Here is a 55928-nt window from a genome sequence, read left to right on the forward strand (position 1 = left end):
CGCAGGTTCTCCCGGGAGGCCGGACGCGCGAACACATCGTCCACCGAGGCGCACAACGCCTCCAACCTCCCCTCAAGCTCCCGCACTTGGCCTTCGGTCAGCTCGTCCGTCCGCACCACGCCCAGCGGCAGTTTCAACCCCACGAACGGAGCAACGAGCCAACCACCGTCACGTCACGTGAACCACCGGCTGTAGTACTAGTAGTGCGGCCGATTGCAGAGGAAGCAGCCGTCCCAGAGCGGGAGCGCGCTGAGGACGCGGTGGCGCACGCACGAGGCCATCGCGGCCTCGTCCGGGCCGGGGCAGCCGCGTGCGGCGCTGCGGTAGGCGGGCGGGGCGCAGGACTCCACCATGGTCGTGAAGCGGTGCAGGTAGTCATGCACGCGGGGCGGGTGGTAGCCCAGCTCGCTCCAGCGATGTCCGCTTGCCGCGAGTGCTGTGGCACGCAGCACGAAGTCCTTCGCGCGGGCGCGTTCCCGCTCCGTCGCACCCCAGTCGAACTCCGCCAGGTCGAACCCGACGGCACCGCGCCCCATGACGTTCTGGTCCTGCAGGGTCAGCAGCGCCGCGAAGCGGAAGTCCCGGTCCTCGGAGGCGAGATCGGACACGGCCAGCATCAGCACGTCGATGAACACCGCGGTGGCGCCATTGGACAGGTCCAGGTCGTGGCTACCGCCGGAGAAGATGTTGCTCACCGACCTATGATGCGATCCTGGCCCTCCACCTGCTTGGAGAAGACGCATGACGGATGCGAGCACCGGCAAAGTGGTCGTGAACAGGGTGATGTCCCTCGATGGGTTCATCGCCGGTCCCGGCCACACGATGGACTGGATCTTCGAGCACATGACGTCGGCGACGTTCCCGGAGGTCATGGCGGCCACGGGCGCCATGCTCATCGGCCGGGGCACGTACGAGGTCGGCAAGCGCATGTCCGACGAGAACACCGACTACGACGGCGGGGCGCAGTTCGTCCTCACCCACCGCCCGCCCGACGAGCCGGACCCCAACGTCACCTTCCTCACCTGCGACATCGAGGAAGCCGTGGCCACGGCACGCCGCGCCGCCGGCGACAAGAACCTGGAGATCCTCGGCGCCGACGTGGCCGCCCAGTGCCTGCAGCGCGGCCTCGTCGACGAGATCCTGGTGTACGTGCTGCCGGTGCTGCTCGGCGACGGCGTCCGCTTCGCGCCGCCGGGCCTCGACCGGATCGACCTGGAACCGTTCAGCAACGTCCAGTCGGGCGGGGTCACCATGCTGCGCTTCCACGTGCGCAAGTAGGCACGGTCGCAACTACTAGCCTGCTGTCATGGCCCCCATCCCGTGGGGCAATTTCCCCACTCTCGCTGAACGTCAACTGGCCCGACGGTGGCTGCAGTTCATGGCGAACATCGGTCGGGCTTCCAACACTATCGACGCGTACGGGCGGGCGGTCGAGGACCACCTGCGGTTCTGTGCAGTTGAAGGCACAGATCCCGTACTGGCCGGTGCGGACACGGTTGCCGCCTGGATCGGGGACATGCTCGACCGTCCCCGCCAGCGATCAGCGAAGGCGCCGCTGCATCCGGAGACGGGACTGGCGAACGCGACCGTCCAGCAACGTGTGGTGGCCGTGCGGTCCTTCTACGAGTACCTGGTGGAAGACGGGCTGCGCGAACGGAATCCCGTACGTCGAGGGCAGTCGAGCCGCCGTGGCCGTCCCCCTCGGCAGGGGCTCGTGCGGCGCCTCGAGCAGGCACCGTGAACCGGCCCGGCTGCCCCTCGGCCAGCCAGCCCCGCGCGACCAGGCGTTTCGCCTTCGACCGCAATGCCTCCACCCGTGCCGGCACCACGTCCAGACCGAACAACACGGCCAACTCCTGGCAGGTCAACGGCCCCTGATGGAGCCGGTCCCGGTCCGCGAGCGCCCTAAGGATGCGCTGGTAGTCCCACCGACAGTACCGACCAGGCCAGTCCCTCCCGCCACATCGGAACCTGCGACTTCCTCTTCGCTGCCTCCGGCACCTGCGGCGTCTTTCCGGTCTGCTCCCCGGCGGCCGGCGCGGTCCCCTCGGCCCGGGCGGGGTCCTGCCCGCTCTCGTCCACGGGGGCCAGCACCTCGCCGACCCGCGAGCAGGCGATGGCCCACTCCCTCCATTCCCGCTCGGCCACGGCCAACTCGGCCTGGACACGGTCGGCTTCCTCCCGCAGCTCGTCAACACGACGGCGAGCACCCAGCTCACGCTGTTCCAACAGACCAACCACCGACGGCGTCCACGACCTCCCGGGCAGCGACAGCACGACAGGCCACAACTCCCACGGGATCGCCGACCCTACGCCTGACCAGCGGAAACGCAGTCCTCAAGTCCGGAAAGACAACAGCTTCTGAGGTGATCGTGCAGGTGACGCCGTAATCGCACAGGCTGAGCATGATGCTGGTGTCGTCCAGGAAGCCCTGGCCGGCGAGGAGGAAGGTGAACGCGCCGACGCTGGCCACGACCGCAGCGACCGCTCCGAAGCCGGCGGCGGCGGACCCACAGGACGGGCAAGCGGGTGGGCACCGCACATTTCGGGTGCAGCACCGAGATACCGGTGATCGTGGGCACTGCAGCGGTGGATGTCCGTGCCGCAATGCGGCTGAACGGTCGCAGTCACTGCCGATGCCTCTCGGTGTTATGACATACCGCCGAAATAACGATCTGGGAGTCTGGCCGGAACAAGCGAGCTGTGTTCCGCATTCCAGGACGATGTCTTGCATTGACGCGAGGACTCTGGGCCCGTCATAGTGCTGCGAACACTCCTCGGGATCTGGTTCGGCTCCTGCCCGGTCCGGAAGGACCCCGAAGCTGAAGCCGGAGTGCCGTAATGGGGAGAACAGGATGAAGACCGATGCCACCTCCGGCCTTTGCGGAGACTTCATGCTGGCTGTGTACCTGGACGAGCAAGGTCGTGTTCCCGGCTATCGCACCGGCCTCGGCTTCGGCCTGAGCGGCGCGATGCTGATGGAACTCGCTCTGGGTGGCTTCATCGACGTCCTGGACGGACGCATTGTCGCCGTCCACGGTGCGCAGCCGCGTGACCGGGCGCTCGGCGAGGTGCTCGTGCGGATCCGGTCGTCTCGCAAACTGCGTACGGCGTCGGAGTGGGTCAGGGTTTTGAGCATCGGGGCGCACAAGCGGCTGGCGGTTGGCTTGATCGCTGAGCGTGTCCTCGTTCGCACGCGGGGACGGTTGCCGTTGGCGGCCTGGTGGGCTCGTCGCTACGACGTCCTGGTTGGAGGGATGCGGGATGCCGTGGTCCGGTCCCTTGGTGATACGGCTGATTCCTCTGATCGCTTGATCGCGCTGGCCGCACTGGCGAGTGCGTGTGGGGCCGCGTCGGGCGGCCGGGACTGGAGCGAGTACGAGACGATGCTGCGGTCGGCGAACCCGGTTTGTGCCCAGATTCTGACCGCGGTCGCCGACTCTGTGTGGCTCGGAACGCTCTCTTCCTGGACCTGAACCCGCCGCCTGGTCCGCATCGCGTTTCCGCGGCGGGAATCGGTTCCGCCGGTCAGTGCGGTCGGCGGACCTCGCGGAAGTCGGACTTGCGGATCCTTGCGTGGACGCCCTTCACGTCGTCGACGACCTGGGAGACCGCGAAGTCGCCTGCCGCGCTGAGGTACGCCATCGCCAGATGGCGTTCGATGCCGTAGTCGGTCACGAGCAGGTCGAGCGCGCAGCGCACGCAGTCGCGCATCGCCTCGTTCAGATCCCTGTCCAGGCCGATGGGCACCAGATAGTCGTCCGTCTCGGCGAACGGTGCGACGCGCCCGTGGCCGGGCCGCAGGGCGGCACCGCCCGGCACCACATCGAGCTTCACGGTGGCGCGCAACGATGCCTCGAATGCGGTCAGGGCGACCTCGCCGTCGCCCTGAGCGAAGTGAGGGTCCCCGAAGTAGACCAGCGCGTCGTCGACCTGCACCGGGAGGAAAAGCGTGGAGCCCTCGCCGAGCAGGGAGATGTCGATGTTGCCCCCGTGGCGCCCCGGCGGCACCGAGTGCGGTCGCTCGTCCCCGGGCACCGCCACGCCCATCACGCCGAGGAAAGGCCGCAGCGGGAAGCGCAACGAGCCGCGCGAGGGGTCGGTCGGATCCACCGCCATCCGGCCCCATGCGCCGTGGTGATCCGCGTGTGCCGTGGCGAAGGTGAAGACGGGACCGGGCGTCGACGGCAGCTCGCCGGGGAGTGCGCCGAAGCCGTGGCGGGCGGAGACCATGCCGTACGGAACCCGTGGGGTGAGGTTGAGGACGGTCACCGCGAGCAGATCGCCGGGCCGGGCGCCGGCCACGGCGATCGGTCCGGTGACGAGGTGCGGTCCGTCATCGTCGAAGTCGTGCGGCATTCCGGAGTCCGCCACCTGCTGGGCGTCATCGAGCACCTGGCTGCCGCCGACGCCGTAACGGCCGAAGAACTCGACGGGGTTGCGGCCCTGGTCCTCAAGCACTCCCTCGTGGCTGATCGTGTCGACCGTGACTACGGAGCCCGGTTGAACGACGGCGCACGGTGGGTCCGCCTCGCACGGAAGGCGGCCCCACAGGGTGTTCCCCGGCGTGGCCGGGACGTAGGTCGTCGACGCGATCGCTCCGTGGCCGGGCTGGAGGATCGGGAAGCCGGTGGTGGCGACGTCGAGGAGGGGCGAGTCGATCGCGGTCATGGCCCACCTTTCAGGGAGTGGAAGGGCTGGCCCGACGCTATGAACGTCCCGTTGCACCGGTGTTTCCGGTGGGGGTCCGTGCCGTAAAGCTGTCTCGTATGGCAACATGGCATCTCGCATATGTGCTGCAGAGGAGACCTGGATGGATGTCGGCGACGTTGTTCTCATCGGCGGAGCCGGCCTTGTCGGTGGATTCGTCAACTCCATAGCCGGCGGCGGGTCACTGCTCCTCTTCCCCGCGCTGGTCGCCGGCGGGCTGGGTACGGTGGCCGCCAACGTCACCAACTCCGTGGCGCTCTGGCCGGGCTACCTGGGCAATGTCGCGGCACTGAAGGGGTCTTCCCGCCCGTCTTCCGTGACGTCACTGGCGGTCGTGTCGGCAGTGGGTGCCGCCGCCGGATGCGCGCTGCTGCTGCTCACTCCGTCGCGGATCTTCTCGGTCGCGGTGCCGTTCCTCGTCCTCGGCGCCAGTGCCCTCCTCGCCTTCCAGCCCCGGTTGCGGGCACTGCTCGGCGCCGACGAAGGTGACCATCGCGTCAAGCTCTACGCCGGCACGCTCGCCGGCGCGGTCTACGGCGGTTACTTCGGAGGTGGGCTGGGAGTCATCCTGATGGCTCTGCTCGGCCTGACGCTGTCCGCTCCGCTGGCCGAAGTGAGCGTACTCAAGGGGACGTTGCAGCTGGTCGTGGCCACCGTGTCGCTCGTCGTCTTCGCGTTGTTCGGCCCCGTGCACTGGATGATCGCGCTCGTGGTCGCGCCGGCGTCCCTTGTCGGCGGAGTGCTCGGCGGCCGGCTGGCGACGAGGCTGAGCGAGCCGGTGCTGCGTGGCGCCGTGGTCGGCTTCGGCGTACTGGCCGGCGTCTGGCTGAGCATCCGCGCCTTCGGCTGACCGTTTCCGGAGACGGAAGGCCGGGCCGCGCCGGCCCGGCCACGGGCGCGGGTCCGACGGCGAACGTCGTGTCCGCTGTCGGCCCCGTGCGGCAGCCCGCTGGTGCCGGGCCGTCGGTCCCCGAACGCCGTCCGTCGGCGAGGACGGCTCAGATGTCCAGGACCAGTCGGTCGCCCTGACACCGGCCGACACAGATCATCATCGTGCGCCCGGCAAGACGTTCCTCGTCGCTGAGTACGGAGTCCCGGTGCTCCGGCGTCCCGGCGAGCACACGGGTCTCGCAGGCGCCGCAGTACCCCTTCTCACAGTCGTAGGACAGGCCGCTCACGGCGTCGCGCAGGACCTCGATGAGGCGGCGGTCGGCAGGCACGGTGAGCGTGACTCCCGTACGCGCGAGCTGGACCGCGAAGGTCCGGTTCTCCGCGGCGTCGAACGCCGTCTCAAGGCCGTCGTCGGCCGTGAAGCGCTCCTGATGCAGCCGGTCGGTGAGACCCAGGCTGGCGCACTCACGCTCGACGGCCGCCAGCATCGGCGCCGGCCCGCACGCGTAGACGGCGGTGTCCGCGTCCAGGTCGCCCAGCAGCCGGGGAAGGTCGGGCAGCCCGGCCTCGTCCTGCGGGAGGAGGGTGAGCGCGTCGCCGGCGACGGCGGAGAGCTCGTCGGCGAACGCCATCGTCGAGCGGGTGCGGCCTCCGTACACGACGGCGAAGGGCGTGCCGCGCCCAGCGGCCGCACGGACCATGGCGAGGACGGGTGTGACGCCGATGCCGCCGGCGACGAACAGGTAGGAAGCCGCCGGCACGAGCGGGAAGTGGTTGCGCGGCCCGCGTACCGCGAAGGTGGCTCCCGGGCGGGCCAGCTCGTGCAGTTCGGCCGACCCGCCCCGCCCCAGGTGCTCGCGCAGGACGCCGATGCGCCACGTCGTGGCGTCGGCGGGGTCACCGCACAGCGAGTACTGACGCAGCCTGCCCGAGGGCAGCCTCACCTCGACGTGCGCACCGGGCTGCCACGGGGGGAGTTCGGCTCCGTCCGGCAGGCCGAGGTCGACGGCGACGACACCCTCGGCTACGGCGCGTACCGCGGTCACCCGCAGCGGGGTGGGCGTGCGCAGCGCGCGGGCCGTTCCCGCCGCCGCGGTCGCCCGGGGACCGGGTGTGAAGACCGCCGGGACCGCGTCCCAGCCGGACTGGTTGCCGCGCGTCGGGTAGGCGACGAGCCCCTCCTCGATCACCAGGTAGTCGGGCAACCGGGTCAGCACCTGCGTCATCATCGCGCGGAACATGGCTCGGGCGAGGTGCGCGCCGGCGCACCGGTGCGACCCGATCCCGAAGCTGAGATGCCGGCTGGCGTCGCGGTCCAGCCGCACCTGTTCGGGGTCGGGGAACACGGCGGGGTCGTGGTTCGCGGCGACCCACGGGATCAGCACCCGGTCGCCCGCGTGCATCGGGCAGCCGCCGACCTCGACGTCCTGGGTGACCGTGCGGGCCATCGACTGTGAGGGGGCGAACGCGCGGAGGAACTCCTCGGTCGCGGTGTCCAGCAGATCCAGGGAGTCGATCAGCCTCTGCCGCTGTTCCGGGTGGCGGGCGAGGTGGACGAGCGTGGATCCGGTCAGGGAGGTGGTGGTGTCGACGCCTCCGGCGATGAGCAGGCCGATCACCGACACCAGCTCGTCCTCGCTGAACTTGCTGCCGTCGGCACGCCGGCCGGCCACCAGTGTGCTGACCGCGTCGGTCCGCGGTGTCGAGCGGCGCTCGGCGATCAGCTCGCGGATGCGCTGGTCCATGTACGCCAGCCCGGCGGCCCCGCGCACCGCTCGCTCGCTGCCGGCCGGGGCGGCGAAGATGTCGTGGATCGGCCCGGCCAGCTTCGCCCAGTCCTCCTCGGGGAAACCGAGCCAGTCCAAGGTCACCGCGGCCGGCAGCGGGTTGGTGAGGTCGCGCACGAAGTCGCAGGAGCCGAGCTCGATGAAGTCGTCCACGACGCGGGCGGCATGGCGCTCGATCATGGGTACCAGGTGCTCGACCGCCTCCGGGGTCAGCAGCGGGTTGATCAGTTGCCGGTACTCGGTCGAACGCGGCGGGTCGAGCTCGATCGGATACTGATCGAGCCCCGGTCCCTTGGGGATGACGATGCCGACCCCCTGGCCGCCGTGGCCGCTGCGGGCCGAGGAGAACGTCTCGTCGTCGCGGGCGATGCGGGCCACGTCGGCATACCGCGTCGTGTAGGTGAAGCCGCCGTAGGCGGCGGACCGGCCTACCGGGCAGGACTCGCGAAAGCGCGCGTAGTAGGCGACCGGATCGGCGTTGGCCTCATCGGAGTGGTGATCGAAGTCGATGTCGGCGGACATGGTGGGCACGCTCCACGTGCTCGGCCTTCTGCGCGGTGTTGTCCGGCCGCGCCACCGGATGTCTGGTGCCTCATCGGCGTCGCCACCCTAAGGTGCTGCCGCGGTGTGCGACAACGAAGGGTGGGCGACGTCTCAGAAGGTCAGCACAGCTTTACCGACCGAGCCGGACCGGACCGCCGCGACGGCCTCGTTGATCTGCTCGAACGGGAAGTAGGTGATCATCTTCTCGACCGGGAACCGGCCCTTGGTGTTCAGGTCGAGCAGCTGGGGCAGGAACACCTGCGGCAGGCTGGACCCGGCGATGATGCCGGTGACGCTGCGCCCGTTGAGGACGCTGCGCCACTCGAAACTCATCGACTCGCTCGGCCCGATGCCGATGACCCCGGCGCGGCCGAGCGGCCCGAGCGACTCCACCGCGACGCGCAGGACGTCCTCGCGCCCGGTGGTGTCGATGACGAAGTCGAATCCCTCGGGGACGAGGGCGGCCAGCTGCTCGGCGGCCGGTCCGGCCGTGGAGTCGACAGTGTGCGTGGCGCCGAAGCCGCGGGCCGCCTCCAGCTTGGCCGGGTTCACGTCGACGGCGGCGACGATCGCGCAGCCGCTCAGTGCGGCCGCGATGATGGCGGCCACGCCGACAGCCCCCGCCCCGAAGACGGCGATCGACGAGCCGGGGCGCGGCTGCAGCACGTTGAGCACGCCGCCGGCGCCGGTCTGGAATCCGCAGCCGAAGGGTCCGGCCCGCCGCAGGTCCAGTGAGGGGTCGATCTTTACGACCGCCCGCTCCGGTGCGACGACGTGGCTGGCGAACGACGACTGGCCCAGGAAGTGGGCGTTGACCTCGCGCCCTTCATGGGTCACCGCCGTGGAGCCGTCCGGGCGGCGGCCGGAGAAGTTCACGGCGTCGAAGCCGCGGCAGTAGGCGGGCGAGCCGGTGCGGCACAGCGTGCACGAGCCGCACGACGCGAAGGACATGGTGACGCTGTCGCCCGGGCGTACGGAGGTGACGTGCGCGCCGACCTTCTCGACGATGCCCGACCCCTCGTGCCCGAGCAGCGCCGGCGTGGGGAAGAAGGTCGCGAACTCGAGGTCGGTGCCGCAGATGCCGACGCCGGCGACGCGGACGAGCACCTCGTCGGGACGGGGCTCCTCCAGGTCCACCTCGGTCAGGACGAATGGCTGTCCGGCTTGCTCCAGCAGAGCGGCGGTGGCGCGCACCAGGCCTCCTCAGTGACTCACATAGCGAGATCGCATATTGACATGCGTGACAAGGTCGGTCAAGGTTCACGTATGGCTGCTGTTGACTTCCCTTCTTCCCAGCACTTCATCGACGGCGAGTGGGTCGCGGCCCGTGACGGCGGCACCCTGGACATCGTCGATCCGGCCACCCAGAAGGTGATCACCAAGGTGGCACTGTCGGGCGGAGCCGATGTCGACGACGCGGTCGCCGCGGCGCGCCGCGCCTCCCCTGGCTGGGCGGCGACCAACCCCAGCGAGCGCGGGGCGCTGATCCGGCGCTGGGCCGACCTGATCCTCGCCGACGTCGAGGCGCTGGCCGCCGTAGAGGCGAGGGACGTGGGCAAGCCGCTGTCCGGGGGCCGGACGAACATCTACATCGCCCACGACATCGTCAACTACTTCGCGGGCGCGGCCGACAAGCTCACCGGGGTCACGCTGCCGACCCGCAGTCCCGACTACCTGGGCTACACGGTGCCCGAGCCGTACGGCGTGTGCGCCGTCGTCATCCCGTGGAACGTGCCGGCCGTGCTCATGGCCGCGAACGTCGCGCCGGCGCTCGCCGCGGGCAACACGGTCGTCCTCAAGCCGTCCGAGATCGCACCGCTGACCCCGTTCGCACTCGTCGAACTCGCCCGCCGCGCCGGCTTCCCGCCCGGGGTGCTCAACGTCGTCGCGGGCGGCCCCGAGGCGGGCGCCGCACTGACCTCGCACCCGGGCGTCGACCACATCAGCTTCGTCGGCTCCACCGCCACCGGGCGGGCGATCATGACGGCCGCCGCGCAGAACCTCGTCCCGGTGAAGCTCGAACTCGGCGGCAAGTCGCCGAACGTGCTGTTCGCCGATGCCGACCTCGACACGGCGATCGAAGCGGTCGTCGCCTCGATCACCGAGAACGCGGGGCAGAACTGCTACGCCGGTTCCCGGCTGCTCGTCGAGGCCTCGGTGCACGACGAGGTCGTGGAGAGGGTCGCCGCCGCCATGGCCGCGATCAGGACGGGGCCCTGGGACGCCGACCTGGACATGGGGCCGCTGGTCAGCGCCGCGCAGTTCGCCCGCGTCAGCGGCTTCCTTCAGGACGCGCCTCGCGAGGGCGCGCGACTGGTCACCGGTGGCGCGCCCACCGGCGACGGATGGTTCGTCCAGCCGACCGTGTACGACCGCGTGGACGCGGGCATGCGCGTCGCCCGCGAGGAGGTCTTCGGCCCGGTCCTCGCCGTACAGTCCTTCCGCGACACGGCCGAGGCGACCGAACTGATGAACGCCACGGACTTCGGCCTGCTGGCCTGCATCTGGACCAACGACGTCTCCCGGGCCCTGCGGCTGGCGAAGGACGTCCGCTCCGGGCAGGTGGCGGTCAACCAGTTCCACGACGCCGGAGTGATCGGCTTCCCGTTCAACATGCAGAAGGACAGCGGCTTCAGCCGGGGTGGCGGGTACGGAGCGCTGCGCGAGTACACCCAGGAGAAGGGCGTGGCCATCCGGTTGTTGGTCCGCTGAGAGTCGACATCATGGGAACCGTCGCAGAAGCGCGGTCCGGACCGGCCCGGGAGAGGGCGGGGCCGGACGCCGAACCCGCCGGGCTGGAGCGGGAACTGACCGACGCCGTGCTCGCCGGAGCCGCGCGCTCGGACGTGCTCCGCGCGCTTCTGCGGGCGACCGGCCGGCAGGTGCGGCTGCTGTCCGCCGAGGGCGTGCCGCTGGCGACCACCGACGGCGGATCCGGAGTTGCGGCCACGGTCGCGGACGGCGTGCTCTCCGGCGTGGACGAACCGCTGGTCGACACGCTCGACGGGCTGTGCGCCACGGCGCTGCCCGTGCGAGCGGGGACGACGGTGGGCGGCGTGCTGCTGACCGTCGGTCCCGCCGATCCGCGGGTGCAGGCGCTGGCCGGTGCCGCCGTCACCGCGCTCCTCATCGACGCCGTGCGCGCGGGGGACGCCTCGGCCGAGGTCTCGCCGCGGCACACACCGGCCGACGTCGTCGCCGCGCTGCGGTCCGGGACGGTGAGCCCCTCGGTGTGCGCGGCGGCCGCGGGACTGGGGATCGATCTGCGGCGACCGCCGGCCGGTGCCGTACTGCACTACAGCGGCTCCCGCCTGCGTGCCTGGTCCACCGCCCTCGCCTGGCTGGAGCACCCTGTGCAGCAGGAAGGGCGCACGGCGTGGACGGTGGCGTCGGGCGAGGTCGGGCTCGCACGTCTGCAGAGCAGGCTGCGCCTCATGACCGGCGACGAGTCCGCCGGTGACCACGTCGTCGCGGCGAGCGGTTTCCACCCCGACTCGACCATCGGTCTGGCCCGGTCCTTCACCGAGGCCGAACGGCTGCTCGGGCTGGCCAGGAGCCGGCGCGTCCCGCTGCTCACCTTCGCCGGCTGCGGGGTGGTCCAGCTGCTGTTGCCCCTCCCGCGCGCGGAGCTGGAGGCGTACGCCGAGGCGCACCTCGGGCCGATCCGGCAGCGTCCGGAGCTGATGGCGACCCTCCGTGCCTGGCTGGCCGAGCGGGGCAGCCGGCAGAGCGTCTCCGAACAGCTCCATCTCCACCGCAACTCGGTGGGCTACCGGGTCCGCCAGATCAAGAACCTCCTCGGCACGGACCCCCTGCTTCCCGCCGCCTCGGCGCAGTTGCACCTGGCGCTCGCGGCGCTCGACCTGCTCGCCGCCGACGATCAGCGGCTGCGCGGCGACGACGAAGAACCGGTCTCCGCCGGACGCTGAACCGTCCTTGGACTGTGCCGCCAGGGGGTGCGTCGCAATGCGTCCGCACCCGCTCACGCGCCGCCGCGGCCTGCGTTGTGAGCCTTAACAGCAAGCGAAATGCCGACAACAGTCGGTGAAACGCCGACGAAACCCAGTTTTTCCATACAAGCGTTGACAGCACTGGTCGGCATGGGCAGAGTGGCCCCACAATACGTTCCACCGCCTCGCAATGCGAGACGGCAGAGGTGAGGAGGGCCGCGGTGCGAGCGATGGTGCAGACCGATTTCGGGGGAACCGAAGTCGTGTCTCCGCAGGACATCCCGGAGCCGGTGTGCGGTGCGCGCGATGTCGTCGTCGAGGTCGCGTACTGCGGGCTGAACCGCCTGGACCTGCTGCAGCGCAAGGGGCCCGGTCTGATCCCCGGCTTCCGTCTTCCCCACGTACCGGGCATGGACTTCGCCGGAACGGTGGTGGCGACCGGATCGGCGGTCAGCTCCATAGTCCCCGGCGACCGGGTCGTCGCCGACCCCACCCAGGGCTGCGGGAGCTGTCCACGTTGCTCGGTGGGCGATCGCGCGTACTGCGTCAGTCCGCGCATCCTCGGCGGCAACATCCCGGGCGCGCTGGCCGAATACGTCCTGGCGTCCGCCGAATCGATCGTACGGGTCCCCAAGTCGGTGTCGCTCGACGAGGCCGTCACCCTGCCCACCGCCTTCGCGACGGCGTGGCACGCGGTACACACCGTCGGAGCACTGGACGCCGGTGAGACCTTCGTGGTGCACGCGGCCGCGAGTCCTGTCAGCCTGGCGGCCATCGCGCTGGCCAAGCAGGCCGGTGCCTCGGTCGTCGCGTTCGCGGGCAGCGACGCGAAGCTGGCCGCGGCCCGCGCGGTCGGCGCGGACCTGGCCCTGCGCAACGACGAACCGGATCCGGCGAAAGCGGTGACCGCCTTCACCGACGGTGCCGGCGCGCACCTGGTCCTGGACCACGTCGGCTCCGGCACCTGGCGCACCTCACTGGACTGCCTCGGCATCCGCGGGCGACTGGTGCTGCTGGGCAACACCAGCGGCGACCAGGTGTCCTTCTCACTGAGAGAGGTCTTCCACCGCGGCCTGAAACTGCTGGGCGCCGGGGGCTACACCTCGGCCGACTTCGTCGCCGCCACCTCGGCCTGTTTCGCCGACGGCCTGCACCTGCCCACCGCCGCCCGCTTCCCGTTCGATGATCTCGCCGACGCCTGGGACGTGCTCGGCGCCCGCGACACCATAGGAAAGGTCGTGATCACGCCATGAACGACCTGCTCATCGTGGGGGGCGACATCGTCACCATGGACTCCGCACGGCGGGTCCTCACCGGCGCGACGATCGCCGTGTCCGGGGACAGCATCGCCGCACTCGGCACCACCGAGGACCTGCGCGCCCGTTTCCCGGACGCGAGAGAGATCGACGCGTCGGGCTGTGTCGTCATCCCGGGCCTCGTCGACGCCCACCAGCACACGACCGTCGACCCCCTCGTACGCAGCACGATCCCGGACCACATCAGCTCGCAGGAGTCGATCTTCGACTGGATCGTCCCGCTGCACGCCCACGCCGACGGTGACGACGACGAACTCGCGGCGACAATCACCGCCGTCGAGTGCCTGTCCCGGGGCATCACCACCGTGCTGGAACCGGGCACGGTGGCCTACCCGGAACGGGTCGCCGCCGGGCTGGCCGCCGCGGGGATCCGCGCTCGGGTCGGCGGCTGGGGCTGGGACGCCGAGGGCGTGCCGTTCGGCGCGCCCGCCGACGAGGTGCTCGCCCGGCAGGAGGACATCGTCAAGTCCCTGCCGGCCACCGGGCCGGTCACCGGATGGGTGACACTCGTCGGCCACGACCTCGCCAGCGACGAACTCTTCACCGGAGCGGCGAACCTGGCCGAGCGGCTCGACACCGGACTGACCTGGCACGTCTCGCCCGGGCCCGCCGACATCGAGGCCTACGCCCAGCGCTGCGGGCGCCGGCCGGTGGTCCACTTCGGAGAACTGGGCGTACTCGGCCCGCGCCTGCTGCTGGGGCACGCCGTGTGGCTCGACGACGCCGAGGTCGACGCGATCCTTGACACCCGTACCGCCGTCGCCGCCTGCCCGGGGGCCTACCTGCGCCTCGCCCAGGGCTACACCCGGGCCTCGCGCCACGCCGAGCTGGTGCGCCGGGGCGGCCGGGTGGCCCTGGGCTGCGACGCCCACAACGCCGGCGACGCCCCGGACGTCCTCCTGGCCGCCTATCTGTTCGCCGGCCTCGAACGCGACCGTGACCTGCCCGACCCCATCCGCGCCGAGCAGGCGTTCGCGCTCGCGACGGTCGACGGCGCCGAGGCGGTCGGTCTGGGCGGGCGGACCGGCTCCCTGGAGGTCGGCAAGGCCGCCGACCTCGTCGTACTCGACACCAGTGACCCCGCCTGGATGCCCCGCGGCGACCTGGCCCGCCAGCTCGTATGGGGTCACGTGTCGCGCACTGTCCGTGACGTGCTGGTCGACGGCCGCGTGGTCGTCCGCGACCGGCAGCCGACCGGCATCGACCTCGCCGCCGTAGCCGAGGCCGCCGCCGAGCGGTCCGCCGACCTCCTGCGGCGCGCCGGCATCACGCCCCGCCCGACCTGGCCGGCAAAGCCGGCGGGCACCCCGTAAAGGAGACCACCCGTTGAACGTCATCGACATGTCCGGACGCTCCCCGGCCCAGAAGCAGGGCCTGCTCTCGCAACTGGTGGTACCGCGGCCGATCGCGATGATCACCACGCTCGACCCGGACGGAGGGGTCAACGTCGCGCCGTACAGCTACTACATGCCGGTCAGCGGCGAACCGCCGCTGATCGCGGTCACCATCGGCGCCCAGCGGGAGGCGACCCAGGAGCCGAAGGACACGTGGCTCAACATCGAGCGCACGGGCGAGTTCGTCGTCAACGTCACCACCGCCGAGATCGCCGAGCACATCGAGGCGGTGGCCCGCGAATACCCTCGCGGCGTCAGCGAGATGGACGTCGCCGACTGGCGATCGGTGCCCTCACAGGTCGTCGACACGCCGTCGCTGGCCGACAGCCCCGCGCACCTGGAGTGCCGGGTGCACGAGGTGATCGACCGCGGCGACCACACCTCCTGCTTCTCGGGCGTGCACATCGTCCTCGCCGAGGTCGTCTGCATCACCACCGACGACTCGCTCATGTCCGCCCCGGGCCGCGTCGATCCCACCCGGGTCCGAGCGGTCGGGCGGATGGGCTTCCCGTGGTTCGTCGCCGCGGGGGAGGAGTCCATCTTCCACCAGGAGCGTGTCTCCTACGCCGAGCTCGACCGGGCCGACCGGTCCGCCAACTGACCCCCCCCGCGAAGTCCCCCCCCCCGCGAAGTCATCCCCCGAAGTCACCACCGCCTCGACAGGGCGGTGCCACCGAGCGAACGGAACCGCAGACATGACTGCAGGCAGATCTCTCTGGCGTAGTAGGGCGGCGCTCGGCCTCGCCCTCACAGGAGCCCTCGCGCTCTCCGGCTGCGCCGGCAACGACGCGACGGCACCCAAGGCGACCGCCGCCGCGGCGAGCGGCGGCAGCGGCGGATCGGGCCTCAACGAGCCCGACGTCAACGGCGACGGCAAGGTCGTCATAGGTGTCCTCAGCCCCGGCGACATCAACGACCGCGGCTACTACGAGAGTTTCGTCGACTCGGCGGACGCCTACGCCAAGGAAAAGGGCTGGACGGTCATCAAGCGCGGCAGCGTGCCCGCGAGCGACGCGCTCAGCGCCGCACGCGCGCTGTGCCAGCAGCACGTCGACATGGTCGCGCTCGCCGCGAGTGAGCTCAAGGCCGCCATCCCTGCCTCCGAGGAGCCGGTCTGCGCCAAGACCGCCTGGTACGTGCCGTCGTCGGCGAACATCGACCAGACCCCGCGGATCATGCTGTCCTCCGACAACCCCAACCAGTCGATGCTCGCCGCCGGCTACGCCGCGGGCCTGAAGATGAAGGCGGGCGGCTACACCAAGGCCGGCTTCGTCACCGGCATCAAGGCCGACTTCAGTGTCCTGGGAGCGAAGGCCTTCCTCGCCGGGATCCGGGAGGTCGTCCCCAAGGCCACCCTGGTGAGCACCTACACCGGTGACTTCAACGACTCGGCGAAGGCCAAGGAAGCCATCCAGGCCCAGATCAGCCAGGGTGCCAAGGTCATCTACCCCTACCTCGGGGGCGCGACCGACGCCGCGGCGCAGGTGGCGAACGCCAGCGGCGTGCTGACCCTCACCCCGGGCACCGACCGGTGTGCCTCGACCAGCCCGAAGTTCGACATCTCGGTGATCTTCAGCCCGGGTGACTACTTCCGCGCCGCGCTGGAGGACTTCGCCAAGGACGACCTGAAGATGGGCACGCCGCGCGTGTGGCAGCTGGGCGTCGACCCCTACCCGACCATCAAGATCTGCAAGGGCCAGGGCGACGAGGACCAGCAGCTGGCCGAGTTCATGAAGAAGATCGGCAACAAGGAGATCGACCCGGAGGCCGAGGTCAATCGCCTCGGCTGACCGACCGTGCCGACACCGACCCAGGAGATTCACACGCGATGACACCGACGACCTCAGCGGCCCGGATCCTCGAGCTGCGTGGCATCACCAAGTCCTACGGGTCCGTCACGGCCTGCGACGCCGTGGACCTCACCGTCGACGCCGGCGAGATCCACGGTCTCCTGGGCGAGAACGGGGCGGGCAAGTCCAGTCTCATGAAGGTTCTGCTCGGACTGATCCGGCGCGACGCCGGCACCGTGCTGGTGCGCGGTGAACAGGTCGCGCTGGACAGCCCGCAGGAGGCGGCCGAGCTGGGCATCGGCATGGTGCACCAGCACTTCAGCCTCATCAACGGGCTCACCGTGTGGGAGAACGTCGCACTCGGCGACACCGGCGCGGTGAACAAGCAGGCCATCTGCGCCGACATCGCCGAGGTCGCCGCACGGTACGGGCTGCCGGTCGACCCCGAGGCGCGCGTCGACGCGCTCTCGGCGGGCGAGCGGCAGCGCGTCGAGGTGGTCAAGTGTCTGCGGCGCAACCCTCAGATCCTGATCCTCGACGAGCCCACCTCGGTGCTGACCCAGGCCGAGTCGCAGGAGCTGTTCGCCGTGCTCGGCCGGGTGGTGCAGGAGGAGGGGCGCGCGGTCATCCTCATCAGCCACAAGCTCGCCGAGATCGTGCAGGCCACGGACCGGGTGACGGTCCTGCGCAAGGGCGGTGTCGCCTTCCGGGCGGTCACCGCCGAGACCACCGCGCCGGAACTGGCCCGCCAGATGGTGGGCCGCGACGTGTCGCTGCGCGAGGAGGGAGCCGCCCTCGGCCTGCTGCCGGTCAACACGCCCCGCACGGCCCGGGGCGGGGCCCACGACCGGCCCACGCCCGTCCTGAGCCTGGCCGGGCTCACCGTCGAAAAAGGCGGGGTGACGGTTCTTCAAGGAGTCGACCTGACCGTGGGCGAGGGCGAGATCTGCGCCCTCTACGGCGTCGAGGGCAGCGGCCAGGCGATGCTCGGCGAAGTCCTCGCCGGGCTGGTCCTGCCGACCGCCGCCACCATCGAGGTCGCCGGCCGCAGGGTCGACGTGACCCGGCCCGGCGCGCTCGGAAAGGCCGGTCTCGGCATCGTGCCGGAGGACCGGCATCAAAGCGGCGTCGTCCTCGACATGAGTGTCACCGAAAACCTGACGATGAAGTCGCTCGACAAGCTCAGCGGACGGTTCCTGCTGCGCCGGAGCGCGATGCACGCCGAGGCCCGTCGCCTCGCGGACGAGTTCAACATCATCGCGCCCTCGCTCGACGCGCCGCTGCGCAGCCTCTCCGGAGGCAACCAGCAGCGCGTCGTACTCGCCCGGGAGCTGTCCGGTCACCCCAGCGTCCTGGTGGCCGCGCAGCCCACCCACGGGCTGGACGTCGGCGCCATCGAGGACATGTACGCCCGGCTGCGCGGGGCGGCCGCGGACGGCGTCGGAGTGCTGCTCATCTCCACCGAACTCGAGGAAGTCATGGCCCTTGCAACCTGGATCGCGGTGATCTCGTCCGGGCGGATCACCGGAGCACTCCCCGTCTCGGAGGCGACTCCCGAGCGACTGGGCATGCTGGTCGGCGGTGAGGCCGCATGAGTGCCGCCTCGCTGACGGACGGGGACGACCTCGCCCGGCGCTTCCTCGCCCGGCTTCGGCCCGGGCGCGACGGCTGGATGACGGCGGGCCTGACCGCCGTACTGGTCGCCGTCGCCGCGGGCGCCTCCGCGCTGCTGCTCGTACTGACCGGTGGCTCGCCGAGTGCTTCGGCGGACGCGATATGGACCGGGAGCCTGGCCGACGCGACGGGATGGACGACGACGCTCCTCAACACGGCGCCGTTGCTGCTGGTCGCGGTCGGTACGTGCGTCTGCGCGTCGGCAGGCATGTTCAACATCGGCCAGGAGGGACAGGTCCTCATCGGCGGCCTGGTCGGAGCGTGGGTCGGGCTGCGGCTGGCCGTGCCCGGCCCGATGCTGGTGGTCGTGGTGCTGGTCGCCGCGGCCGTCGGCGGCGGAGCCTGGGCCGCGCTCAGCGCGGTGATGCTCCGCCTGCGCGGCGTCAACGTCCCGGTGAGCACCCTGCTGATGACGTTCCTCGCCATCCAGCTCGTCACGTTCGCGGTCAGCACGCCGTGGCTGCAGGAGAGCGCGCAGGGCTCCTCGGGCATCGCCGACGCGGCGTCCAACCCCCTGCCGGCAGGCGCCCAGCTCGGCGGCTTCGGGCAGTACCCGTCGGTGCAGTGGAACATCGGCCTGTTCATCGCCCTCGTCGCCGCTGTCGGTGTCGCCGTGGTCCTCACTCGCAGCCGGTGGGGCTTCAGGGTGCGAATGCTCGGGCTGAATCCGCTGACCGCCAAGCACACCGGAGTGAGGGTGGCCGCGCTCGGCGGCTTCGCCCTGGCACTGTCCGGCGCCTTCGCGGGGCTGGCGGGCGGGCTGCTGCTGGTCAGCCCGGTCGGCACCAACCGCCTGCAGGCCGGGCTCTCGGACAACTTCGGCTGGGACGGTCTACTCGTCGCGCTCGTCGCACGCAACCGGCCCCTGGTCGCGATCCCGGTGTCGCTGGTGTTCGCCGTACTGCGCGCGGGCGGCGATTTCCTCTCGGCCACGGGCGTGCCGTACTACCTCGTCGATGTCGTCAAAGCACTGCTGGTCCTCGCGTTCGTCGCGCCTCCCGTGCTCCTCGATCTCTTCCGCCGGCGTCGCGGTGGCACCCCGCGGCCGACGCCCGGCCTGTCCGTAGTCCCGACCAAGGTGAAGGCAGCCGCGTGAGCGTTCTGGACAGCACCACCACCATTCTCGCCAGCGGTGTCCGGCTGACCGTGCCCCTGGCGTTCGCCGCCTGCGGTGAGTACGTGGCCGAGCGCGCCGGCACGATGAACATCTCCGTCGAGGCGATGATGCTCGGCGCCGCGTTCACCTCGATCGCCACCGCGAGCGCGACCGGCAGCGCCACGGCCGGCCTCGTGGCGGGCGTCGTGACGGGCCTCGTTCTCGGCTTCACGCACGGCAACCTCTCCCACCGGGCACAGATCAACACCTTCGTCGTCGGCCTGGTGCTGAACGCGCTGGTGCTCGGGCTGACGAGCTACCTGATCACGACGAACGAGTTCGTCTCGCACCAGGTCGAGGTGTTGTCGATCCCGCTGCTGCAGGACATCCCCCTCCTCGGCAAGCCGCTGTTCTCCGAACGCTGGCCGGCCTTCCTGCTGTTCGCGCTGGTGCCGCTCACCTGGTGGCTGGTGGAGCGCAGCCGCTGGGGCCTGGAACTGCGGGCGGTGGGGGAGAACCCCCAGGCCGCCGACGTCACGGGCATCAAGGTGAACAAGCGGCGCCGGCAGGCTCTGCTGTGGGCCGGCGCTCTGGCCGGTCTCGGTGGCGCCTACCTCGCGGTCGGCGAGGTCGGATCGTTCAACCAGAACATGACCGCCGGGCGCGGGTACCTCGTCATCGCCGCCGTGATCTTCGGGGCGTGGCGGCTCGGCCGGACCATGCTCGGCTGCCTGGTCTTCGGTCTCTCCGACGCGATGCGCCTGGCGCTCCCGGCGCTCGGCGTCACCCTCAACGCCCAGCTGCTCGTCGCGGCCCCGTATCTCCTGGCGCTCCTGGCCATGCTCCTGTTCACCACGCAGCACCGGGAACCCGGCGCGCTCGGCCGTCCCTTCGAGCGTGGGTCGACGTGACGGGCCAGGTCCGGCGACGGCGGATGCTGGCCCCGCGAAGGCACGGGGCCGGTGTCCGCCGTGGGTGTGCGGCATCGCAGTCAGCGTCGGCGCAGCGCCGCGGTCTCCAGCGCCGGCGGCGTGTGGCCGACGTCCAGTGGGTTGAGGACGCTGCCCGGCGCGACGAGCGCGTCGATCCGGTCCAGTGCCTCGGCCGACAGCGGCCGGTCCACCGCGGTGAGCTGCGACAGGAGCTGGTAGTGGGTGCGCGCGCCCATGACGGCCGTGGTGACGCCGGGATGGGCGAGCACGAAGCGCAGCGCCAGCTCGACGAGCGTGCAGCCCTCCTCGGCGGCCACGCGGACAAGCTCCTCGACGACGGCGAGCTTGCGCGTACGCACCTGCTCGTCGGCGAAGTCGAAGTGCTCGCTGTTGCGCAGCGCGCGCGAGTCGCCCGCCGGTTCGGCGCCGGCCCGGTACTTGCCCGTCAGCCAGCCGCCGTTGAGAGGGCTCCAGACCATGACGCCCATGCGGTGCCGCTGCGCGGTGGGCAGGGCAGCGGCCTCCGCGTGCCGGGCCAGGACCGAGTACGACAGCTGCTCCACGGTGAACCGCTCACGGCCACCGCGCCGCGCCGCCCACTGGGCCTCCACGATGTCCTCGGCCGGGAAGCTCGACGAGCCGATCGCCCGTACCTTGCCCGCCCGCACCAGGTCGCTGAGCGCACCGAGGGTCTCCTCGACGTCGGTGTGGGGATCCGGACGGTGGACGAGGTACACGTCCAGGTGGTCCGTCCCCAGCCGGCGCAGGCTGTCCTCCACGGCACGTGTGATCCACAGCCGGGAGGTGCCGCCCCGGTTGCGGTCGAGCGGGCCCGCGGGCATCCGGCTCGCGACCTTCGACACCAGGACGACGTCGTCGCGCCGTCCCTTCAGCGCCCGGCCGACGATCTCCTCCGACTCTCCGAACGCGTACACGTCGGCGGTGTCGACGACGTTGACCCCGGCGTCCAGCGCCGTCGCCACCATGCGGTGGCATTCCGCCTCGTCGGTGTTGCCCCAGGCGCCGAACATCATCGACCCGAGGCAGAGCTCACTCACCTCGATGCCCGTCCCACCCAGAATCCGGTAGTGCACGCTGCCCTCGTATTCCCAGCCGACGCCCTGTCGCTGTCCTCTCGCAGGCTCGCACAGCGGCAGGCCGCAAACCGATGTCGCGCGGGGCCAGCATCCCTGGCCTGCGTGTTGTGTCTGCAGCACATCGACCCCCGGGCGCGTGCGCGCCTAGTCTCGAAGAAATCCGAACCACTCACGATGGAGGTACCGTGGCCACCGGTCTCACCTCGGCACGCTGGACTCACGTCGCGCTGCCGACCGGCGATCTCGACAAGGCGATCGCGTTCTACACCACCCTGACTCCGCTGGTCGTGGTCGAGCGTTTCAAGGACGCCGACGGCGAGAGCGTCTGGCTCTCCAACGACCAGCAGGCCGAGACGCCGTTCGTGCTCGTCCTGGTGTCGTTCAACAAGGACAAGGGCAACCCGCAGGGGCTGCTGCACCCGTTCGCGCACCTCGGCATCGAGGTGCCGGCGCGCGGGGACGTCGACGCACTCGCGGACCGGGCCCGCGAGCTCGGCTGCCTGCACTGGGAGCCGAGGCAGATGCCCGATCCCATCGGCTACATCTGCGCTCTGAAGGATCCCGACGGCAACGTCGTCGAGATCTCCCACGACCAGCGGGTGTTCGACTCGGTCCGCAAGAAGTGGGGTTCCTCCTGAAAGACACCCGCGCCGCCGTCGAGGCGTACCTCGCGGCGTTGAACGCGCACGACGCCGACGCCGTGGCCGCCTGCGTGGCCGAGGACTTCGTCAACGAGCACACGTCGTCGCTGGGACACAGCCGCAGGGGCCGCGCCGAGTACCGCGCCGCGCTGACCGGGTTCCTCGAGAACTTCGGGGACCTGCACTACGCGCCCGAGGGCGTCCTCGTCGACGGCGAGTCGGCCGCGGTGCCCTACGTCATGACGTTTCTGATGCGGTCGGCGGGCGACCGCCCCGTACTAGTGCGCGGGGTCTTCGTGTTCACTGTCGCCGGCGGCCTCATCACGCGTCGCACGGACTACTGGGACAGCGGTGAGGTGCAGCGGCAGCTCGCCTGACGCCCCTTCCTGCTGTCCGGACCGGCCCCCTGACACCCCGTCCGCCTCTCGTGCGGACGGGGTGTCCGTGCCTTCCCGGACTGGCAATTCTCTGAGCGTGACGCTGTCTCGAATGAGAGACGCTCGCCATGCGAGTAGACCGCTGGAGACACCGCTGGGCACCCCGCCTGCGTCCCCCCGGAAAACGAGAGACCGTACGACGCGGTGCGCGGTTGTGGGTGACCCGGGCTGCGGCGCCTGTGAAGAACGAGGGCGCCCTTGTCAGTCGACGTCTGTGCCCAGCCCTGGCCGACCGTCTCCCTCTCCGGCCGCGCATACGGGGGGCCTCGGGCGTGCCCTCGACCGTAGGCAGCCTTGTCGCGGCAGAGAAGCCGCCGTCAAAGGGACGGTGACCTGCCAGTGGAGCCCGCCATGATCGCGGCGCAGATCCTGGCCTGAGCCGGACGGGCCACGCCCGCCGGACCGGCCGGGCCTGCCCGCGGACGGCGCGGCCTGGTCCGCACTGCCACCGCTTCGCATGCCCCTGGACAGCTCTGCGGGGTACTTGCCGGCATAGTCACTGAGGCCGACCGGCGTCAGCAGCTCGTCCGGATCTCCCGTGGAGAGACTCGGTCCGCGCCGCGCCGACGGCCGCGGGGCCGACCCACCGACTGGTTGATGCCGGCCGGCAGGGCGACGTCCTTTCGTAGCGTCGACCATGGCAGCAGGGCGGGGCCTGGGGGACCGGTCCGATCGCCTTCAGCGCGCAAGCCCTGCGCCGGAGTCGTCCCGAGAGCGTCAGGCTGCCGCTGCTGTACGCGCCGATTCAGACGAATGCCCGCAGCAGGGTGGACTTTCTGCGGCCGCTCGGGCCGATCAGGCCGATGAACGTCCCGCGAGGTCTTCGACGGGGCCGGGGACGGCCGAGGGGAGCGAGGTCGTCCAGGTGATCATGACGGATCCTTTCCGGTCGGCTGCAGCGGGTTCAGAGTGTGAAACCGGCGACCCTGATAGGTGAGCGGCTCCCCTCCGCCGACCACCACACCGGCCACCTCGATCAGGATGATCGTGTGGTCGCCGGCGGTGAGGCGCTGGTGCACGACGCCCTCGAGCGACACGGTGGCGCCGTCGAGCAGGGGTGGACCGAGCTCACCCGGACTGAAGCGCGCCGCAGCGAACCTGTCGACACCGGCCGTCGCGAACGCCTGCGCCACCGGGTGCTGGTCGGCCGCCAGGACGTTGACGGCGACCGACTCGGCCTGGCTGAAGGCCGGGTGGACGTCTGCGGTGTCGGCCAGACAGACCGAAATCAGCGGCGGGTCCATCGACACGCTGGTCACCGAGTTGGCGGTGAAACCGTACCGCTGCCCGTCCACTTCGGTGGTTACTGCACAGACAGACGTGACCATCGAGGACAGTCCGTCGCGGTACGCCTGCGGGTCTTGGCGGATGACCGGCCGGCGCTTGACGGCGTGATCCATGGAGGGGGTGGGCATGTCAGACCACCGCCATCTCGCCGGCGCACTCCGGCGCGCCGCAGGCCGTCGACTCGGTGGCTCGGTGGATGCGGCCGGGTGCTCCGCAGGCATCGCCGCCGCCGGTGATCCGGGACGGTCGTCGTGTCGCGGGATTCGGCAGGGAGGCCGGCAGGGAGGCCGGCGGGGAGAAAGCGGATCTCATCTTGTCTTGCCTTTGCTAGGGATGCCCCGACGCTAAGATGAGGTGTCTCGTATGTCAACATGCCATCTCGCATACGTGCTGTAAGTGAGGCGCGGAGACTCGGCAAGGTTGTTCTCATCGGCGGCGTCGGCCCGCCGGTGGTGCGAACGGGCGGGAAGGTCGCCATGTGGCGGGCTCGCGCCAGAAGATCAACGGCTCCTGCATGCCGGTGTGCTGTGCGGGTGCCGAGGGACGCCGGGCGCTGCCGGTCGTTTCGTCGAGCGCGTAGAAGGCCTCGTCGATCAGTCGCTGGGTCATGCGTGGAACCTTGGGGCTGTCAGTGAGGCGTTTACGGCGTCGGCCTCCGCCCGCCCGGGTGGAGAGTGGCGATCCCCGCACCGCGAGTCTCGACCGCCCGTTACTGCGGCACTCCCTTGGGCGCGTGCGCACCGGGCAGTTCCAGGGCGGCCCGCGGTCCGCCGCGGGAGCGCAGCCACCAGTCGCGCATGCCCCACAGGACAAGCGCGCCGTAGATGACGTAGACGAAGCCGGAGAAGGCGTAGCCGTTGGTGAAGGCCAGCGGGACGCCGACCAGGTCGACCAGTAGCCAGGCGATCCAGAACTCGACCATGCCGCGCGCCTGGGCGTACATCGCGACGACCGTGCCGACGAAGACGTAGGCGTCCGGCCAGGGGTCCCAGGACAGCGTCGGGTAGGCCTTGAACAGCAGGGCCACCGCGACCGTGCAGACGGTGACGGCGCCGGCCATCGCCGCACGCTCGCGCCAGGTGGCGAACCGGGGGGTGATCTGGCCGTTTCCGGACCGTCCCTTGTCGCGGTTCCATCGCCACCAGCCGTACAGGGCCACGGTCATGACGACGGCCTGCTTGCCGGCGCTGCCGGCCAGGTGGCCGAAGAAGGCCCCGAAGAGGATGAGGCCGGACAGGAACTGCACCGGCCAGGTCCACAGGGAGCGGCGCCAGCCGAGGGCGAGGGCGGCCAGGCCGAGGATGTTGCCAGTCATGTCCGACCACAGGATGTGCTGGTCGAACAGGACGAACGCCTCGGAGTTCACCCCGTTCACCGGGCGGACGGGCTGGCTTCAGACGGGTCAAGCGTGAACCTGCCGTCCGGCGGGTCGTCGGATATCGGGCTACGGAAGCGATCCATATGCCAGAGTTTCGGCTGCCGATGCCCGTATTGTCTATATGTAAGCCTTATAAGATCTAAATCGTCGCCCTTGGCTGACAGGCAGGTCGACGATGCTGCGGCCTGACGGCGCCTCCCCCTCGGGCCAGGCTGGGGCGCGGCAGTGTCCGACAGGGCGCCCCGGCGCGTCTGTCTAGGCCACGGTGGGCGAGATGGGCGCGTTCGGCGCGTCGGCAGGTCCGGCGACCCAGTACACCGTCCGGTGCTGCCCGGAGAACGCCCCGAGGACCTCGAGATCGATCGGCTCGGCGGTCTCGGGGGCGCTGCCCCGCAGGCGCAGTGCGCCCTGCTGGGCCGGCAGGAAGTCCGTGTTGATCTCCCGGACCAGGGCCGCTGACATCATGTCCGCACGGACGCAGAACGTGTAGTCCTTGCGGTCCCGGCTGATCCTGATGCCGAAGGTGCGGAGCGGCAACCGGTCGGGGTCGACGCGCTCGTAGTGGACGCGGAACTCCGGCGGGGTGGCCGCCAGCTCGGGTTGCAGCACGTACAGGTTCGAGTGCGCCAGGTGCCGGCAGAACTCGTCCAACTCCCGCAGCAGTGTGGGGTGCACGTGCCTCGCAAGGAAGAGGTGATCGCTGCGGATGCCATTCGGCACGGGAGTCCAGCGGGCTTGCACGAGGCGCGAGTCCGGAAGTGTGTCGGCTATCTGCCAGAAGGTCCTGAAACGTGGCATGTGCTCAAGAGTGCTCCGACTGAAGCAGTGTGTCCAGTGTCGGGCCGTGACCGCAGACGGCTTGCACATGAAATGCCGCCATGGCCTGCCGGGGTCCCTCAGCGTCATGGCCTGGGGTCCTGGTGTGCCTGCTCCTCGAACACTGTCGAAGGCGAGGCCGGTCGGCGGTGCTGGTGGTGTCGTACTGGACGGCGAAGCGGGTGATCATTTCGCGGGGCCGAGCCGTGGCTGCCTTCGATGTTGTTCCCGGGGGCCTACTTCAGGCCTGCCGCCGTGCAGTCGGCCGCGAGTTGGGGCATGCATATGTCGGACGGTGTGTACATGCCGTCCCTGATGACCGTGTCCGTGATGTTGTCCTTCGTCACGGCGACAACGGGCACGAGATGCGCGGGGATGCCCTTGTGAGTGGGGCTGTCGACCTTGTCGCGCGTGAGGGCGTCAAACTGTATGTTTTTGCCCTGGGCCTTGGCCACGGCCATCTCCGCGGCGTGTTCGGCCTCCTGTGGGTACGGTTTGTACGCGCTCATGTACTGCTCGCCGGTGACGATCCGCCGCACCGCCGAGAGCTCGGCGTCCTGTCCGGTGACCGGCGGCAGGTCGGTTACGCCTGCGGCCTTCAGCGCTTCGATGACGCCGCCCGCCAGACCGTCGTTGGCGGCGTAGACGGCCTTGATGTTGTTCCTGCCGATTTCGTTGATCGCCTCGGTCATGTTCTTCTCGGCGGTCTGCGGCTTCCAGTCCACGGTGTCGAACGACTTGGCGATCGTCACCTTGCGGTCGAGCGCGAGGAGCGCGCCCGCCTTGAACTGCTGGGCGTTCGGGTCGGTGGGCGAGCCGTTCATCATGACTATCTTGTCGGAGATGCTGGCGTCCTCACCGAGGGCTTCCAGCAGTGAACGGCCCTGTATCTCGCCGACGAGCTCGTTGTCGAAGGTGATGTACGCGTCGATCGGGCCCTCGGCCAGCCGGTCGTAGGCGATGACCGCGATACCGGCCTTCTTGGCCTTCCTCACCCCGCTGGCGATGGCGTGCGCGTCGACCGGGTCCAGCAGGATCACGTCGACCTGTGCGTTGATCATCTGCTGCAGTTGTCGTGACTGCTCGCCCGCGTCCGCATCGGCGTTGGCGTACTCGACCCGGCCCTGGCCGTGAGTGAGGGACGCGACCTTCGTCTTGATGGCGGGGTAGTGGAACTGCTCGTACTGGGGGTTCGACTTTTCGGGCAGCAGTAGCCCCACGGTGATGTCGTCGCCTTTGGCCGGGCTCGCGTCGCCGCTGCTCCTCACCGCGTTGAGCCCGCCGCAGCCGACGAGCGAGGCAGAGAGCGTTGTGGTGGCTACGGACATGGCGATACGACGCATCGGGAGCTCACTTCAGGCGCGATCCGGACGTGGGTACCTGCATTGCGGCCCACCTGACTGAAAAAGCCGAGACGGAGGCGTCCCTCGGTATCGAGCGGGACTACCATACGATATGAGAGATGGCATCTCGCAATATGTCCACTCCTGGTAGTCGCGCCGCACCATCGGACCGCCCCTGGCGGGTGCCTGCTCCGCGGAGTCGACGGGTGGCCGGCGAAAGGGCGTAACCGGGCCGTCGGCGTGCTCGGCCTGCCATCCCGCGACGTCAGGCATTGCGCTCGGGGCGGCCGTGCCGAGCGCGTCCGTGGGGTCTTCGTGGTTCACCGTCGGCGGCCGTGTCATCACGCGCCGCACGGACCGCTGGGGCGGCGGCAAGGTGAGGTGGCGGCTCGCGTGCCGCCGTGGCCGACATCGTGGAAGTGGCGCTCCGATCTTGCACCCGACTACCCGTCATCTCTTGTCCGGGCGGGATGTCGGCCTGCCTGCATCTCGCATATCCGTATCGCTTGACATGATGCCATCTCGCATTGAAAGATGCCCGCCATGCGAGTAGTGACGACGGACGCCGGCCTGGGCCGGATCGAGGACGGGGCCATCGCCCTGCTGGACACGGCTTTTCCGCACGTCGGCGCGGTCCTCGAACAGCAGGGATCGCTGCGGTGCCTGGAGTCGAGCGCGGTGCGCCGACGGATCCCGCTCGACGAAGCCACGCTCGTGGCGCCGTTGGGTCGCCCCCGGGCGGTGTGGGGCATCGGCCTCAACTACGTGTCGAAGGCGGCCCGAGCCGGCCGGGGGCTGCCCGAGCAGCCGATCCTGTACCTGGCCGCGTCGTCCGGCGTCCTGGCACCGGGCGCACAGGTGGTGATCCCACGGGCCGCGACCGAACCCGACTACGAAGGGGAGATCGCGATCGTCGTCGGGCGCCCGCTGTACCAGGCGTCAGAGTCGCAGATCTGGCCCGCGATCGCCGGCATCACCGCGGCCAACGACATGACGGCGCGCGACGTCATGCGCACCACGGCGGTGCCGGCCCTCGCCAAGAGCTTCCCGGGGTTCACGCCGCTCGGCGCGTCCGTCTGCACCCCCGACGACCTCGCCGACCGCGACGCGATCCGCGTACGGACCCAGGTCAACGGCGAACTCGTGCAGGACGACACGAGCGCCGGGATGATCTTCGCGGTCACCGATCTGCTCAGCCGGCTCTCGTGGTTCACCGCCCTCGAACCCGGCGACGTCGTCCTCACCGGAACCCCGGCCGGCACCGGCCAGGACCGCGGCTGCTTCCTCGCCGACGGCGACGAGATACGGGTCGAGGTGGACGGCGTACTGCCCCTCGTCACCCGCGTCGTGCGTCCCGCAGGCGCCTCACCGCACGACCACCGGCTGACCGAACCGGTCAGCTGACCGCCCCTCACACTGGAGCACACACCGATGCCCATCTCCTCCCCGTCGTCCTACGACCTCGTCTTGGCCGGCGGCACCGTCATCGACCCGGCGTCGAACACCAACGCCCGGCTCGACGTGGCGGTCACAGGTGACCGTATCGCCGCGATCGGGGAAGGGCTGGCGGCGGGCGCGGCCCGCACGATCGACGTCACCGGTTCCACCGTGCTGCCGGGCCTCGTCGAGGGCCACACCCACATCTTCCAGTACGTCTCCGCCGTCGGCGCCCCCGCCGAGGAGGCCCACCTGCGCCGTGGCGTCGTCGCCGCGGCGGACGCCGGAACCGCCGGCGCCTCGACGTTCGCGGCCTTCCGCAAGCTGGTGGTCGAGGCGAACCCGCTGCGCATCGTCAACTTCCTCAACGTCTCGGTGCTCGGCCTGATCGACTTCAGGTTCGGCGAGCTGCTCAACCCCGACACCCTGGTCCCCGAGGACGCGCTCGCGACCGCCGAGGCCCACCCCGATATCGTGCGCGGCTTCAAGATCCGGCTGTCCGAGGACGTCGTCGGCGAGCACTGGGAGTCGCTGCTGAAGAAGTCCGTGGCGCTGGCCGAGCAGGCCCGACTCCCGCTGATGGTGCACATCGGGGAGACCGAGGAGCCGGTGCCCGTCGTCCTGGAATACCTGCGCCCCGGAGACATCGTCGCGCACTGCTACACCGGTAAGCCGAACGGCATCCTCGACGGCGACCAGGTGCACCCCGCGGTCATGGCGGCCCGCGAGCGCGGCGTGCTGTTCGACTCCGCCCACGGCAAGAGCAACCTCAGCTTCGAGGTGGCGCGCCGGGCGATCGCCGACGGATTCCTGCCCGACATCCTCAGCTCCGACACCAGCGCCCGCAACTGGCGCGGCCCGGTGTTCGACCTGCTCACCAGCGTCTCCAAGCTGGTCGCGCTCGGCGCGCCGCTGGAGGAGTGCATACGGCGGGCCACCGTCGCCCCCGCACAGCTGCTCGGCCTCGACACCGAGGGCTACGGGCGCCTGGCGGTCGGCGGGCGGGCCGACGTCACGGTCGTCGACTGGACCGACGAGGTCACCCTGCCCGACGCCGCTGGCAACACCATCCTCGCGCCGCGCCTGGAGCCGACCGTCGTGCTGCACAACGGCGCCGAGGTCGACATCGTGCCGTGGCGCGGTCTGCCGTCGGCATGAGACGCCCGCCCGCCCCGGGGAGGACGCGATGACCGTCGGCGACCTCCACCTGCTGCGGCGCCGGCTGCGCGCGGCCCTGACGGCGGGGCGACCCGCCGTCGGGACGTTCGTCAAACTGGCCTCGCCCGACGTGGTGGAACTGGCCGAGGCGGCCGGGTTCGCGTTCGTGGTCGTCGACCTCGAACACTCCACCCTCACCGAACAGAACGCCGTCGACCTGGTCCGCCACGCCCACGCCTGCGGCCTGCCGGCCCTGGTCCGCGTGCCCGAGGTGGACGCCGCCGCCGTCAACCGGCTGCTGGAGGCCGGGGCGGCGGGGATCCAGCTCTCCATGCTCACCCGCGTCGACCAGGCAGAGGCACTCGTGGCCGCGACGCGGTTCGCGCCCGCCGGCCGCCGCTCGGTCAGCCTGGCCAACAGGGCCGCCCGGTTCGGCGCGCTCCCGCTGGCCGCCTTCCTGGGCGCCGAGCAGGACGACCCGCCGGTGCTGGTCGGCCAGATCGAGACGGCCCGCACCGATCCCCTGCCGGATCTGCTCGTCCCCCTCGACGTGTGCTTCGTCGGCAGCACCGACCTCGCGGTCGACCTGGGCCTGCCGGCCGACCCCGCGGTGCTGCGCGCCGCGGTGGACCGGGTGCGAGTGGCCGCCCGCTCGGCGGCGGTGGCGTTCGGCGGCTGGGCGCCGACCCGGGGCGCGGCGGGACACCTGGGCCTGAGTGACGCCGACTACCTGGTCGTCGGCTCGGACCTGCAAATGCTGGCGGCAGCCCTGCGCGCCGCCGCCGGAGAGGAGAACCAGTGACCACACGCAACGCGGCATTGTTCAGCACCGTCCTGAACTGGGAAGAGCTGCCGGTGACCCAGGTGCGGCCGGGGGTGCGCCGTCGTGTCTACGCGACGGACGAGATGATGATCTGCCACCACGAGCTCGAGGTCGGCATGATGCTCAACCCGCACCGGCACGAGGAGTTCGACCAGCTGGTCCATATCGCCCAGGGGCGAGCGAACTACTACGTGGACGGTGTCGCGCACGACATGCGCGCGGGCTCGTTCCTGCTGGTCCCCCGAGGCAGCGAGCACTATGTGGAGCCGACGGAGGCCCCCTGCGTGAACATCGACTTCTTCGTCCCGCCGCGTGCCGACCTGCTTCCCTGACCGAAGGGCCGGCTCGCCGCGGCACCCGGGGCGTGCGGTAACCGGGGCGCGCGGTAACCGGTGCCGGGACTGACTCGGCCCACCCACACCCGAGTCACCGCCGGGAGGCGTGTCACATGACCCACATCGTCGTGCTCGGAAGCACGAACATGGACCTCGTCGCGTACGTCGCGAAGGCCCCGCAGCGCGGAGAGACCGTCAACGGACGCGAGTTCCGTACGGTCCCCGGCGGCAAGGGCGCCAACCAGGCGGTGGCCGCGGCCCGTGAGCGTCTCGGTCTGACCGGCACCAAGTCGACCGAAGAGGGGTGCCTGCGCATAGGCGCGACCGTGACCAACAGCGACCTCGCCGCGCACCCCGAAGTCCGCCGCCGCTACCCGGCGTTGACGCAGGCGGTACTGGCGGGTGCCTCCGGGCAGTTGCGCAACATGGTCACGGTCGGTGGCAACCTCCTCCAGCGCACCCGCTGCGGCTACTCGGCGACGTGACCGCACCCTGCAACAAGCGCGTCCCCGGCAGCGGTTGCCCCGCCATCGCCGGCGAGCACCACAACCACGCCGTCCTCGGCGCCTCCGGCCACTGCGCGGCCGTCCACCCCTCGGACATGGGCGTGGCGCTGACGGCCTTCGACGCCGTGGTGTCGTACGAAACGACCGACGGGCCGGGGAAGTTGCCGCTTGCCGAGTTCTATCTGCCGGTGGGCGACACCCCGCACCTGGAGACCGCGCTGCCGCCGGGGGCGCTGATCACCGGTGTCACCCTGCCGCCGACGCCCTCAGCTGCCAACTCCCGTTATCGCAAGGTACGCGAGCGTGCCTCGTACACGTTCGCCACCGGCTCGGTCGCCGCCGCGCTCGACGTCCAAGGCGGCGTCGTACGCGAGGTGCGCCTGGCCTTCGGAGCGGTCGCGTCCCGGCCGTGGCGCGCCCGGACCGCCGAACGCGTGCTGACCGGCGCACCCGCCGACGCCGAGACCTTCGCCGCCGCCGCGGACGCCGAACTGGCTGCCGCCGAGCCGCTGCCCCACAACGGATACAAGGTGCCCCTGATGCGCAACCTCATGGCGGCCGTCCTGACCGAACTCGCCGAGGAGGCCGCCGCCCGATGACCAGAGCAGCATCCAAGGGTGCGACGGTCGGGGGCGCCGTCGGCGTCGCGCACACCCACGTGGACGGCAGGGACAAGGTCACCGGAGCCGCCCGCTACGCTGCGGAGATCCCCTTCGCCGAACTCGCCCACGGCTGGCTGGTGTTGTCCGCCATCGCCCGTGGTCGAGTCCGCTCGCTGGACATGGCCCCGGTCCTTCGGATGCCGGGCGTGCTCACCGTCCTGCACCACGGCAACGCCCCGCGCGTCGGCAACGACTACATGACCCTGCTGGGCGTCCCGCCGGACCCGACCGTGGCCCTCTTCCAGCACGACCGGGTGCCGTACCTGGGCTGGCCGGTGGCCGTGGTCGTCGCGGAGACCTCCGAGCAGGCCAGGGAGGCCGCTCAGGCGCTGGTCGTGCACTACGAACGTCAGCCGCACGACGTCGAGTTCAACGGAGCACGTCCGGACGCCTACCCTCTCGACACCTACGAGCCGGCGGTGGTGGAGAAGGGTGACCTGGCGGCTCAACTCGCCGCGTCCGCCGTCGTCGTGGACGCCGAGTACACCACTCCGGAGGAGCACCACCACCCGATGGATCCGCACGCGGCGACGGCCCGCTGGGACGGTGGGCGGCTCGAAGCCGTCGACTCCAACCAGGGCACCGCCAATGTCGCGAGCGAACTCGCCAGGCTGTTCTCGCTCGACGCGTCCTCGGTGCGGGTGCGCTCCGAAATCGTCGGCGGCGGCTTCGGGTCCAAGGAACACGTCCGGGCGCACCAGGTGGCCGCCGCGATGGCCGCGAGCGTCCCGCGGCGGCCGGTCCGCGTCGTTCTGACGCACCGTCAGATGTTCTCGCTCGTCGGCTACCGCAGCCCCACCGTGCAGCGGGTCAGGCTCGGCGCCGACGCCGACGGGCGGCTGCGCGTCCTCGAACACCGCTCCCTGAACCTCACCTCGAGCATGCACGACTGGGTCGAGCCGTGCACTCAGGGGGCACGGGTGATGTACGACGCCGACGCCCACCACACCTCGCACCGGGTCGTACGGCTGGATGTGCCGACCCCCACCTGGATGCGCGCCCCGGGCGAGGCGCCGGGGTCGTTCGCGCTGGAGTCGGCGCTCGACGAACTCGCCGAGAAATGCGGCCTGGACCCGATCGAGCTGCGCGTACGCAACGAGCCCCGGGTGGGTCCGGTGTCCGGGCTGCCCTTCAGGCCGCGCAGACTGCTCGCCTGCCTCCGGGAGGGCGAGCGCAGGTTCGGCTGGGCGGTCCGGGACCGGGCCACGGGCGGCCTGGTCGGCGCCGACCAGGCGGGCTACCACTTCGCGGCCAACGCCGACGTCCCGCTCATCGAGGTGGACTGGGTGGACGACCCCGACCCGGACGACCCGGTCGGAATCAAGGGCATCGGCGAGATCGGGATCGTGGGCGCGGTGGCGGCGATCGCCAACGCGGTGTGGCACGCGACCGGCGTACGCCACCGTCATCTGCCCGTCCGGCCCGACCGCGTGATCCTCCCCGGAGCCACGGATGCTTGACCTCGCCGAGGAACTGAGCCGTCGGCCGCATTCGTGGGCCCGGCCGCCCTGGTCGGGCGCCCCGAGGGTTCGTACGAGGGCGGGTCCGACCAGGGCCCCGCCATGTGCCGCACCGTCAGTGGTGTGCGGGCCACGACCTGCCGGCCCGCCGCGCCCTCCGCGGTGGGCCGGCAGGTCGCTCCGGTGAGTGGGTCAGCCGCCGTTGGGTTCGCCGTCCGAGGGGCCAAGCCGCTGCGACAGCGCGCGGGCGGTTTCCAGCAATGCCTGGGCCATCGGCGCCTTGACGTCGTCGGAGACCGTCGCCGTCGTGCCGACGACCGCGAGCGTCCCGCTGATCTTGTCGCCATCGAAGATCGGTGCCGCGATGGTGCGGACCCCGTTGACTGCGGGGGAGTTGACCGACAGCCCGTGGTGCCGGATGGCGGCGAGTTCCTCGGCGAGCTCGGCCGACATGCGGACCGAGCGCGGCAGCGGCGGTACCTGGTCCGCGGGCAGGAAGGTGAGGAAAATCCGCCCCTGTGCCGAGGACGTGAGGTCGAGACGCGAGCCGACCCGGACGCTGATGCGCACCATGTGATCGGTGTTGTCCACCGAGCGCACCACGGTCGCCGACTCGCCGTCCCAGACCGATAGCACGATCGTCTCGTCGATACGCCGGACCAGCTCCTCCATGTACGGCTCGGCGGCGGCGACGATCGGCAGGCCGGCCCGCGCGGCCGCAGCGAGCGTGAGCACCTGGGAACCGAGGGAGTAGAGCGAGGTGCGCTCGTCGTACCGCAGCAGGTTCGCCGCCCGCAGTGCCTTCGTGTAGCGGTGCGCGGTCGCTTTGCTCGCCCCGAGACGTGCGGTGATCTCGTTGAGATTCATGTGCGGCTTGCCGACCGTGAACGAGCCGAGGATCAGCGCCGCACGCTGCACCGTCTGGATGGTCGGCGCGGTCGTGTCGGGACCGCTTCGTTCGCCGGTGCCGGGCTGCGCCTTCGTGGCCATGAAATCTTACTCCTGTCCCGTACTTAGTAAGCTGGTAAGACGTTGAATGGAACGTCGTATCGGATAGCGTAACGGCGACGGCCGACTGAATGTGCGGGAAGCGCGGGAAGCGCTGAGGCGCTTCTCGGCAGCGAGCCGCGGCGGTGAACGGGAGTCGGGCACTCACGCATCGGAGGAGTGCCCCGGCGTGAGCGAGCGCGCCGGGTCGAGCAGGGCGGCGATGTGGTTGACGGCGAGGGCCGCCTCGCCGAAGCCGATCGAGATGAGGCTGACCTTGCCGTCGTGGTCGGCGATGTCACCGGCCGCGAAGACGCGCTGCCGGCTCGTGCGCATCGTGCGGTCGACGAGGATGCGCCGACGGCGCAGCTCCAGTCCCCAGTGCTCGATCGGCCCGAGATCGGCGATGAAGCCGAGCGAGGCGACCACGGACTGGGCGGGCAGGCTGACCCGGTCGCCGTCCGGGCTCGCGACCACGACCTCCGACACCGCCCCGTCGGCCGACCCGCCGCCAGAGATCTTCTCGACCTCGTAGGGCGTCAGGACTCGCACGGAGGATGCGTGCACCTGCTCGACGGTGCGTTCGTGGGCCCGGAACCGCGTACGCCGGTGCACCAGCGTCACCGACGAGGCGATCGGCTCCAGCGACAGCGCCCAGTCCAGCGCGGAGTCCCCGCCGCCGACCACCACGACGTCTTGTCCGGCGAGTTCGTCCAGGCGCGGCACGAAGTACCGAAGCCCCCGGCCCAGGTAGTCGGAGCCCACCGGAAGCTCGCGGGGGACGAAGTTGCCGATCCCGCCGCAGACGAGCACCGCCCCCGCGGTGATCCGCGCGCCGGCGTCGGTGGTGGCGACGATGCCCTCGCCCGCGTCGTCGAGGCGGATGACCCCGTGCCCGAGCAGGTAGGTCGGGTTCCACCGCCCGGCCTGCTCGGCCAGCCGGTCCACCAGGTCCTGGCCGCGGACGGCGGGGAAGCCGGCCACGTCGTAGACGAGCTTCTCGGGGTACAGCGCGGCGATCTGGCCGCCCACCTCGGGCAGCGCGTCGGCGACCGCGACGCTCAGGCCGCGGAAGCCGGCGTAGTACGCGCCGTACAGCCCCGTCGGGCCGGCGCCGATGACGAGCAGATCGACGGACACCTCGGAGCCGTCGCCCCTGACGGTCGGGAGGCCACTCACGCTCCCACCTCGGGGTGATCGTGGCCGACCCGGCCGACCTTGCGCGCGCCACCGGGCGATCCGAGCGGCTCGATACCGAGGGTGAAGAACTCGGCGTTGATACGCTCGGCCTGCTGGGACTCGGCCGGCAGGTCCTCGTGGTGGAAGATCGAGATCTGTGGGCAGACGGGTTCGCAGCGCCCGCACTCGACGCATTCGTCGGGCTGGATGTAGAGCATCCGGTCGCCCTCGTAGATGCAGTCGGCCGGGCACTCCTCCATGCAGGACTTGTCCATGACGTCGAGACATGCCTGAGTGATGACGTACGGCACGGGCTTCTTGCCCTTCACACGGTCGCACAGTATGCGAGATGGCGTCTTCTAATGTGGAACGTGGAATGCATGATGACGGCGTCGGTCCAGGGTGTCAACCATCAGGTAATTGCTTGACATCGCCGCGTGTGCTAGGAGAAGCTGATGCGACATACGAGATGGCGTCTCACAGCACGCCACTCGGGTCGGGACTTGTGAGAGGCAAACGCCGTAATGGGAAGCAACCCCCGGACCGTCCCAGCACCGATGATCGTCGAGGACTGGGACCTGCTCACCTTCCGGGTCAACCGCGAGGCCTACCGCAGCGCGGAGATCTTCACCCGGGAACGCGGCTGGGTGTGGACACACACCTGGCTCTACCTCGGCCACGAGACCGAGATCCCCAACCCCAACGACTTCAAGGTCCGCACCCTCGGGGGCCGACCGCTGATCTTCTGCCGGGACAGCGCCGACGAGGTGCACGCCTTCCTGAACTCCTGCCCGCACCGCGGCACCGTGCTGTGCCGCGAGAGCGAGGGCTCGACCAGGCTCTTCCAGTGCTTCTACCACGCCTGGACATTCCGTAACAACGGTGACCTCGCCGCGATCCCCGACGCCGACGCGTACGAGTCGAGCGACGAGTTCAAGGCGTCCATGGGGCTGCGCGGCGTGCCGCGCCTGGAGATCCACGAGGGATTCGTCTTCGTCGCCTTCGATCCGGACGTTCCGCCGCTGCTCGAACACCTCGGCGATGCCGCCGACTACATGACGATGATCGAACAGCAGCACGTCGGCGGCATGACCACACTGCCCGGCACACAGAAGTACAGCGTGCGGGGCAACTGGAAACTCGCCGTCGAGAACGCGATGGACGGATACCACTTCGCGCCGACGCACAACACGTTCGTGGGCTACCTGCGCGAGAGCGGCTACGCCGTCACCGACGACAACCAGTACGCCTACAACCTCGGCAACGGCCACGGGCTGCTGGTCCTCACCGGGCACGGCGGACGGATCAGCATGGAGTGGGAACCGCGCTTCGGCGAGGCCGAGCGGGTGCGCACCGAGGCCCACCGAGCCGAGATGACACAGCGGCTGGGGGAGAAGCGAGCGCATCACGTGGCCGACGAGAGCCACATCCTGTTCGTGTTCCCCAACCTGCTGCTCTTCGACATCGAGGGCCTGTCGATCCGGCAACTGGAGCCGGTGGCGCCCGACCAGACCGACGTGCGCGCCTGGCAGTTGGTGCCCCGCAACGAGGACCCGGACACCCGCGCCCTGCGCATGAAGACGGTCGTCAGCTTCGTCGGCCCGGGCGGGCTCGCCACGCCTGACGACATCGAGGCGTACGAGGCGGTCCAGCGCGGCATCCAGGCCACGGCCGGCACCGCCGCGCCCGAGCTGGACTACAGCGACATGTCGCGCGGCATGGCCGACGAGGTCAAGGGCGTACAGGGCAGGTCGACCGACGAAGGCGCGATGCGGGGCTTCTGGCGGCACTGGATCGAAGCCGTCGGGCTCGAGAACGGCCTCAAGGTCCATGGCCGGCGTCCGGCGTCCTTCCTCGCGGGAAGGGACGTGCGATGAACGCGATCATTAACACCCACTCCGTGCGATGCGGGGGACGCGCCATCACCCGGCCGGAGGTGGAGGACTTCCTCTACTCGGAGGCGGACATCCTCGATCGCTGGGACTACGACGGCTGGCTGGCCCTCTTCGAGCCCGGCGCCCGCTACGAGATCCCTACCACCGACTACCGTCCCGGCTGGTCGCCGCACGAGACCGGATCGTTCGTCGACGACGACTGGGACCTGATCCTCGCCCGGGTCAAGCGACTGAAGTCCCGCAAGGCGCACGCCGAGAACCCGCACTCGCGTACACACCGGCTGGTGTCAAATGTGCGGCTGTCCGAGCACACGGAGGATTCCTTCCGGGTGGCCGCGTCCTTCGTGGTGCACCGCGCCCGCGACGGGCACTTCGACGCCTATGTCGGCTGGTACGAGCACGTACTGGTGCCGACCGAGGACAGCCTGCGTTTCCGCTTGCGGCGCTCGATCCTCGGCCACGAGTCGCTGGCGGCAGGCGCCCGGCTCAGCTTCATCCTCTAGCCGGCGACGGACGGTGACCCGATGATCCGACACACCCTGTCCTTCCGTTTCGACGACGGAGTCGACCAGGCCACGCGCGAGTCCGTACTGGCCGAGCTGCGTACCTTCCCAGGCCGGTACCCGGCAATGCGCGGCTTCGTCCTCGGCGAGAACGTCAGCACCCGCGACCAGACCTTCACCCACACGATGGCCGTCGACTTCGACAGCCAGGACGACCTGCTCGCCTATCTCGGCAGCGAGTCCCACGAGCGCTTCGTGCACACGCGCTGGCGACCGGTCATCGGCCGGCAGGCCATCACCTCGTTCGAGTACGCCGAGCGTCCGTCGCTCGCTGCAGGAAGGACATCCCCAGTGAGCACACGCCCGCACGCCCCGTACGGCATGGAGTACGCCCGGATCGAGGTTCCGGACATGCAGGCCACGATCGACTTCCTCGAGTACCACGTCGGACTGCAGCTGGAGCAGCGTACGGACGAGTATGCCTACCTGCGCGCCGACATCGAGCACCACGCGATCGAGCTGATCAACGCGCCCGAGCGGACCGACGGGTGGACGACCGCCGTCGGCTACAGCGTGGAGAGCGAGGAGGTCCTCGACCAGCTGCACAAGAGCGTCCTCGACGCCGGCCTGGAGGTCCTTCAGCTGCAGGAGCGGCAGCAGGCGCTGTGCGACAACGGCTTCGCCGTGAAGGACCCGAACGGTCTCATCATCGAGCTGTTCACCGAGTTCCAGGAGTACGCCGAGCCGCCGCACATCGAGATCCGGCCGCTCGACCTGGTGCACCCCTTCATCGCCACCGCGAAGTACGAGGAGTCGCTGGACTTCTACCAGAACGTCCTGAAGTTCGTGCCCTCGGACTACGTCGTCGGCTCGACCACGTTCTTCCGCGGCGAGGACCGCTACCACCACAGCCTCGCGGTGCAGAACAACAAGGAGCACTACGTCGCGCACCTGTGCTTCGCGATGAAGAGCCTCGACCACGTCATGCGGATGCGCGCCCGCGCGCTGTACAAGGGCGCGCCGATCGCCTCCGACATCGTCAACCACTCGGCGTCGACGTCGATCGCCTTCTACCTGCACGACACGCGCTTCGGCCCGCGGTTCGAACTGTGCGACCGGCACCGGGTGTTCACGCCGGAGGAGCACGAGACGCACCGGGCCCGCAGGATGCCGGCCGACCCGCGCAACATCGACGTGTGGCGTCCGGCGTCCGACGACTGGGGACGTTTTTGAGACAGCAGTTGCTTGACGTCCTGCGCCTGCTCGACGCGACCCCCGCGCCACGTGGCGCGGAACGGACGGCGGCCCACCGGCTGCGCGCCTGGTGCGCCGACCGGTGGCCGCACGTCGAGTGGCAGGTGGTGGAGCACGGCCCCGCGGGCGGCAGCCTGATCGCCACGCACGGGGCCGGGCCGCTGCTGTACTCCCATCTCGACACGTCGCTGGACGACGGCGGGGCGCACAACCCGCTTGTCACCGGCAACGCCGCGCCCGTCGCTCCGCTCGCCGTGGACGGCGACGTGGTGACCGGCTTCGGTCTCGGGGTCGCCCGCGGGCCGGCGGCGGCCGCGCTGGTCGCGTTCGCCGAGGCGGGCGCCGGACGGCTGCTGCTCGCCGGCTCCGGTACGCACCGCCGCGCCGGCGGGACCACAGGGCTGGAGGCCTACGCCGACTCGTACCCACTGCCGCGGTCGGCGATCGTCGCCAAGTGCGGCCCGCCCACCCTGCTGTGGCACGAGCCGGGCGCGTTCTACCTGACGGTCACGGTGACCGGCCGCTCCGGGGCGGCGATGGCGGCGGAGTCCGCCACGCCCCCCGGGGGAGTCGTCGCCCAGGCCGGCGTCGTCCTGGAGGAGCTGGCCCGCTGGCGCACGGACTACCTGGCCGCCGACGCGCGGACGGGACAGACCGGCCGGGCGTGCGGCATCGGCGCGATCAGCGGGGGATGGCCGGACAAGCCGGACCTGCTGCCGGCCCAGCTGCGGATCGATCTCTACGTCGTCGCAGGTGACCGGGTCGAACCGACGGCGCTGGCGTCCGAGCTGGCCGACCGGCTGCGGGCACGGTGCGCGAAGTCGGCGCTGCGCGACTGCGCGGTCGAGGTGGAGGCCGAGCCGGTCGCGGCAGCAGCGGCGACGCCGGCCGACGCCCCGGTGGTGACGGCCGCGCGGGCGGCCTGGCTCGACGAGTTCGGTGCGCAGCCGCCGCCGGTCACCGGCTGGACGGGATCGACCGACGGCGTCGTACTGCGTGCCCACGGCGTCGAGACCGTGCGCCTCGGCCCGCAGGCGAAGCCGGCCGCCGATGATCCCCGTCGAGATGCCCTGTCGTTGGGGCAGCTGACCGCCTACGCGCGCGTCTACCGCCGGCTGTTGACCGAGCTGCCGGCGTAGCGCCCCGGATCCCGGCGCCGACCGGACCTTTCATGTCACTCAGCGAACAGCAGACCGGCGACAGCCACTCAGTGACAACTGCTGAGCGAACAACCAATCAGCGCAGGGCGCCCTCGCCCTGCAGAAAAGTGGGCGGGCGGATGGACAAAGTGGTCGCTTCCGCGGCCGAGGCGGTGGCGGACGTCCCGGACGAGGCGTCCCTCGCCGTCGGCGGCTTCGGACTCAGCGGAATCCCGGGGGCCCTGATCCAGGCCCTGCACGACGCCGGCGTCACGGGACTCGACGTCGTCTCCAACAACTGCGGGGCGGGAGAATCCGGCCTCGCAGTGCTCCTCGCCTCGGGCCGGATAGCCCGGGTCACCGGCAGCTACATCGGCGGCAACAAGGAGTTCGCCCGCCAGTACCTGGGCGGCGAGATCGAGCTGGAGCTGATCCCGCAGGGCACCCTCGCCGAGCGGCTGCGGGCCGGGGGCTGCGGCATCCCGGCCTTCTACACACCGGCCGGGGTCGGCACCCAGGTCGCCGACGGCGGGCTGCCCTGGCGCTACGACGGCGGGGGCGGTGTCGCCGTCGCCTCACCGGCCAAGGAGGTCCGCGACTTCGCCGGCGCCGCGTACGTCCTGGAACACGGCATCACCACCGACTTCGCCCTGGTGCGGGCGGCCAAGGGTGACCGGCACGGCAACCTCGTGTTCAACAAGTCCGCCCGCAACTTCAACCCCCTCGCCGCCATGGCGGGCCGTATCACGATCGCCGAGGTGGAGGAGCTCGTCGAACCGGGCGCGATCGACCCCGACCACGTCCATCTGCCGGGCATCTTCGTCCAGCGCGTGGTGGCCCTCAGCCCCGAGCAGGCCGCCGACAAGAAGATCGAGAACCTCACGGTGACGCCCAGGGAGGTGCGGGTCTGATGGCCTGGACACGGGACGAGATGGCCGCCCGCGCGGCCCGCGAGCTGCGCGACGGCGAGTACGTCAACCTGGGCATCGGGCTGCCGACGCTGATCCCCAACCACCTGCCCGAGAGTGTCCACGTCGTGTTGGAGTCGGAGAACGGCATCCTCGGCACCGGTCGTTTCCCGTACGAGGACGAGGTCGACCCGGACCTGATCAACGCGGGCAAGGAGACCGTCACCGTCCTGCCGGGCGCGGCCTACTTCGACTCCGCCCTGTCGTTCGGCATGATCCGCGGCGGCCACATCGACGCGGCCGTGCTCGGCGCCATGCAGGTCTCCGAACGGGGCGACCTCGCCAACTGGGCGATCCCCGGCAGGATGGTGACCGGTATCGGCGGAGCCATGGACCTCGTGCACGGTGCCCGCCGAGTGATCGTCACCATGACCCACACCGCCAAGGACGGCACCCCGAAGATCGTGCGGGAGTGCGACCTGCCGCTCACAGGAAAGGGCTGCGTGGAGCGGATCATCACCGACCTCGGCGTCCTCGACGTCACCGACGACGGCCTTCTCCTCGTCGAGACCGCCCCCGGCGTCACCGCCGAGGAGATCACCGTGAAGACGGCGGCGAATCTGCTCATCCCTTACGGAACCCGCTCGTAGCCGGCCCTCCGTGGCGCGTACGACCTGGCAGCACGCCCGTGCTGCCTGCCGGTCACCGTTCCCGGAGCGACCGTCGAGGGGCTGTGCGCGTCGGGCCTGGAGGCTGTGATCCAGGCCCGACGCGCCGTCGCCGTCGGTGAGGGGACCCCGAACTCGTCGCCGACCAGGATCAAGGCCGTACACACGGCCCAGGTCCGTCGGCGACCGGTGTATGTCGCCCCGCTCGCGCCCGGATCCAGGCCCGGCGTGTGGAGATCACCGGCCCGTCGGCCGTGAGCCGACGGGCCGCTCGACGTGCTCGACTCGGCTGCGTGGGCGCGCTCGTGGACCTCTTGGCTGTGGAAAACGACCGCCGCAGCCATAGGGTCGCTATGGCTGCGGCGGTCGGTACTTCTCCAGGGCGGCACCCCGACGGTCAGCGGCGCTGGTCGAGCGACCGCTGTCCGAGAGGCGCGGCCCTCACCGGGAGGGCGAGGCGTCACACTCCCCAGTCGTCATTGACGGTGACGGCGTCGGCGATGCGGAACCGGCCGCCGGGCACCAGGGGTGTGGCGGGCTCACCCATCACGACGACATGCTTGCCGAACCGGGGCGCCAGCGGCCGGCCGACGTCGCGCTTGAGCCACAGACGCAGCAGGTGTCGGCGGCGCTCCGGTTCCGGGTGGTCGATGTAGCTGGTGCGCGAGTGCAGTGCGGCGTAGTTGAGCAGCCACTGCACGTCCCCCGGCTGGAAATCCATGTCGATCGGCAGGCCGGGCTCCTGCGAGATCTCGTCGAAGAGGGTGATGGCCGCGGCTTGGTCGGGCGTCAGTTGGGGGACGCCGGGGTACTCCTGGGCGCTGAAGATCATCGAGTTGCCCGCGTAGGTGCTGAAGACGCCGTTGACGTGGCTGATGATCGGCGAGGTGTACGTGAGTTCCGGGGAGTCGGGGTCCTGACGCCGCCAGTCCCAGTGGTAGGTGTCGAAGAGCCGCGCGGCGAGGTCCGGCCGGCGGCGCAGCATCTCGTTGTAGATCGTGGTGCCGCTGACCAGGCTGGAGGCTCCGCCCTCCTTGGCGCCGCGCAGGCACATGAGGGCGACCACGTCGGAGCTGTCCGAGTGGAACGGGAGCCGGTCCCGTATGCGAGAGGGGAGCGCGCCCTCATCGGACATCGTCTTGTTCGATGTGGCGATCACGTGGTCGAGCAGGTCGCCCCTCTGGTTCTGCCCGATCGGCTGGCCGAGGTGGAGACCCATGATGAAGAAGATGGCCCCGGACATGGGGCCGCCGTACTCCTCGGTGCGCAGCCCACGCACCAGGATGAAGCCCCGGCCGGCGTCCATCTGGTGGGCGCACTCGTCGTTGAGGGCGCGACAGGCGTCGAAGGGGTAGTCGGCGGCGGTGACAGTGCGCAGGTCGGGGTCGTCGGCGACGAAGCGCCGTCCCAGGTCTTCCAGCTCGGTGCGCTCGGCGTCGCTGAGTACGTAGATCCAGTCAGTGGACTTCGACAGCTCGTCGCCGCGCCAAGCGGAAGGCCCGGAGATCGGCTGAAGGCCGACAGTGGTGGTCACGATGATGCACTCCTCGAAAATGTGATGGCAAAGCCCGTCGGCGAAGACACGACGGACGTTCGGTGTGGCGGGGGCTCGTCGCGCGGCGACGAACTGCACTCAGAAGGGAGTCTGAGGCTCGCCGACAGCCGTGCCGGGGCGCAGTCCCTCCCGGGGAGGGAAGTAGCTGAGCGGCTCGTCGTAGGTCCGGCGGCCGGCGCATGACACGAGCAGGACGCCGATCAGAGCGACTGGCCTCATGCTGGTCCCGTCCTTTCGAGAAGTACCTCAACCATAGGAGACGTCTAGGTCGGGGTCAATATGCGAGACATCGTCTCGTGATGCATTACGGCAAGGTGAATGGGTGCCCGCGTGGAGCCTGCAGGGTGGTAGGGGCCTGACGGCCGCAGCGCCGGCAGATGTGCTGCGGCTGCGCGGACAGGTCCGCGAAACGCTGGACCGGGACGCGGCACACGGAACGACGAGATGTTGGGGAACGGGCTTGAGCTTGCCGGCGATTCTCCTGCCCGTCCGCCATCGGAGATGGAGCTCGCCGGCAGATACTTCGCCTGCTGGTGGTAAAGCTCTGTCCTGCACCTGACCTGTATGAACACCGTGACTCTCGCGACCAGCGTCCGGGTACACCCTCAGTCGGGTACCGCGTCCACAGCGACACCATCGCGGACAGGACTGCGGTCCCCCGCTTCTTCGCCGTCGACGAGTTCGAGACCGCAGGCCTGGAGTCTGCCCGCTCCTGGCTCGACCGGGCACTGGAGCTGGAGGCCGAGGCCGGAGCGCACGGCGCACCGGGAGCGGTGTCGGGGCACGTCCACGTCAGCGGCGACGGTCACCGCATGCGCAACCTCTCGGCCTGGGTCTCGTCCACCGCGCACGAGGAGTTCCTCACGGGCGGCGCTCTCGCGCAGATGTTCGCCATGCTCGGTCCTCCAGGCACCCCGTGCGGCCAGCAACGGTTACCGCCTGGCCACGAGCCTCACCACGGTGGCCCCCTCCTCTCCGTCCTGATCCCCTCCACAGTCAGGTTGTGAAATGACAGTCGCACGTACCGCCCTGATCACCGGCGGTAACAAGGGCCTCGGCCTCGAAACGGCCCGCCGTCTGGTGGAGGCGGGGCACACGGTCTACCTCGGGGCGCGCGATGCCGGGCGCGGCCTGGAAGCCGCCCGATCAATGTCGGAGGGGGTGCAGCCCGCACATGATCGCCACATGTCGGATGTCTGTGTCAGGCCAGGTCGCTCCCGAAGGCGGTCGACAGGTACGCGCGGGCCTCGGCGATGGACCGGTCGATGACTCGGGCCGCCTCGCGGGCCTCTTCGGGCTGGTGGCCCGCCTGTACCTGCAGCCGGAAGCAGGAGGAGCCGGTCGGGGTCACCGGGAACTCGACCATGAAGGCGAGTACACCCTGGTCGAACAGGAGCCGGTGGGTGACCCGGGCCAGCTTCTCCTTCCCGATCAGCAGCGGGACGATCGGGGACGGGAAGCCCATGCAGGTCAGTCCGCGCCCGCCGAGCTCGTCGCGGAGGGTGTCGATCGCCTGGAACAGCCGTCCGCGCAGCTCGTCGCTCTCCGAGGAACGGATGATCTTTGCCGCCGTGAGTACGACCGCGGTCTGCATGGGGACAGGGCGTTCGAGAAGAAGTGGGAACCGCCGAACATCTTCACGTACTGCTTCACCGCGGGCGAGTTGGAGGCGAGGAAGCCGCCGTTCGGAATCCTTGTGCGCGGGCGCCAGGAGGAGAGGCAGGACAGTTCACCTTCGAACTGCGCATACAGATGCTGTCCATGTATATAGATGGAGACTAAATGGGTGAACGAGCGGGGGTAATGGGAGCGCGGTTACGCCAACCGCACCCGCGTGAACCGCCCCGCCGTCCGCAGTTCCGCCTCGATCCGCGACGCCGTCCTGTACAGCTCCGGCAGCACCTCCGCCACGCAACTCTCCGCCGTGCGACGGGTCGTGTGCATCGCGACGTTCACCGCCGCCGCCACTCGCCCCGTACGGTCCCGCACCGGGACCGCGATCGACCGCAGCCCCTCCTCCAACTCCTCGCTGACCAGGGCGTATCCCTGCTCCCGCACCTCAGTCAGCACCCTCGCGAAGGCCACCGGGTCGGTCACGGTGTGCGGAGTCAGCGGGGCCAGGTCCGGTACCCGGAGTTCCCCGTCCGGTACGTCGGCCAGCAGTACCCGGCCCATCGACGTGGGGTACGCCGGAAGCCGCGTCCCGACCGTGATGTCGGCGCTCATGATGCGCCTCGTCGCCACCCGCGCCGTGTACTGGATCTCCGCCCCCGAACCCGCCCCTGAACCCGCCCCTGAACCCGCCCCCGAACCCGCCCCCGAACCCGCCCCCGAACCCGCCCCCGAGTCCGCCCCCGAGTCCGCCGTCAGGACCGCCAGTGACGCCGACTCGTGGACGCGGCCCGCGAGTTCGGCGAGGTGAGGGGAGGCGATCTCCGGCAGGGACGTACGGGAGAGCGGCGGGAAGCCGAGGGACAGGACCCTGGGAGTGAGGGTGAAGGTGCGGCCGTGTGTCTCGACGTACCCCAGGTGCTCGTAGGTGATCAGGGCCCGGCGGGCGGTCGCCCTCGCCAGGCCTGTCGCCCGCGCGACCTCCGTCAGGGTCAGTTCGGCGCGGGACTCGCCGAAGGCCGTCAGGACCGTCAGGCCCCTGGCCAGGGACTCGATGAACTCGCGGCCCAGTTCCTGCTTCGAGGCCCCGGTCCAGGCCGCCAGGTCGGAGGGGGGCGCCGCCGCCCCGGCGGGCGGCCGTACCCGCAGCTCGGCCTCCATCGCGGCCACCGTCGAGCGCAGTCGCGGCAGCAGGGCGTCGCGCAGGTCCGCCGCCGTACGGCGGCTCGTGTGGCTGACGACGCTCGCGACACAGGCCACCCGGCCCGTACGGGGGTCCCGTACGGGTACGGAGACGGCGACCAGCCCCGGTTCGATCAGCTGGTCGTCCAGTGCCCAGCCGTCGACCCGGGCCCGCTCGACGTACGCCGCGAAGCCGGCGCCCGAGTCGTCGGTCCGGGGCGGAACGGCGGGGAAGCCGTGGTCGGCCGGGTCCGCCGCCCGGCGCTCGCGCCAGCGGTGCCAGTCGGCGACCGTCCACTCGGTGGCGAACAGCGGGCCGGGGGCGGTGCGTTCGGCGGGGAGGAGGTCGCCGATGCGGAAGCTGAGGGACATCGCGCGGCGGCGGGTCGCCTGGTGGATGAAACGGATGCCGTCCCGGTCGCCGACCGACAGCGACACCGACTCGTCCAGCTCGTCGGCGAGGGCGTCCGCGTGCGCGTCGAGCAGGGCGGGCAGCCGGAGGGCGGCCAGATAGGCGTTGCCGAGTTCCATCAGCCGAGGAGTGAGAACCGCGTCCCGGCCGTCGAGACGGACGTACCCCATGCGCGCGAGTGTCGCCGTGATCCGGTCCACCGTCGAACGGGCCAGACCGGTCGCCCGCTCCAGCCCGCTCAGGCTCAGCGTCCCGCCCGCCTCCGTGAGCTGCCGCAGCACGGCGATTCCCCGCATCAGCGGGGCCACGGCCTCGGCGGGCACGGGAACAGGGGCCGCGCCGGAAACAGGGCCGGGGACGGGGGCAATCATGGGCTCACCGTAATGCCCGTACGAAACCGCGTGCCGTGCGCCCGCCATCACCGGCCCGCGCGCCTCCGGCTCACCGCCGGGTGATCGTCACCCGGTGGTTCCCGTCGAGGCCGGCGCTCGCCACGGTGATCCGGATGCCCCGCCGCGGGTCCTTGAAGGACTCGCCGGGGGCGAAGGGGGCGTCGGAGAGTTCCGCGTGGACGTTGGGGCTGCGGGTGCAGCCGCCGCTGTCCCGCCGGGAGTCGTACACCGTGACCGGTCCCCGCCCGGTGTCGACGTTCGCGTCGACCTTGTAGATCAGCACGCCCGGCCGGCACACCGTCTCGTCGTTGCCCTCACGGGTCCGCAGCTCGACCGCGTACCCCGTACGGGAGTTGATGGGCACGAACACGAGTTTCGCGCCGCCGGGACGGGCCAGCGGAGTGAGCGTGTACTCCGACGTCCCGGCCGTCACCGCGCACCCGACCTGTGTGGCGTCCAGCCAGCCGAGCTTCCACTTGTGCCAGCCGAGGAGGTCGTTGTTGGCCCCCCAGTCCTCGCTCATGATGTCCCAGTGGCCGACCGCGCCCCCGCCGTGCTGCGTGTACAGGTCGGGCAGCCCGAACACATGGCCGTTCTCGTGCGGGAGGACGCGGTAGCCCGTGGTGTCGTACGACCCCGAGCCGTCGTCCTGGCGGGAGTAGATGAAGGAGGCGTTGGCGACGGGCACCCCGTCCGCGACCGGCGCCTCCCTGTTTCCGGCGAAGGTGACGGACAGGACGGTGTCCAGGGCGGAGGGGCCCGCGTTCGGGGTGACCAGCACGTTCAGCAGGTCGTACGAGCGGAAGTCGACCGCCGGATCGGCGGCGGCCACGATGTCCCGGACCAGTCGGCGGTAGCCGGGGTCGAAGGGGGCGCCGCGCTCTATGCCGTACGAACGGAAGGACCGGGGCATCCGCAGCCAGGTGGCGATGGGGGCCTCGGGGCGGTAGTCGAGGCGGCCGTAGGAGCTGGTGGTGAACCAGTCCCGGGTCTGCGGGAAGAACTCCGCGAGCCGGTCGAGAGCGCTGCCCTGGCCGGGGGCGTCGGAGAAGTCGACCATCAGGTTCAGTGCGCGGACGGTACCGGTGGACCGGGAGTAGCCGGCCGGGGTGGGCAGGCCCTCGGACATCTGGACGCCGAAGCCGCCCCTGATCAGACAGGGTCCGAGCGCGGAGGAGCGGGCCAGCGGGACCGAGCCCGCGGCGGTCGTGGAACCCCGGGTGAGGTGCCCGGTGCCGGCCGAGGTGCTGACCGCGAGGGTCAGGGCGGCCACGGACACCAGGGCGGCCATCCGGCGGGGGCGCACCGGGCCCGGCGGGCGTATCCGACGACGGCTGCTCGGCTGCTGCATGCACGGACCCCTCGCGACACGGCAGCCGCAGGTCTCGGACTGCACCCTTTCGATCACCCTGTGTCGAGGTCGGCGCGGGCGCGCGCTGGAGGAGACCGATCGTGGGTTTCTCACCCAAGGTCATGTGACGCAGGTCACAGGAATCTCTTCGGATGCGGGAAATAACCGGGGATCGTTTCCCCGTTTAGCCAAGTGTCCGAGCGAAACGGGGACTGCTTCCCCGGATCGCATCGCAAACCTCTGATCCCGATCCCTCAGAAGGAGCACACCGTGCAGACCGTGACCCCCGTGCGGCAGAAGGCGCCCCGGCCTCGTGCCGACGCCCTGCGCAACCGGGAGCGGATCGTCACCGCCGCCCGTGAGATGTTCGTCGAGTTCGGCCCCGAGGTGCCGATCGACGAGATCGCCCGCCGGGCCGGCGTCGGCAATGCCACGGTGTACCGCAACTTCCCGGACCGGGAGGCTCTCGTGCGCGAGGTCGTCTGCTCGGTCATGGACCGTACGTCCGAGGCTGCGGAGCTCGCGCTCGCCGGGACCGGCGACGCTTTCGAGGCGCTGGAGCGCTTCGTGCATGTCGCCGCCGACGAGCGGATCAGCGCGCTCTGCCCGATGATGGCCAGCACGTTCGACCAGCGGCATCCCGACCTGGAGGCCGCGCGGGAGCGGGTCGAACAGCTCACCGAGGAGATCATGGACCGCGCCAAGGCGGCCGGCCGGCTCCGCACCGACGTGGGCGTCGGCGACGTGATGGTCGTCGTGGCCCAGCTCAGCCGCCCTCCGGCAGGTACGGCGTGCATGAGCATCGACCGTTTCGTGCACCGCCACCTACAGCTGTTCCTGGACGGTCTGCGAGCCCCGGCCCCCTCCGAACTGCCCGGCACGGCCGTGACGATGGAGGACCTGCGCCGATCCTGACCGACTAGTTCAGAGCACCACGCGAGTCACCACTCACACCACTTACGTACGTCACTCACGCCACTCACACCAGGCTTCCAGCCGTCAGCGCCGACGAACTGATCCTTTTCGCGTCCTTTTTCCCTTACGAAGTCCCGAAGTGGGTATCCCCATGTCCGAAACAGCCCAGGCTGCCGCCACCAGGGCGCCGGCTCCCGACTCCAACCGCTGGAAAGCGCTCACCTTCATCGCGCTCGCCCAGCTGATGGTCGTGCTCGACGCGACCATCGTGAACATCGCCCTGCCCTCCGCCCAGCAGGACCTGGGGATATCGGACGGCAACCGGCAGTGGGTCATCACGGCCTACGCCCTGGCCTTCGGCGGACTGCTGCTCTTCGGCGGCCGGATCGCCGACATCTGGGGCCGCAAGAACACCTTCGTCACCGGTCTCATCGGCTTCGCCGCCGCCTCCGCCCTGGGCGGCGCGGCGACGAACGAGGCGATGCTCCTCGGCTCCCGCGCCCTCCAGGGTGCCTTCGGCGCGCTGCTCGCGCCCGCCGCGCTCTCCCTCCTCGCGGTGATGTTCACCGACGCCAAGGAGCGCGCCAAGGCGTTCGGTATCTACGGTGCGATCGCCGGTGGCGGCGGCGCCGTGGGTCTGATCCTCGGCGGCTTCCTCACCGAGTACCTGAACTGGCGCTGGACGTTCTTCGTGAACATCCCGTTCGCGATCGTCGCCGCCGCCGGTGCGTACTACGTCATCCGTGAACCGTCCGGCAGCCGCAACCGCTCGCCGCTCGACGTCCCGGGTGTCGTCCTGTCCACCCTCGGTCTGGTCTCGCTCGTCTACGGCTTCACGCGGGCCGAGTCCGAGGGCTGGAGCGACTCCCTGACGATCGGCATGTTCGTCGCCTCGGTGGTGCTCCTCGCGGCCTTCGTGTTCGTCGAGTCCAGGGTCAAGGCCCCGCTGCTGCCCCTGCGTGTCATCACCGAGCGCAACCGCGGCGGTGTCTACCTCTCGCTCGGCCTCGCGATCATCGCGATGTTCGGCCTGTTCCTCTTCCTGACCTACTACCTGCAGATCGTGAAGGGCTACTCGCCGGTCAAGACCGGCTTCGCCTTCCTGCCGATGATCGTGGGCATGATCACGGGCTCCACGCAGATCGGTGCCCGGCTGATGACCCGGGTCGCCCCGCGTCTGCTGATGGGCCCCGGCTTCCTGGTCGCCGCGCTCGGCATGCTGCTGCTGACCCAAATGGAGATCGGCTCCTCGTACGCGGCCCTGCTCCTGCCGGCGATGCTCCTGCTCGGCCTGGGTATGGGTACGGCGTTCATGCCGGCCATGTCCCTGGCCACGCTGGGCGTCGAGCCGCGTGACTCCGGTGTCGCCTCCGCGATGGTCAACACCTCGCAGCAGGTGGGCGGTGCGATCGGTACGGCCCTGCTGAACACGATCGCCGCCTCGGCGACCACGTCGTACATCTCCGACCACATCGGCAGCGCGACCTCCCGCTCCCAGCAGCAACTGGTCCAGCTGGAGGCCATGGTCGAGGGTTACACCAGCGCCATCTGGTTCGCCGTCGGCATCCTGGTCGCCGCCGCGGCGATCGCCTTCACCCTCATCAACGCCGGCCGCCCGGACATGAGTTCGGTCAGCGGTGAGGGCGCGGAGGAGGAGCTGAAGGTTCCGGTGGTCGCCCACTGACCGCGGCTGCCGTCCCCCTCGTACCCTTTCGGGCCACTCCGTACGTCACGCGGGGTGGGGACACCTCGTGACGTACGACTCCGGGATCTGCCCTGGCTGCGCGCTCAGCGGAGCCAGGGCAGATCCGCGCCCGCGTCCTTCGGCTGAAGGCCCTGGGCGATGATCGCCATGACCTCGTGGAGCGTCTTGCGCTGCTCGTCACTGATCCGGTCGAACACGGCCTGGCGTACGGCGGCCACATGGCCCGGCGCGGTCCGCCGGAGCACCTCCTGGCCCTGGTCGGTCAGGACCGCGAACTGGCCGCGCTTGTCCGAAGGGCAGTCCTCGCGCCGGACCCAGCCGTTCTTCTCCAGCCGGGCGATGGCGTGCGAGAGACGGGAGCGGGTGATCTTCGCCTTCATCGCCAGTTCGGTCATCCGCAGCCGCCTGTCAGTGGCCTCACCGAGGCCGACGAGCAGGCCGTAGTAGACGTGCGGCATGCCGGCGTCGCGCTGGAGCTGGCGGTCGAGATGGTCCTCGAGAAGGGTGACGGCGTGCATGTAGGCGCGCCAGGTGCGCTGTTCCTCGTCGGTGAGCCAGCGGGGCTCCTCGTCAGGTGTAGATGCCGTGTTCATGTATTCCACTCTACGTTCCCCGTCCTTGAATATTAAACCAAAACGATGTATGTTCAGTATGCGAGAAGCTTGAGACTTCAAGATGCAGACTTGAAGCAGGAGTGGAAAACGCCCCGGGAAGGGAGCAGTCCTCATGTCCGCCGACATCCAGGAGCGCATGCCCGCGCTCTACCTCAGTCATGGCGCCCCTCCGCTGGCGGACGACCCGATCTGGCCCGGCGAACTCGCCGCCTGGTCGGCCGACCTGCCCCGCCCCAAGGCGATCCTCATGGTCTCCGCCCACTGGGAAGAGGCCCCGCTGGCTCTCGGTGCCATCGAAACGATCCCCCTCGTCCATGACTTCTGGGGCTTCCCCGAGCACTACTACCAGGTCGAGTACGCCGCCCCGGGCGCCCCCGAACTCGCCGAGTCCGTACGCAAGCTGCTGCGGGCCCCCGGCATGCCCGTCCAGGACATCCCGGACCGCGGCCTCGACCACGGTGCGTACGTCCCGCTGGTGGAGATGTTCCCCGAGGCGGACATTCCTGTCCTCCAGATCTCGATGCCGACCCTCGACCCGGTGAAACTGATGGACATCGGGCGCAGGCTCGCGCCGCTGCGTGACGAGGGCGTGCTGATCGTCGGTTCCGGCTTCTTCACCCACAACCTGGCCGCGCTGCGGCACGCGGGTCCCGGAGAGCCGACCTGGTCACGCGAGTTCGACGACTGGGGCCACCGGGCCCTGGAGACACGGGACGTGGACGGCCTGCTGGACTTCCTCCACAAGGCTCCCGCGGGCCGGTACGCCCACCCGCGCACCGAGCACTTCGCCCCGCTCTTCGTGACGATGGGCGCGGCCGACGTGGCCGGCGAACTGGACTCCCAGAGGTCGGTCATCGACGGCTTCTGGATGGGGCTGGCCAAGCGGTCCGTGCAGTTCGGCTGACCCCCGGGGCGGTATTCGGCCCCTTCGGGCAGGCGCCCGGTGGCCGGAAGGGCCATGGAGTGAGGGTGCGGGAAGGGGCTCAGAGTTCCTTCTCGTACCAGGCCACGTCCCAGTAACGGCCGAACTTGCGGCCCACCTCGCGATACGTGCCGACGTACCGGAACCCGAAGCGTTCGTGCAGCCGAACGGACGCTTCGTTCGGTGTCACGATCCCGGCCAGCGCGCGATGCACGTCCTCGACGGCCAGGGCCTCGAAGAGGGCCTTGTAGAGCAGGGTGCCGACACCGCGCCCGCCCGCGTCCGGGGCGAGATAGACCGTGACCTCCACGGTGGTGCCGTACGCCGGCTTCACCCGGAAGGCGCCGGCTGTGGCATACCCCAGAATCCGCTGTGAGTCCACCTCCGCGGCAACCATCAGGCGGTGCGGGCCGTCTTCAGGGTAGGAGAGCAGCCAGGGGCGGCGCTCCTGCGGTGTGAAGATTTCGGTGTCGAAAGTGGTGGGCGTCTCGCGCACGTAGTGGTTGTAGAGGTCGGTGAGAGCTTCGAGGTCGGCCTCGACACCCGGCCTGACCTGCACCTCTGTATGTTCCGACGACATCACGCCTCCTCGTGTGGCGGCACAGGGTACTGCAAGATCAGAAAAAGAGGGGTGTGCGTTGGGAATTCTGTCCTGATTCCAGACGTTGTTTCCTTCGGATGCTGGGCACGCGAGGAGTGTGCTGAGCGTTCAGATATCAACAGGGACATCAAGGGCCACCCGCTGACCCACCATCGCAAGGGAGCAAGCATGGCAACCCGTGCCGTCGCCCGTCGTACGTCGTCCGCCACCGGCGGTACCGTCGACGCGGCACGCAGTGTTCGCGCCCATGGCGGCGAGATCGCCGACCGCGACCTGGTCGGCATGTACTTGGACGAGATAGCCCGGACCCCGCTGCTCGACGCCGCGAAGGAGGTCGAGCTGTCGCAGACCATCGAGGCCGGTGTGTTCGCGCGCCAGATCCTCGACGGCGAGACAGAGGCCAAGGCGGACGCCACCGTCGAGGAGCTGGAGGCGCTCGTCGCCGAGAGCGAGCGGGCCAAGGACGTCTTCATCCGCTCCAACCTCCGCCTGGTGGTCGCCGTGGCGCGCCGCTACCCCCGCAGCGGCCTTCCCCTTCTCGACCTGATCCAGGAAGGCAACGCCGGCCTGGTGCGCGCGGTCGAGAAGTTCGACTACCGCAAGGGCTTCAAGTTCTCGACGTACGCCACCTGGTGGATCCGCCAGGCCATCACCCGCTCCATAGCCGACCAGTCGCGCACGATCCGCCTCCCCGTCCACCTGGTCGAGGAACTGGGCCGGATCCGGCGCGTGCAGCGCGAGTTCAACCGCAAGAACGGGCGGGACCCGGAGCCCGCGGAGATCGCCGCCGAACTGGACACGACCCCGGTGCGCGTGGTCGACGTCCTGGATTGGGCCCGCGACCCGGTCTCGCTGAACATGGCGGTGGACGACGAGGGCGAGACCCAGTTCGGCGACCTCCTGGAGGACACGTCGGCGGTGTCGCCGGAGCAGTCCGTGCTGACGCTCCTGCGCAGCGAGGAACTGGACGACCTGATCGGCCGCCTCGACCAGCGCACGGCCTCCATCATCAAGATGCGGTACGGCATCGTGGACGGCCGGGAGCGCACGCTGACGGAGGTCGGCAAGGAGCACGGGCTGACCCGCGAGCGGATCCGGCAGATCGAGAAGCACGCGCTGCTGGAACTGAAGAAACTGGCACGGGACACGGGCTTCGACGCGGTGGCCTGACTCCGCACATGACTGGCCGGATGCGCGGGGCGGCTGCTGTCGGCCGGCGGAGCCGCACGGCGATACGGCCTCGCGCCCCAATCCGGTACGCGGGGGCGCGTTCGGGTAGTCCGCGCGCCGGGAGGCGTACGACTGTTGAAGGTCGCGTGCGCGGGGTGGCGGAAGGCCGCGCGAAGACAGCGGTGCGAGGCTGCTTAAACCATCGGGTCCGGGGCACAAGACCTCAGGGCCCAGGAGTACGGGTTCCGGGCGGTGACGCCTCGGATCCCCCTGAGCCAAGTCCCGACGCAACCCCCCCCAGCGTCGGGACCTCCCAAGCCGGGCTTCGGCACCTACCCCCCCCAGGTGCCGGGGCCCGGCTTCATTTCTGCCCCGCTTCCGGTTCGTCCCTGCGCTGTGCCTGAAGGCGGGGCACCCCGTACCTGAACCCCGGGGTGGCCCGCCGAATGGCAGATTGTGCCACAGCGGCATAACCTGGCGTCCGTGTCCCACCCCAGTCTCTCCGGTTCCGCCGACTCTTCCGTCCCCTCCGGTTCACTCACCGAACGGCGCAAGTACGCGACCCGGACGGAGATCGCCCGGGTGGCGGCGCGGCTCTTCGTGACCCACGGGCTTCGGGCCACCCGCGCCGAGGACATCGCCCAGGCGGCCGGGGTCGCGCCGCGCACCTTCTACCGCTACTTCGCCACCAAGGAGGAGGCCGTCGGCCCCCTGTTCGGCGCGGGCACGGAGCGCTGGGCCCAGGCGGTGCGCGAGGCCCCGGCCGCGCTGTCGGTGCCGCAGGCCCTGGAGCACGGGGCACGTCATGTGCTGACGCCCGGCGCCGGAATGTCTCCGGGTGCCCTGGAGTGGGCCCGCACCCTGCTCCGGCTGGCCGAGGAGAGCCCCGCCCTGCTGCGGGTGTGGGCGGAACGGTGCCGGACGGCGGAGCGCGCGCTGGCGCAGGCGCTGGACTCCCGGGGCGCGGGGCCGGCCGGCTCACCCGAGGCGCGCTTCACCGCGGCCGTCGCCAGTGCCGCCGTACGCGTCGCCTTCGAGACCTGGTCGGCCGGGGACGCCCCGGCCGACGGCCCGACCGGCCCGGCGGCACTGGCGGTGCGCAACCTGGGGGCGCTGCGGGACTTTCCGTGGGGCGGCGCGAGTTCCTGAGAGCTGCCGGTGGGGCTGTTGGTCAGCTCCCCGCCGCCCGGGACAGGCGGGTCCCCAACTCCCGTACCCGCTCGACCTGGTCGGCCGGTTCCCGGACCGTGAAGCACGATCGTCAACGTCGCGATCCTGTCGATCCAGCGCGAGTCCGGCGCCACCTTCAGCCAGATCCAGTGGATCACGGCCGGCTACGCACTCGCCTTCGCCGCCGGCCTCGTCACCGGCGGACGGCTCGGTGACATCCACGGCCGCAAGCGGCTGTTCCTCGCCGGCATCGGCGGTTTCACCCTCGCCTCCGCCTTCCGCGGCTTCGCCGCGAGCCCGGAGATGCTGGTCGCCTCCCGCATCCTCCAGGG

At 70.4% G+C, this 55928-nt stretch carries 54 protein-coding genes and 5 pseudogenes (1 of these 59 running past the window's edge); 36 read left to right on the forward strand and 23 right to left on the reverse strand.

Annotation, left to right across the window (positions count from 1 at the left end):
• Nucleotides 1-197: 197 nt before the first annotated feature.
• On the reverse strand, nucleotides 198-695 hold the full coding sequence (locus tag RB628_RS09510; RefSeq protein WP_318319884.1) for a hypothetical protein: 498 nt from the start codon (nucleotides 693-695) through the stop codon (nucleotides 198-200).
• Between the two features lie 46 nt (nucleotides 696-741).
• On the opposite strand from RB628_RS09510, the gene RB628_RS09515 reads away from it, so the two are divergent.
• Nucleotides 742-1278, forward strand: a complete 537-nt coding sequence (locus tag RB628_RS09515; protein ID WP_093903461.1) for a dihydrofolate reductase family protein — start codon at nucleotides 742-744, stop codon at nucleotides 1276-1278.
• Between the two features lie 28 nt (nucleotides 1279-1306).
• Nucleotides 1307-1741, forward strand: coding sequence for a hypothetical protein (locus RB628_RS09520; RefSeq protein WP_412180624.1), 435 nt, complete (start codon nucleotides 1307-1309; stop codon nucleotides 1739-1741).
• Here the strand turns inward: RB628_RS09520 and RB628_RS09525 are convergent.
• Nucleotides 1716-2241 (reverse strand): annotated as a pseudogene (locus tag RB628_RS09525) (hypothetical protein); the annotation flags it as partial. The gene RB628_RS09520 and the pseudogene RB628_RS09525 overlap by 26 nt on opposite strands.
• On the reverse strand, nucleotides 2216-2473 hold the full coding sequence (locus RB628_RS09530) for a hypothetical protein (protein WP_318319885.1): 258 nt from the start codon (nucleotides 2471-2473) through the stop codon (nucleotides 2216-2218). The pseudogene RB628_RS09525 and the gene RB628_RS09530, both read right to left, overlap by 26 nt.
• Before the next feature lie 382 nt (nucleotides 2474-2855).
• Here RB628_RS09530 and RB628_RS09535 point away from each other — a divergent pair, with 382 nt between their 5' ends.
• Entirely contained in the window at nucleotides 2856-3476 is a 621-nt protein-coding gene (locus RB628_RS09535; RefSeq protein ID WP_318319886.1) for a GOLPH3/VPS74 family protein, read from the forward strand.
• Nucleotides 3477-3528: 52 nt separating this feature from the next.
• Here RB628_RS09535 and RB628_RS09540 read toward each other — a convergent pair whose 3' ends face one another.
• Nucleotides 3529-4671, reverse strand: a complete 1143-nt coding sequence (locus tag RB628_RS09540) for an acetamidase/formamidase family protein (protein WP_318319887.1) — start codon at nucleotides 4669-4671, stop codon at nucleotides 3529-3531.
• Between the two features lie 142 nt (nucleotides 4672-4813).
• On the opposite strand from RB628_RS09540, the gene RB628_RS09545 reads away from it, so the two are divergent.
• Nucleotides 4814-5560 (forward strand): sulfite exporter TauE/SafE family protein, encoded by a 747-nt coding sequence (locus RB628_RS09545; RefSeq protein ID WP_318319888.1) that lies wholly within the window; start codon nucleotides 4814-4816, stop codon nucleotides 5558-5560.
• A 148-nt stretch (nucleotides 5561-5708) separates the two neighbouring features.
• Here the strand turns inward: RB628_RS09545 and RB628_RS09550 are convergent, their stop codons facing one another.
• Together RB628_RS09550 and RB628_RS09555 are read right to left on the reverse strand one after the other, a co-directional pair.
• Entirely contained in the window at nucleotides 5709-7910 is a 2202-nt protein-coding gene (locus tag RB628_RS09550) for a cytochrome P450 (protein WP_318319889.1), read from the reverse strand.
• Between the two features lie 132 nt (nucleotides 7911-8042).
• Nucleotides 8043-9125: an NAD(P)-dependent alcohol dehydrogenase gene (locus RB628_RS09555; protein ID WP_318319890.1), complete on the reverse strand. Its 1083-nt coding sequence runs from the start codon at nucleotides 9123-9125 to the stop codon at nucleotides 8043-8045.
• 72 nt (nucleotides 9126-9197) lie between these two features.
• Between RB628_RS09555 and RB628_RS09560 the strand changes: the two genes are divergently transcribed.
• The 9 genes from RB628_RS09560 (at nucleotide 9198) to RB628_RS09600 (ending at nucleotide 20062) form a co-directional block, all read left to right on the forward strand.
• Nucleotides 9198-10643 carry an aldehyde dehydrogenase family protein gene (locus RB628_RS09560; RefSeq protein ID WP_318319891.1) on the forward strand — a complete coding sequence of 482 codons (1446 nt, stop codon included), beginning with the start codon at nucleotides 9198-9200 and terminating at the stop codon, nucleotides 10641-10643.
• An 11-nt stretch (nucleotides 10644-10654) separates the two neighbouring features.
• Nucleotides 10655-11860 carry a PucR family transcriptional regulator gene (locus RB628_RS09565; RefSeq protein ID WP_318319892.1) on the forward strand — a complete coding sequence of 402 codons (1206 nt, stop codon included), beginning with the start codon at nucleotides 10655-10657 and terminating at the stop codon, nucleotides 11858-11860.
• A 251-nt stretch (nucleotides 11861-12111) separates the two neighbouring features.
• Nucleotides 12112-13134 carry an alcohol dehydrogenase catalytic domain-containing protein gene (locus RB628_RS09570; protein WP_318319893.1) on the forward strand — a complete coding sequence of 341 codons (1023 nt, stop codon included), beginning with the start codon at nucleotides 12112-12114 and terminating at the stop codon, nucleotides 13132-13134.
• Nucleotides 13131-14510 (forward strand): amidohydrolase family protein, encoded by a 1380-nt coding sequence (locus RB628_RS09575; protein ID WP_318319894.1) that lies wholly within the window; start codon nucleotides 13131-13133, stop codon nucleotides 14508-14510. The genes RB628_RS09570 and RB628_RS09575 overlap by 4 nt, the downstream gene beginning before the upstream one ends.
• A gap of 13 nt (nucleotides 14511-14523) precedes the next feature.
• Nucleotides 14524-15192, forward strand: coding sequence for a flavin reductase family protein (locus tag RB628_RS09580; protein ID WP_318319895.1), 669 nt, complete (start codon nucleotides 14524-14526; stop codon nucleotides 15190-15192).
• 94 nt (nucleotides 15193-15286) lie between these two features.
• Complete coding sequence (locus tag RB628_RS09585; protein ID WP_318319896.1) at nucleotides 15287-16381, forward strand: BMP family ABC transporter substrate-binding protein; 1095 nt, start codon at nucleotides 15287-15289, stop codon at nucleotides 16379-16381.
• Nucleotides 16382-16419: 38 nt separating this feature from the next.
• Nucleotides 16420-17976: an ABC transporter ATP-binding protein gene (locus RB628_RS09590; protein WP_318319897.1), complete on the forward strand. Its 1557-nt coding sequence runs from the start codon at nucleotides 16420-16422 to the stop codon at nucleotides 17974-17976.
• Entirely contained in the window at nucleotides 17973-19151 is a 1179-nt protein-coding gene (locus RB628_RS09595; protein ID WP_318319898.1) for an ABC transporter permease subunit, read from the forward strand. Before RB628_RS09590 ends, RB628_RS09595 begins: the two co-directional genes overlap by 4 nt.
• On the forward strand, nucleotides 19148-20062 hold the full coding sequence (locus RB628_RS09600) for an ABC transporter permease (RefSeq protein ID WP_318319899.1): 915 nt from the start codon (nucleotides 19148-19150) through the stop codon (nucleotides 20060-20062). The genes RB628_RS09595 and RB628_RS09600 overlap by 4 nt, the downstream gene beginning before the upstream one ends.
• A gap of 80 nt (nucleotides 20063-20142) precedes the next feature.
• Here the strand turns inward: RB628_RS09600 and RB628_RS09605 are convergent, their stop codons facing one another.
• Entirely contained in the window at nucleotides 20143-21177 is a 1035-nt protein-coding gene (locus RB628_RS09605; RefSeq protein WP_318319900.1) for an aldo/keto reductase, read from the reverse strand.
• 188 nt (nucleotides 21178-21365) lie between these two features.
• Here RB628_RS09605 and RB628_RS09610 point away from each other — a divergent pair, with 188 nt between their 5' ends.
• Nucleotides 21366-21818: a VOC family protein gene (locus tag RB628_RS09610; protein ID WP_318319901.1), complete on the forward strand. Its 453-nt coding sequence runs from the start codon at nucleotides 21366-21368 to the stop codon at nucleotides 21816-21818.
• Nucleotides 21803-22198 (forward strand): nuclear transport factor 2 family protein, encoded by a 396-nt coding sequence (locus RB628_RS09615; RefSeq protein WP_318319902.1) that lies wholly within the window; start codon nucleotides 21803-21805, stop codon nucleotides 22196-22198. The genes RB628_RS09610 and RB628_RS09615 overlap by 16 nt, the downstream gene beginning before the upstream one ends.
• 929 nt (nucleotides 22199-23127) lie before the next feature.
• Here RB628_RS09615 and RB628_RS09620 read toward each other — a convergent pair.
• From RB628_RS09620 to RB628_RS09645, 6 genes are all read right to left on the reverse strand, one after another.
• A complete protein-coding gene (locus tag RB628_RS09620) occupies nucleotides 23128-23673 on the reverse strand; it encodes a flavin reductase family protein (RefSeq protein ID WP_318319903.1) in 546 nt (181 codons plus the stop codon).
• A gap of 1 nt (nucleotide 23674) precedes the next feature.
• On the reverse strand, nucleotides 23675-23857 hold the full coding sequence (locus RB628_RS09625; RefSeq protein ID WP_318319904.1) for a hypothetical protein: 183 nt from the start codon (nucleotides 23855-23857) through the stop codon (nucleotides 23675-23677).
• A 114-nt stretch (nucleotides 23858-23971) separates the two neighbouring features.
• The gene (locus RB628_RS09630) at nucleotides 23972-24154 is read right to left on the reverse strand and encodes a hypothetical protein (protein WP_318319905.1); all 183 of its coding nucleotides are present in this window, start codon (nucleotides 24152-24154) and stop codon (nucleotides 23972-23974) included.
• A 100-nt stretch (nucleotides 24155-24254) separates the two neighbouring features.
• A complete protein-coding gene (locus RB628_RS09635; protein WP_318319906.1) occupies nucleotides 24255-24920 on the reverse strand; it encodes a nicotinamide mononucleotide transporter family protein in 666 nt (221 codons plus the stop codon).
• Between the two features lie 258 nt (nucleotides 24921-25178).
• Nucleotides 25179-25721, reverse strand: a complete 543-nt coding sequence (locus tag RB628_RS09640) for a hypothetical protein (RefSeq protein WP_318319907.1) — start codon at nucleotides 25719-25721, stop codon at nucleotides 25179-25181.
• A 254-nt stretch (nucleotides 25722-25975) separates the two neighbouring features.
• Nucleotides 25976-27082, reverse strand: a complete 1107-nt coding sequence (locus RB628_RS09645) for a sugar ABC transporter substrate-binding protein (protein WP_318319908.1) — start codon at nucleotides 27080-27082, stop codon at nucleotides 25976-25978.
• Between the two features lie 543 nt (nucleotides 27083-27625).
• On the opposite strand from RB628_RS09645, the gene RB628_RS09650 reads away from it, so the two are divergent.
• The 7 genes and pseudogenes from RB628_RS09650 (at nucleotide 27626) to RB628_RS09680 (ending at nucleotide 33463) form a co-directional block, all read left to right on the forward strand.
• Nucleotides 27626-28486, forward strand: coding sequence for a fumarylacetoacetate hydrolase family protein (locus tag RB628_RS09650; RefSeq protein WP_318319909.1), 861 nt, complete (start codon nucleotides 27626-27628; stop codon nucleotides 28484-28486).
• 27 nt (nucleotides 28487-28513) lie between these two features.
• Entirely contained in the window at nucleotides 28514-29677 is a 1164-nt protein-coding gene (locus RB628_RS09655) for an amidohydrolase family protein (RefSeq protein WP_318319910.1), read from the forward strand.
• Between the two features lie 28 nt (nucleotides 29678-29705).
• Nucleotides 29706-30479, forward strand: coding sequence for an HpcH/HpaI aldolase family protein (locus RB628_RS09660; protein ID WP_318319911.1), 774 nt, complete (start codon nucleotides 29706-29708; stop codon nucleotides 30477-30479).
• Nucleotides 30476-30832, forward strand: coding sequence for a cupin domain-containing protein (locus RB628_RS09665; RefSeq protein ID WP_318319912.1), 357 nt, complete (start codon nucleotides 30476-30478; stop codon nucleotides 30830-30832). Before RB628_RS09660 ends, RB628_RS09665 begins: the two co-directional genes overlap by 4 nt.
• 149 nt (nucleotides 30833-30981) lie before the next feature.
• Nucleotides 30982-31038: pseudogene (locus RB628_RS42550) on the forward strand (hypothetical protein); the annotation flags it as partial.
• A 90-nt stretch (nucleotides 31039-31128) separates the two neighbouring features.
• Nucleotides 31129-31940: pseudogene (locus tag RB628_RS09675) on the forward strand (FAD binding domain-containing protein); the annotation flags it as partial.
• Entirely contained in the window at nucleotides 31937-33463 is a 1527-nt protein-coding gene (locus RB628_RS09680; protein ID WP_318319913.1) for a xanthine dehydrogenase family protein molybdopterin-binding subunit, read from the forward strand. The pseudogene RB628_RS09675 and the gene RB628_RS09680, both read left to right, overlap by 4 nt.
• 192 nt (nucleotides 33464-33655) lie before the next feature.
• Here RB628_RS09680 and RB628_RS09685 read toward each other — a convergent pair whose 3' ends face one another.
• The 3 genes from RB628_RS09685 to fdxA all read right to left on the reverse strand — a co-directional run bounded on the left by RB628_RS09685 (nucleotide 33656) and on the right by fdxA (nucleotide 35958).
• A complete protein-coding gene (locus RB628_RS09685) occupies nucleotides 33656-34453 on the reverse strand; it encodes an IclR family transcriptional regulator (RefSeq protein ID WP_318319914.1) in 798 nt (265 codons plus the stop codon).
• A gap of 162 nt (nucleotides 34454-34615) precedes the next feature.
• Complete coding sequence (locus RB628_RS09690) at nucleotides 34616-35629, reverse strand: NAD(P)/FAD-dependent oxidoreductase (protein WP_318319915.1); 1014 nt, start codon at nucleotides 35627-35629, stop codon at nucleotides 34616-34618.
• Complete coding sequence (gene fdxA, locus RB628_RS09695) at nucleotides 35626-35958, reverse strand: ferredoxin (RefSeq protein ID WP_412180621.1); 333 nt, start codon at nucleotides 35956-35958, stop codon at nucleotides 35626-35628. The genes RB628_RS09690 and fdxA overlap by 4 nt, the downstream gene beginning before the upstream one ends.
• Nucleotides 35959-36186: 228 nt before the next feature.
• Between fdxA and RB628_RS09700 the strand changes: the two genes are divergently transcribed.
• The 6 genes from RB628_RS09700 to RB628_RS09725 all read left to right on the forward strand — a co-directional run bounded on the left by RB628_RS09700 (nucleotide 36187) and on the right by RB628_RS09725 (nucleotide 41978).
• Nucleotides 36187-37506, forward strand: a complete 1320-nt coding sequence (locus tag RB628_RS09700) for an aromatic ring-hydroxylating dioxygenase subunit alpha (protein ID WP_318319916.1) — start codon at nucleotides 36187-36189, stop codon at nucleotides 37504-37506.
• Entirely contained in the window at nucleotides 37503-38027 is a 525-nt protein-coding gene (locus RB628_RS09705; RefSeq protein ID WP_318319917.1) for an aromatic-ring-hydroxylating dioxygenase subunit beta, read from the forward strand. Before RB628_RS09700 ends, RB628_RS09705 begins: the two co-directional genes overlap by 4 nt.
• 21 nt (nucleotides 38028-38048) lie before the next feature.
• Nucleotides 38049-39260 carry a Dabb family protein gene (locus tag RB628_RS09710; protein ID WP_318319918.1) on the forward strand — a complete coding sequence of 404 codons (1212 nt, stop codon included), beginning with the start codon at nucleotides 38049-38051 and terminating at the stop codon, nucleotides 39258-39260.
• The gene (locus RB628_RS09715) at nucleotides 39224-40420 is read left to right on the forward strand and encodes a hypothetical protein (protein WP_318319919.1); all 1197 of its coding nucleotides are present in this window, start codon (nucleotides 39224-39226) and stop codon (nucleotides 40418-40420) included. Before RB628_RS09710 ends, RB628_RS09715 begins: the two co-directional genes overlap by 37 nt.
• Nucleotides 40421-40560: 140 nt before the next feature.
• Nucleotides 40561-41331, forward strand: coding sequence for a CoA transferase subunit A (locus RB628_RS09720; RefSeq protein ID WP_318319920.1), 771 nt, complete (start codon nucleotides 40561-40563; stop codon nucleotides 41329-41331).
• Nucleotides 41331-41978 carry a CoA transferase subunit B gene (locus RB628_RS09725; RefSeq protein WP_318319921.1) on the forward strand — a complete coding sequence of 216 codons (648 nt, stop codon included), beginning with the start codon at nucleotides 41331-41333 and terminating at the stop codon, nucleotides 41976-41978. The genes RB628_RS09720 and RB628_RS09725 overlap by 1 nt, the downstream gene beginning before the upstream one ends.
• Before the next feature lie 478 nt (nucleotides 41979-42456).
• Here RB628_RS09725 and RB628_RS09730 read toward each other — a convergent pair whose 3' ends face one another.
• The gene (locus RB628_RS09730) at nucleotides 42457-43530 is read right to left on the reverse strand and encodes a TauD/TfdA family dioxygenase (RefSeq protein ID WP_318319922.1); all 1074 of its coding nucleotides are present in this window, start codon (nucleotides 43528-43530) and stop codon (nucleotides 42457-42459) included.
• Nucleotides 43531-43629: 99 nt separating this feature from the next.
• Nucleotides 43630-43770, reverse strand: a complete 141-nt coding sequence (locus tag RB628_RS09735; protein ID WP_157857388.1) for a hypothetical protein — start codon at nucleotides 43768-43770, stop codon at nucleotides 43630-43632.
• A 314-nt stretch (nucleotides 43771-44084) separates the two neighbouring features.
• Here RB628_RS09735 and RB628_RS09740 point away from each other — a divergent pair, with 314 nt between their 5' ends.
• Nucleotides 44085-44558, forward strand: a complete 474-nt coding sequence (locus RB628_RS09740; RefSeq protein ID WP_318319923.1) for a hypothetical protein — start codon at nucleotides 44085-44087, stop codon at nucleotides 44556-44558.
• A 1-nt stretch (nucleotide 44559) separates the two neighbouring features.
• Nucleotides 44560-44694, forward strand: a pseudogene (locus tag RB628_RS09745) (SDR family NAD(P)-dependent oxidoreductase); the annotation flags it as partial.
• A gap of 58 nt (nucleotides 44695-44752) precedes the next feature.
• Here the strand turns inward: RB628_RS09745 and RB628_RS09750 are convergent.
• From RB628_RS09750 to RB628_RS09760, 3 genes are all read right to left on the reverse strand, one after another.
• Nucleotides 44753-45274: an aminotransferase class I/II-fold pyridoxal phosphate-dependent enzyme gene (locus RB628_RS09750; RefSeq protein ID WP_318319979.1), complete on the reverse strand. Its 522-nt coding sequence runs from the start codon at nucleotides 45272-45274 to the stop codon at nucleotides 44753-44755.
• Between the two features lie 92 nt (nucleotides 45275-45366).
• The gene (locus RB628_RS09755; protein ID WP_318319924.1) at nucleotides 45367-47127 is read right to left on the reverse strand and encodes an IclR family transcriptional regulator C-terminal domain-containing protein; all 1761 of its coding nucleotides are present in this window, start codon (nucleotides 47125-47127) and stop codon (nucleotides 45367-45369) included.
• Nucleotides 47128-47197: 70 nt separating this feature from the next.
• A complete protein-coding gene (locus RB628_RS09760) occupies nucleotides 47198-48499 on the reverse strand; it encodes a M6 family metalloprotease domain-containing protein (protein WP_318319925.1) in 1302 nt (433 codons plus the stop codon).
• A 270-nt stretch (nucleotides 48500-48769) separates the two neighbouring features.
• On the opposite strand from RB628_RS09760, the gene RB628_RS09765 reads away from it, so the two are divergent.
• The gene (locus tag RB628_RS09765) at nucleotides 48770-49414 is read left to right on the forward strand and encodes a helix-turn-helix domain-containing protein (RefSeq protein WP_318319926.1); all 645 of its coding nucleotides are present in this window, start codon (nucleotides 48770-48772) and stop codon (nucleotides 49412-49414) included.
• A 151-nt stretch (nucleotides 49415-49565) separates the two neighbouring features.
• The gene (locus tag RB628_RS09770) at nucleotides 49566-51098 is read left to right on the forward strand and encodes an MFS transporter (protein WP_318319927.1); all 1533 of its coding nucleotides are present in this window, start codon (nucleotides 49566-49568) and stop codon (nucleotides 51096-51098) included.
• A 104-nt stretch (nucleotides 51099-51202) separates the two neighbouring features.
• Here RB628_RS09770 and RB628_RS09775 read toward each other — a convergent pair whose 3' ends face one another.
• Nucleotides 51203-51712, reverse strand: coding sequence for a MarR family winged helix-turn-helix transcriptional regulator (locus tag RB628_RS09775; RefSeq protein ID WP_318319928.1), 510 nt, complete (start codon nucleotides 51710-51712; stop codon nucleotides 51203-51205).
• A gap of 133 nt (nucleotides 51713-51845) precedes the next feature.
• Here RB628_RS09775 and RB628_RS09780 point away from each other — a divergent pair, with 133 nt between their 5' ends.
• Nucleotides 51846-52637, forward strand: coding sequence for a class III extradiol ring-cleavage dioxygenase (locus tag RB628_RS09780; protein ID WP_318319929.1), 792 nt, complete (start codon nucleotides 51846-51848; stop codon nucleotides 52635-52637).
• Between the two features lie 79 nt (nucleotides 52638-52716).
• On the opposite strand, the gene RB628_RS09785 is transcribed toward RB628_RS09780, so the two are convergent.
• On the reverse strand, nucleotides 52717-53235 hold the full coding sequence (locus RB628_RS09785) for a GNAT family N-acetyltransferase (protein WP_318319930.1): 519 nt from the start codon (nucleotides 53233-53235) through the stop codon (nucleotides 52717-52719).
• Between the two features lie 189 nt (nucleotides 53236-53424).
• On the opposite strand from RB628_RS09785, the gene RB628_RS09790 reads away from it, so the two are divergent.
• The 3 genes and pseudogenes from RB628_RS09790 to RB628_RS09800 form a co-directional block, all read left to right on the forward strand.
• The gene (locus RB628_RS09790) at nucleotides 53425-54426 is read left to right on the forward strand and encodes an RNA polymerase sigma factor RpoD/SigA (RefSeq protein ID WP_318319931.1); all 1002 of its coding nucleotides are present in this window, start codon (nucleotides 53425-53427) and stop codon (nucleotides 54424-54426) included.
• Between the two features lie 483 nt (nucleotides 54427-54909).
• The gene (locus tag RB628_RS09795) at nucleotides 54910-55575 is read left to right on the forward strand and encodes a TetR/AcrR family transcriptional regulator (protein WP_318319932.1); all 666 of its coding nucleotides are present in this window, start codon (nucleotides 54910-54912) and stop codon (nucleotides 55573-55575) included.
• Nucleotides 55576-55680: 105 nt separating this feature from the next.
• Nucleotides 55681-55928: pseudogene (locus RB628_RS09800) on the forward strand (MFS transporter); its annotated part runs 241 nt beyond the window's last position; the annotation flags it as partial.

This window comes from Streptomyces sp. ADMS, from assembly GCF_033441795.1.
GTDB lineage: Bacteria > Actinomycetota > Actinomycetes > Streptomycetales > Streptomycetaceae > Streptomyces.

Bases quoted from the DNA above. Each gene is read 5' to 3' on its own strand.
- RB628_RS09515 (WP_093903461.1), top strand. From the start codon at position 742: ATGACGGATGCGAGCACCGGCAAAGTGGTCGTGAACAGGGTGATGTCC.
- RB628_RS09520 (WP_412180624.1), top strand. From the start codon at position 1,307: ATGGCCCCCATCCCGTGGGGCAATTTCCCCACTCTCGCTGAACGTCAA.
- RB628_RS09535 (WP_318319886.1), top strand. From the start codon at position 2,856: ATGAAGACCGATGCCACCTCCGGCCTTTGCGGAGACTTCATGCTGGCT.
- RB628_RS09540 (WP_318319887.1), bottom strand. From the start codon at position 4,671: ATGACCGCGATCGACTCGCCCCTCCTCGACGTCGCCACCACCGGCTTC.
- RB628_RS09545 (WP_318319888.1), top strand. From the start codon at position 4,814: ATGGATGTCGGCGACGTTGTTCTCATCGGCGGAGCCGGCCTTGTCGGT.
- RB628_RS09550 (WP_318319889.1), bottom strand. From the start codon at position 7,910: ATGTCCGCCGACATCGACTTCGATCACCACTCCGATGAGGCCAACGCC.
- RB628_RS09560 (WP_318319891.1), top strand. From the start codon at position 9,198: ATGGCTGCTGTTGACTTCCCTTCTTCCCAGCACTTCATCGACGGCGAG.
- RB628_RS09565 (WP_318319892.1), top strand. From the start codon at position 10,655: ATGGGAACCGTCGCAGAAGCGCGGTCCGGACCGGCCCGGGAGAGGGCG.
- RB628_RS09570 (WP_318319893.1), top strand. From the start codon at position 12,112: ATGGTGCAGACCGATTTCGGGGGAACCGAAGTCGTGTCTCCGCAGGAC.
- RB628_RS09575 (WP_318319894.1), top strand. From the start codon at position 13,131: ATGAACGACCTGCTCATCGTGGGGGGCGACATCGTCACCATGGACTCC.
- RB628_RS09585 (WP_318319896.1), top strand. From the start codon at position 15,287: ATGACTGCAGGCAGATCTCTCTGGCGTAGTAGGGCGGCGCTCGGCCTC.
- RB628_RS09590 (WP_318319897.1), top strand. From the start codon at position 16,420: ATGACACCGACGACCTCAGCGGCCCGGATCCTCGAGCTGCGTGGCATC.
- RB628_RS09595 (WP_318319898.1), top strand. From the start codon at position 17,973: ATGAGTGCCGCCTCGCTGACGGACGGGGACGACCTCGCCCGGCGCTTC.
- RB628_RS09620 (WP_318319903.1), bottom strand. From the start codon at position 23,673: ATGCCCACCCCCTCCATGGATCACGCCGTCAAGCGCCGGCCGGTCATC.
- RB628_RS09625 (WP_318319904.1), bottom strand. From the start codon at position 23,857: ATGAGATCCGCTTTCTCCCCGCCGGCCTCCCTGCCGGCCTCCCTGCCG.
- RB628_RS09630 (WP_318319905.1), bottom strand. From the start codon at position 24,154: ATGACCCAGCGACTGATCGACGAGGCCTTCTACGCGCTCGACGAAACG.
- RB628_RS09640 (WP_318319907.1), bottom strand. From the start codon at position 25,721: ATGCCACGTTTCAGGACCTTCTGGCAGATAGCCGACACACTTCCGGAC.
- RB628_RS09645 (WP_318319908.1), bottom strand. From the start codon at position 27,082: ATGCGTCGTATCGCCATGTCCGTAGCCACCACAACGCTCTCTGCCTCG.
- RB628_RS09650 (WP_318319909.1), top strand. From the start codon at position 27,626: ATGCGAGTAGTGACGACGGACGCCGGCCTGGGCCGGATCGAGGACGGG.
- RB628_RS09655 (WP_318319910.1), top strand. From the start codon at position 28,514: ATGCCCATCTCCTCCCCGTCGTCCTACGACCTCGTCTTGGCCGGCGGC.
- RB628_RS09660 (WP_318319911.1), top strand. From the start codon at position 29,706: ATGACCGTCGGCGACCTCCACCTGCTGCGGCGCCGGCTGCGCGCGGCC.
- RB628_RS09680 (WP_318319913.1), top strand. From the start codon at position 31,937: ATGACCAGAGCAGCATCCAAGGGTGCGACGGTCGGGGGCGCCGTCGGC.
- RB628_RS09685 (WP_318319914.1), bottom strand. From the start codon at position 34,453: ATGGCCACGAAGGCGCAGCCCGGCACCGGCGAACGAAGCGGTCCCGAC.
- RB628_RS09700 (WP_318319916.1), top strand. From the start codon at position 36,187: ATGATCGTCGAGGACTGGGACCTGCTCACCTTCCGGGTCAACCGCGAG.
- RB628_RS09705 (WP_318319917.1), top strand. From the start codon at position 37,503: ATGAACGCGATCATTAACACCCACTCCGTGCGATGCGGGGGACGCGCC.
- RB628_RS09710 (WP_318319918.1), top strand. From the start codon at position 38,049: ATGATCCGACACACCCTGTCCTTCCGTTTCGACGACGGAGTCGACCAG.
- RB628_RS09720 (WP_318319920.1), top strand. From the start codon at position 40,561: ATGGACAAAGTGGTCGCTTCCGCGGCCGAGGCGGTGGCGGACGTCCCG.
- RB628_RS09725 (WP_318319921.1), top strand. From the start codon at position 41,331: ATGGCCTGGACACGGGACGAGATGGCCGCCCGCGCGGCCCGCGAGCTG.
- RB628_RS09735 (WP_157857388.1), bottom strand. From the start codon at position 43,770: ATGAGGCCAGTCGCTCTGATCGGCGTCCTGCTCGTGTCATGCGCCGGC.
- RB628_RS09755 (WP_318319924.1), bottom strand. From the start codon at position 47,127: ATGATTGCCCCCGTCCCCGGCCCTGTTTCCGGCGCGGCCCCTGTTCCC.
- RB628_RS09760 (WP_318319925.1), bottom strand. From the start codon at position 48,499: ATGCAGCAGCCGAGCAGCCGTCGTCGGATACGCCCGCCGGGCCCGGTG.
- RB628_RS09770 (WP_318319927.1), top strand. From the start codon at position 49,566: ATGTCCGAAACAGCCCAGGCTGCCGCCACCAGGGCGCCGGCTCCCGAC.
- RB628_RS09775 (WP_318319928.1), bottom strand. From the start codon at position 51,712: ATGAACACGGCATCTACACCTGACGAGGAGCCCCGCTGGCTCACCGAC.
- RB628_RS09780 (WP_318319929.1), top strand. From the start codon at position 51,846: ATGTCCGCCGACATCCAGGAGCGCATGCCCGCGCTCTACCTCAGTCAT.
- RB628_RS09785 (WP_318319930.1), bottom strand. From the start codon at position 53,235: ATGTCGTCGGAACATACAGAGGTGCAGGTCAGGCCGGGTGTCGAGGCC.
- RB628_RS09790 (WP_318319931.1), top strand. From the start codon at position 53,425: ATGGCAACCCGTGCCGTCGCCCGTCGTACGTCGTCCGCCACCGGCGGT.